The 55,069-nt window shown below is 69.4% G+C and carries 57 protein-coding genes and 2 tRNA genes (2 of these 59 running past the window's edge); 24 read left to right on the top strand and 35 right to left on the bottom strand.

Features of this window, described 5'->3' with window-relative positions; translation table 11 throughout:
* The 9 genes from QFZ26_RS01595 to QFZ26_RS01635 all read right to left on the bottom strand — a co-directional run.
* Positions 1-540, bottom strand: the 5' portion of a protein-coding gene (locus tag QFZ26_RS01595; RefSeq protein ID WP_307038733.1) for an alpha/beta fold hydrolase. The gene continues 213 nt to the left of window position 1, outside the view; only the first 540 of its 753 coding nucleotides appear in the window; it begins with the start codon at positions 538-540; its stop codon lies beyond the left edge, outside the window.
* A 432-nt stretch (positions 541-972) separates the two neighbouring features.
* A complete protein-coding gene (locus QFZ26_RS01600) occupies positions 973-1,674 on the bottom strand; it encodes a PPOX class F420-dependent oxidoreductase (RefSeq protein ID WP_307038734.1) in 702 nt (233 codons plus the stop codon).
* A 24-nt stretch (positions 1,675-1,698) separates the two neighbouring features.
* On the bottom strand, positions 1,699-2,151 hold the full coding sequence (locus QFZ26_RS01605) for a pilus assembly protein TadG-related protein (protein WP_307038735.1): 453 nt from the start codon (positions 2,149-2,151) through the stop codon (positions 1,699-1,701).
* On the bottom strand, positions 2,151-2,594 hold the full coding sequence (locus QFZ26_RS01610) for a hypothetical protein (protein ID WP_307038736.1): 444 nt from the start codon (positions 2,592-2,594) through the stop codon (positions 2,151-2,153). Before QFZ26_RS01610 ends, QFZ26_RS01605 begins: the two co-directional genes overlap by 1 nt.
* A complete protein-coding gene (locus tag QFZ26_RS01615; RefSeq protein ID WP_307044876.1) occupies positions 2,569-2,982 on the bottom strand; it encodes a TadE/TadG family type IV pilus assembly protein in 414 nt (137 codons plus the stop codon). Before QFZ26_RS01615 ends, QFZ26_RS01610 begins: the two co-directional genes overlap by 26 nt.
* The gene (locus tag QFZ26_RS01620) at positions 2,979-3,146 is read right to left on the bottom strand and encodes a hypothetical protein (RefSeq protein ID WP_307045158.1); all 168 of its coding nucleotides are present in this window, start codon (positions 3,144-3,146) and stop codon (positions 2,979-2,981) included. The genes QFZ26_RS01615 and QFZ26_RS01620 overlap by 4 nt, the downstream gene beginning before the upstream one ends.
* Before the next feature lie 78 nt (positions 3,147-3,224).
* A complete protein-coding gene (locus QFZ26_RS01625; protein ID WP_307038737.1) occupies positions 3,225-4,172 on the bottom strand; it encodes a type II secretion system F family protein in 948 nt (315 codons plus the stop codon).
* Positions 4,160-5,020, bottom strand: coding sequence for a type II secretion system F family protein (locus tag QFZ26_RS01630; protein WP_307038738.1), 861 nt, complete (start codon positions 5,018-5,020; stop codon positions 4,160-4,162). The genes QFZ26_RS01625 and QFZ26_RS01630 overlap by 13 nt, the downstream gene beginning before the upstream one ends.
* Entirely contained in the window at positions 5,017-6,249 is a 1,233-nt protein-coding gene (locus QFZ26_RS01635) for a CpaF family protein (protein ID WP_307038739.1), read from the bottom strand. The genes QFZ26_RS01630 and QFZ26_RS01635 overlap by 4 nt, the downstream gene beginning before the upstream one ends.
* 130 nt (positions 6,250-6,379) lie before the next feature.
* On the opposite strand from QFZ26_RS01635, the gene QFZ26_RS01640 reads away from it, so the two are divergent.
* Entirely contained in the window at positions 6,380-7,648 is a 1,269-nt protein-coding gene (locus tag QFZ26_RS01640; RefSeq protein WP_307038740.1) for an acyltransferase family protein, read from the top strand.
* 13 nt (positions 7,649-7,661) lie between these two features.
* Here QFZ26_RS01640 and QFZ26_RS01645 read toward each other — a convergent pair whose 3' ends face one another.
* The gene (locus QFZ26_RS01645; protein WP_307038741.1) at positions 7,662-7,997 is read right to left on the bottom strand and encodes a hypothetical protein; all 336 of its coding nucleotides are present in this window, start codon (positions 7,995-7,997) and stop codon (positions 7,662-7,664) included.
* A 110-nt stretch (positions 7,998-8,107) separates the two neighbouring features.
* Between QFZ26_RS01645 and QFZ26_RS01650 the strand changes: the two genes are divergently transcribed.
* Both QFZ26_RS01650 and QFZ26_RS01655 read left to right on the top strand, forming a co-directional pair.
* Positions 8,108-8,488, top strand: coding sequence for a PadR family transcriptional regulator (locus QFZ26_RS01650; protein WP_307038742.1), 381 nt, complete (start codon positions 8,108-8,110; stop codon positions 8,486-8,488).
* Positions 8,485-9,402: a permease prefix domain 1-containing protein gene (locus tag QFZ26_RS01655; protein WP_307038743.1), complete on the top strand. Its 918-nt coding sequence runs from the start codon at positions 8,485-8,487 to the stop codon at positions 9,400-9,402. The genes QFZ26_RS01650 and QFZ26_RS01655 overlap by 4 nt, the downstream gene beginning before the upstream one ends.
* A 69-nt stretch (positions 9,403-9,471) precedes the next feature.
* On the opposite strand, the gene zwf is transcribed toward QFZ26_RS01655, so the two are convergent.
* Together zwf and QFZ26_RS01665 are read right to left on the bottom strand one after the other, a co-directional pair.
* On the bottom strand, positions 9,472-10,875 hold the full coding sequence (gene zwf / locus QFZ26_RS01660; RefSeq protein ID WP_307038744.1) for a glucose-6-phosphate dehydrogenase: 1,404 nt from the start codon (positions 10,873-10,875) through the stop codon (positions 9,472-9,474).
* 45 nt (positions 10,876-10,920) lie between these two features.
* On the bottom strand, positions 10,921-12,804 hold the full coding sequence (locus tag QFZ26_RS01665) for a glycoside hydrolase family 15 protein (RefSeq protein ID WP_307038745.1): 1,884 nt from the start codon (positions 12,802-12,804) through the stop codon (positions 10,921-10,923).
* Between the two features lie 106 nt (positions 12,805-12,910).
* Between QFZ26_RS01665 and QFZ26_RS01670 the strand changes: the two genes are divergently transcribed.
* Positions 12,911-12,992 (top strand) — tRNA-Leu (locus tag QFZ26_RS01670).
* 102 nt (positions 12,993-13,094) lie between these two features.
* Here QFZ26_RS01670 and QFZ26_RS01675 read toward each other — a convergent pair.
* The gene (locus QFZ26_RS01675) at positions 13,095-14,294 is read right to left on the bottom strand and encodes a M23 family metallopeptidase (RefSeq protein WP_307038746.1); all 1,200 of its coding nucleotides are present in this window, start codon (positions 14,292-14,294) and stop codon (positions 13,095-13,097) included.
* Between the two features lie 332 nt (positions 14,295-14,626).
* Between QFZ26_RS01675 and QFZ26_RS01680 the strand changes: the two genes are divergently transcribed.
* The 4 genes from QFZ26_RS01680 to QFZ26_RS01695 are packed head-to-tail and all read left to right on the top strand — an operon-like array spanning position 14,627 to position 16,219.
* Positions 14,627-14,755, top strand: a complete 129-nt coding sequence (locus tag QFZ26_RS01680; RefSeq protein WP_307038747.1) for a hypothetical protein — start codon at positions 14,627-14,629, stop codon at positions 14,753-14,755.
* A gap of 23 nt (positions 14,756-14,778) precedes the next feature.
* On the top strand, positions 14,779-15,051 hold the full coding sequence (locus tag QFZ26_RS01685) for a hypothetical protein (RefSeq protein WP_307038748.1): 273 nt from the start codon (positions 14,779-14,781) through the stop codon (positions 15,049-15,051).
* Between the two features lie 48 nt (positions 15,052-15,099).
* The gene (locus tag QFZ26_RS01690) at positions 15,100-15,783 is read left to right on the top strand and encodes a GNAT family N-acetyltransferase (RefSeq protein ID WP_307038749.1); all 684 of its coding nucleotides are present in this window, start codon (positions 15,100-15,102) and stop codon (positions 15,781-15,783) included.
* Positions 15,784-15,838: 55 nt separating this feature from the next.
* Entirely contained in the window at positions 15,839-16,219 is a 381-nt protein-coding gene (locus QFZ26_RS01695) for a DUF2255 family protein (protein ID WP_307038750.1), read from the top strand.
* 4 nt (positions 16,220-16,223) lie between these two features.
* On the opposite strand, the gene QFZ26_RS01700 is transcribed toward QFZ26_RS01695, so the two are convergent.
* Positions 16,224-17,120, bottom strand: a complete 897-nt coding sequence (locus QFZ26_RS01700) for an HpcH/HpaI aldolase/citrate lyase family protein (protein ID WP_307038751.1) — start codon at positions 17,118-17,120, stop codon at positions 16,224-16,226.
* The gene (locus QFZ26_RS01705; protein WP_307038752.1) at positions 17,110-18,537 is read right to left on the bottom strand and encodes a cation:dicarboxylate symporter family transporter; all 1,428 of its coding nucleotides are present in this window, start codon (positions 18,535-18,537) and stop codon (positions 17,110-17,112) included. The genes QFZ26_RS01700 and QFZ26_RS01705 overlap by 11 nt, the downstream gene beginning before the upstream one ends.
* Before the next feature lie 163 nt (positions 18,538-18,700).
* On the opposite strand from QFZ26_RS01705, the gene QFZ26_RS01710 reads away from it, so the two are divergent.
* The 3 genes from QFZ26_RS01710 (at position 18,701) to QFZ26_RS01720 (ending at position 21,344) form a co-directional block, all read left to right on the top strand.
* Positions 18,701-20,350: an ATP-binding protein gene (locus QFZ26_RS01710; protein WP_307038753.1), complete on the top strand. Its 1,650-nt coding sequence runs from the start codon at positions 18,701-18,703 to the stop codon at positions 20,348-20,350.
* The gene (locus QFZ26_RS01715) at positions 20,343-21,041 is read left to right on the top strand and encodes a response regulator (RefSeq protein WP_307038754.1); all 699 of its coding nucleotides are present in this window, start codon (positions 20,343-20,345) and stop codon (positions 21,039-21,041) included. The genes QFZ26_RS01710 and QFZ26_RS01715 overlap by 8 nt, the downstream gene beginning before the upstream one ends.
* Positions 21,042-21,146: 105 nt before the next feature.
* On the top strand, positions 21,147-21,344 hold the full coding sequence (locus QFZ26_RS01720) for a hypothetical protein (RefSeq protein WP_307038755.1): 198 nt from the start codon (positions 21,147-21,149) through the stop codon (positions 21,342-21,344).
* A gap of 27 nt (positions 21,345-21,371) precedes the next feature.
* On the opposite strand, the gene QFZ26_RS01725 is transcribed toward QFZ26_RS01720, so the two are convergent.
* Complete coding sequence (locus QFZ26_RS01725) at positions 21,372-22,238, bottom strand: LLM class flavin-dependent oxidoreductase (RefSeq protein WP_307038756.1); 867 nt, start codon at positions 22,236-22,238, stop codon at positions 21,372-21,374.
* Positions 22,239-22,335: 97 nt separating this feature from the next.
* Between QFZ26_RS01725 and QFZ26_RS01730 the strand changes: the two genes are divergently transcribed.
* Complete coding sequence (locus tag QFZ26_RS01730) at positions 22,336-23,454, top strand: epoxide hydrolase family protein (RefSeq protein WP_307038757.1); 1,119 nt, start codon at positions 22,336-22,338, stop codon at positions 23,452-23,454.
* Between the two features lie 219 nt (positions 23,455-23,673).
* Positions 23,674-24,423: a DedA family protein gene (locus tag QFZ26_RS01735; protein WP_307038758.1), complete on the top strand. Its 750-nt coding sequence runs from the start codon at positions 23,674-23,676 to the stop codon at positions 24,421-24,423.
* Positions 24,424-24,507: 84 nt separating this feature from the next.
* Here QFZ26_RS01735 and QFZ26_RS01740 read toward each other — a convergent pair whose 3' ends face one another.
* Together QFZ26_RS01740 and QFZ26_RS01745 are read right to left on the bottom strand one after the other, a co-directional pair.
* The gene (locus QFZ26_RS01740; RefSeq protein ID WP_307038759.1) at positions 24,508-25,422 is read right to left on the bottom strand and encodes a cation diffusion facilitator family transporter; all 915 of its coding nucleotides are present in this window, start codon (positions 25,420-25,422) and stop codon (positions 24,508-24,510) included.
* A gap of 112 nt (positions 25,423-25,534) precedes the next feature.
* The gene (locus tag QFZ26_RS01745) at positions 25,535-26,470 is read right to left on the bottom strand and encodes an NAD-dependent epimerase/dehydratase family protein (RefSeq protein ID WP_307038760.1); all 936 of its coding nucleotides are present in this window, start codon (positions 26,468-26,470) and stop codon (positions 25,535-25,537) included.
* 94 nt (positions 26,471-26,564) lie between these two features.
* Here QFZ26_RS01745 and QFZ26_RS01750 point away from each other — a divergent pair, with 94 nt between their 5' ends.
* Positions 26,565-27,497, top strand: a complete 933-nt coding sequence (locus tag QFZ26_RS01750; RefSeq protein WP_307038761.1) for an RNA polymerase sigma-70 factor — start codon at positions 26,565-26,567, stop codon at positions 27,495-27,497.
* Here the strand turns inward: QFZ26_RS01750 and rdgB are convergent.
* The 3 genes from rdgB to murI are packed head-to-tail and all read right to left on the bottom strand — an operon-like array spanning position 27,494 to position 29,732.
* Positions 27,494-28,120, bottom strand: a complete 627-nt coding sequence (gene rdgB, locus QFZ26_RS01755) for an RdgB/HAM1 family non-canonical purine NTP pyrophosphatase (RefSeq protein WP_307038762.1) — start codon at positions 28,118-28,120, stop codon at positions 27,494-27,496. The two genes, QFZ26_RS01750 and rdgB, sit on opposite strands and share 4 nt — an antisense overlap.
* Positions 28,117-28,890 (bottom strand): ribonuclease PH, encoded by a 774-nt coding sequence (gene rph, locus QFZ26_RS01760; protein ID WP_307038763.1) that lies wholly within the window; start codon positions 28,888-28,890, stop codon positions 28,117-28,119. Before rph ends, rdgB begins: the two co-directional genes overlap by 4 nt.
* Positions 28,887-29,732: a glutamate racemase gene (murI, locus tag QFZ26_RS01765; RefSeq protein ID WP_307038764.1), complete on the bottom strand. Its 846-nt coding sequence runs from the start codon at positions 29,730-29,732 to the stop codon at positions 28,887-28,889. Before murI ends, rph begins: the two co-directional genes overlap by 4 nt.
* 55 nt (positions 29,733-29,787) lie before the next feature.
* On the opposite strand from murI, the gene QFZ26_RS01770 reads away from it, so the two are divergent.
* The 3 genes from QFZ26_RS01770 (at position 29,788) to QFZ26_RS01780 (ending at position 32,455) form a co-directional block, all read left to right on the top strand.
* A complete protein-coding gene (locus QFZ26_RS01770; protein WP_307038765.1) occupies positions 29,788-31,107 on the top strand; it encodes a nicotinate phosphoribosyltransferase in 1,320 nt (439 codons plus the stop codon).
* Between the two features lie 29 nt (positions 31,108-31,136).
* On the top strand, positions 31,137-31,973 hold the full coding sequence (locus QFZ26_RS01775) for a helix-turn-helix domain-containing protein (protein WP_307038766.1): 837 nt from the start codon (positions 31,137-31,139) through the stop codon (positions 31,971-31,973).
* Positions 31,974-32,056: 83 nt separating this feature from the next.
* On the top strand, positions 32,057-32,455 hold the full coding sequence (locus QFZ26_RS01780) for a DUF1761 domain-containing protein (RefSeq protein WP_307038767.1): 399 nt from the start codon (positions 32,057-32,059) through the stop codon (positions 32,453-32,455).
* Between the two features lie 26 nt (positions 32,456-32,481).
* Here the strand turns inward: QFZ26_RS01780 and QFZ26_RS01785 are convergent, their stop codons facing one another.
* The 3 genes from QFZ26_RS01785 to QFZ26_RS01795 all read right to left on the bottom strand — a co-directional run bounded on the left by QFZ26_RS01785 (position 32,482) and on the right by QFZ26_RS01795 (position 35,848).
* A complete protein-coding gene (locus tag QFZ26_RS01785; RefSeq protein WP_307038768.1) occupies positions 32,482-32,772 on the bottom strand; it encodes a DUF3039 domain-containing protein in 291 nt (96 codons plus the stop codon).
* A 37-nt stretch (positions 32,773-32,809) separates the two neighbouring features.
* The gene (locus QFZ26_RS01790; RefSeq protein WP_307038769.1) at positions 32,810-34,384 is read right to left on the bottom strand and encodes a hypothetical protein; all 1,575 of its coding nucleotides are present in this window, start codon (positions 34,382-34,384) and stop codon (positions 32,810-32,812) included.
* A gap of 261 nt (positions 34,385-34,645) precedes the next feature.
* A complete protein-coding gene (locus tag QFZ26_RS01795; RefSeq protein WP_307038770.1) occupies positions 34,646-35,848 on the bottom strand; it encodes an ABC transporter ATP-binding protein in 1,203 nt (400 codons plus the stop codon).
* Here QFZ26_RS01795 and QFZ26_RS01800 point away from each other — a divergent pair.
* Both QFZ26_RS01800 and QFZ26_RS01805 read left to right on the top strand, forming a co-directional pair.
* Positions 35,832-36,515, top strand: coding sequence for a hypothetical protein (locus QFZ26_RS01800; protein ID WP_307038771.1), 684 nt, complete (start codon positions 35,832-35,834; stop codon positions 36,513-36,515). The two genes, QFZ26_RS01795 and QFZ26_RS01800, sit on opposite strands and share 17 nt — an antisense overlap.
* Before the next feature lie 108 nt (positions 36,516-36,623).
* Complete coding sequence (locus QFZ26_RS01805; RefSeq protein ID WP_307038772.1) at positions 36,624-37,316, top strand: phosphocholine cytidylyltransferase family protein; 693 nt, start codon at positions 36,624-36,626, stop codon at positions 37,314-37,316.
* 76 nt (positions 37,317-37,392) lie between these two features.
* Here QFZ26_RS01805 and QFZ26_RS01810 read toward each other — a convergent pair whose 3' ends face one another.
* Positions 37,393-37,932 carry an ECF transporter S component gene (locus tag QFZ26_RS01810; RefSeq protein WP_307038773.1) on the bottom strand — a complete coding sequence of 180 codons (540 nt, stop codon included), beginning with the start codon at positions 37,930-37,932 and terminating at the stop codon, positions 37,393-37,395.
* 81 nt (positions 37,933-38,013) lie between these two features.
* Here QFZ26_RS01810 and QFZ26_RS01815 point away from each other — a divergent pair, with 81 nt between their 5' ends.
* From QFZ26_RS01815 to QFZ26_RS01825, 3 genes are all read left to right on the top strand, one after another.
* Positions 38,014-38,826, top strand: coding sequence for an ABC transporter permease (locus QFZ26_RS01815; RefSeq protein ID WP_307044878.1), 813 nt, complete (start codon positions 38,014-38,016; stop codon positions 38,824-38,826).
* Positions 38,827-38,828: 2 nt separating this feature from the next.
* Positions 38,829-39,602, top strand: coding sequence for an ABC transporter ATP-binding protein (locus QFZ26_RS01820; protein ID WP_373460743.1), 774 nt, complete (start codon positions 38,829-38,831; stop codon positions 39,600-39,602).
* A 66-nt stretch (positions 39,603-39,668) separates the two neighbouring features.
* Positions 39,669-40,652 (top strand): hypothetical protein, encoded by a 984-nt coding sequence (locus QFZ26_RS01825; protein ID WP_307038775.1) that lies wholly within the window; start codon positions 39,669-39,671, stop codon positions 40,650-40,652.
* 31 nt (positions 40,653-40,683) lie between these two features.
* Here the strand turns inward: QFZ26_RS01825 and QFZ26_RS01830 are convergent, their stop codons facing one another.
* The 5 genes from QFZ26_RS01830 to QFZ26_RS01850 form a co-directional block, all read right to left on the bottom strand.
* The gene (locus QFZ26_RS01830; protein ID WP_307038776.1) at positions 40,684-41,991 is read right to left on the bottom strand and encodes a hypothetical protein; all 1,308 of its coding nucleotides are present in this window, start codon (positions 41,989-41,991) and stop codon (positions 40,684-40,686) included.
* A gap of 79 nt (positions 41,992-42,070) precedes the next feature.
* Positions 42,071-42,916, bottom strand: coding sequence for a glycosyltransferase family 2 protein (locus QFZ26_RS01835; protein WP_307044880.1), 846 nt, complete (start codon positions 42,914-42,916; stop codon positions 42,071-42,073).
* A 76-nt stretch (positions 42,917-42,992) separates the two neighbouring features.
* Positions 42,993-43,805 carry a CDP-alcohol phosphatidyltransferase family protein gene (locus QFZ26_RS01840; protein WP_307038777.1) on the bottom strand — a complete coding sequence of 271 codons (813 nt, stop codon included), beginning with the start codon at positions 43,803-43,805 and terminating at the stop codon, positions 42,993-42,995.
* 5 nt (positions 43,806-43,810) lie between these two features.
* The gene (locus QFZ26_RS01845) at positions 43,811-44,866 is read right to left on the bottom strand and encodes a glycosyltransferase family 2 protein (RefSeq protein ID WP_307038778.1); all 1,056 of its coding nucleotides are present in this window, start codon (positions 44,864-44,866) and stop codon (positions 43,811-43,813) included.
* Between the two features lie 129 nt (positions 44,867-44,995).
* A complete protein-coding gene (locus QFZ26_RS01850) occupies positions 44,996-46,696 on the bottom strand; it encodes a S1C family serine protease (RefSeq protein WP_307038779.1) in 1,701 nt (566 codons plus the stop codon).
* Between the two features lie 176 nt (positions 46,697-46,872).
* Between QFZ26_RS01850 and QFZ26_RS01855 the strand changes: the two genes are divergently transcribed.
* Positions 46,873-48,090, top strand: coding sequence for an aminotransferase class I/II-fold pyridoxal phosphate-dependent enzyme (locus tag QFZ26_RS01855; protein WP_307038780.1), 1,218 nt, complete (start codon positions 46,873-46,875; stop codon positions 48,088-48,090).
* Here QFZ26_RS01855 and QFZ26_RS01860 read toward each other — a convergent pair.
* Positions 48,077-48,925: a carbon-nitrogen hydrolase family protein gene (locus QFZ26_RS01860; RefSeq protein ID WP_307038781.1), complete on the bottom strand. Its 849-nt coding sequence runs from the start codon at positions 48,923-48,925 to the stop codon at positions 48,077-48,079. The genes QFZ26_RS01855 and QFZ26_RS01860 overlap by 14 nt on opposite strands.
* A 264-nt stretch (positions 48,926-49,189) precedes the next feature.
* Here QFZ26_RS01860 and QFZ26_RS01865 point away from each other — a divergent pair, with 264 nt between their 5' ends.
* On the top strand, positions 49,190-51,295 hold the full coding sequence (locus QFZ26_RS01865) for a hypothetical protein (protein WP_307038782.1): 2,106 nt from the start codon (positions 49,190-49,192) through the stop codon (positions 51,293-51,295).
* 151 nt (positions 51,296-51,446) lie between these two features.
* On the opposite strand, the gene QFZ26_RS01870 is transcribed toward QFZ26_RS01865, so the two are convergent.
* The 4 genes from QFZ26_RS01870 to QFZ26_RS01885 form a co-directional block, all read right to left on the bottom strand.
* Positions 51,447-51,523: transfer RNA gene (locus QFZ26_RS01870), tRNA-Met, on the bottom strand.
* A gap of 55 nt (positions 51,524-51,578) precedes the next feature.
* Positions 51,579-51,953, bottom strand: coding sequence for a DUF1304 family protein (locus QFZ26_RS01875; RefSeq protein WP_307038783.1), 375 nt, complete (start codon positions 51,951-51,953; stop codon positions 51,579-51,581).
* 105 nt (positions 51,954-52,058) lie between these two features.
* The gene (locus QFZ26_RS01880; RefSeq protein ID WP_307038784.1) at positions 52,059-54,989 is read right to left on the bottom strand and encodes a UPF0182 family membrane protein; all 2,931 of its coding nucleotides are present in this window, start codon (positions 54,987-54,989) and stop codon (positions 52,059-52,061) included.
* A 79-nt stretch (positions 54,990-55,068) separates the two neighbouring features.
* Position 55,069, bottom strand: a 1-nt sliver of a protein-coding gene (locus QFZ26_RS01885) for a YlbL family protein (RefSeq protein WP_307038785.1). The gene runs 1,115 nt beyond the window's last position; a 1-nt sliver of its 1,116-nt coding sequence is all that appears in the window; its start codon lies off the right edge, out of view; the stop codon is cut by the window's right edge — 1 of its three bases falls inside, at position 55,069.

The raw sequence follows: 55,069 nt of genomic DNA on the forward strand, positions 1-55,069 counted from the left end.
GCCGGAGGCCAGCAGCTCCGGCGTCAACTGGGGGATGTCGGCGGTGAGCACGGTGACCGGAACGTCGGGCACGTGCGGCGACTCGCGCAGTTCAGTCACGACGGTGTCCAGGTCGAAGAACTCGGCGTCGGGCTGCGGCGGCGGTGCGTTGAGGTCTTCGAAGATGGCCTGCTGCTCACCTGTCAGGCCGGCTTGGAGGTCCTCCGACAGCGCGTCGACGAGCACGAGCCCGCTCGCCTGGGTCGGGTGGTCGCCCGCGAAGACTCGGATGATCGGGCCGCCGTAGGAGTGTCCGACGAGCACGAACGGGCCCGTCTCCCCCGACGCCGTCAGCAGCTTCTCGAGGTCTCCCGCCGAGGTCTGCGCGCTGGTGGGCTGTGCCACGGCAGTGGACCGGCTGCCGCCGGTGCCGGGCCGGTCGTACGCGCACACTCTCGTGAACTCGGCGACGTCGTCGTAGACCGTTGGCTGTGCATTCGCCGGGTCGGCCCTCGTGCTCCAGATTTCGGCGGTGTCGCCGAGGCCGGAGACGAGAACCACCGTCGGCGAACCGGTGCCATGGCACTCCAGGTAGATTTCGCGGTCATCGCCGACGGTGACGAGACCATTCCGATCCGCTGTCGACTCGGTTGGCGAGGAAGCGGTCTCTCGGGGCCGGTCACCTGAGGAGCATGCGGTGAGCAGCACGACGACGGAAGCGAGCAGAGGGAGCCGATGTCGGAGCAGCGCGCTGCAAGTCATCCGGCGCGCGCGGGTCGGCGCTCGCCCCTGCCGCTCGAGCGCGTCCTGATCTGATGCGAGCTGCAGCATCCCACGTCCCCCGTCGTCAGCCGGGCAACACGTCGCGGTGTCGGCGTCGGCCTGTCGAGTGTGGCACGTTCGGTGGTCGACGCCCGGTGAACTCGGTCACTTCGGCCCGGACCCGTTGCGGGCGCCTGCCTCCCCCGGGTCTCGGAAGATCGCCACGACTCCTCAGAAGATCGACATGAAGAGCGGCGCGGCCAGGAAGACCGCCTGGGTGACGATCACGAAGCCGGCGATGATGACGGCGGGAATCCACAGCCGACCGCCGACCCGGCCGGGTTCACGTTCGAGCTCGCGTCGGGCGAGCACGGCGAACACGACGCTGACGGCGGCGATCACCATGGGGAGGATGTCGAGGACGAAGAGCGCCCCGACGGCGAGGACGAGCGCCAGGATCGCCTTCCATGACACGCGCGAGGCGGAGGCGGAATCGCCGCCGCTGGGTTCACCTGGTGGGCGCGAAGCGCTCATCAGCGGCCGTTGACCTTCTCGATGGCCATGACGAGGATGACCCGGTCGGCCTTGTCGGCCGGGCGCGGGGGTGTCGGCGTCGCCGTAGCGCTGCCCGAGGTGCACGTAGAAGTCGCCTTCGGGGTCGGCGATGACCTCGGCGAGGCGGCCGCGCACCTCGACGTACTTCATGGGGTTCTCGGGGTCGATGACCTCGAGGGTCATGTGCGGGTTCTTCTGCAGGTTGCGGAACTTGGCCCGCTTGGTCGTGTGCGTGAAGCGGATGACCCCGGCTTCGCCGTCGAACTCGAACCACATCGGGTTGACCTGCACGCTGCCGTTGGGTCGCACGGTGCCGAGGTGGCCGAATGCGGGTGCGGTGAGGATGCGGGCGAAGTGGTCGGTGAGTTCGATCGTCATCCCATCAGTCAACCGCATCGCCGCCTAGTGAAAGACCGACCGGGCCGTCGCGGTCACCTCGATCGGCACCGAGATCGGCAGCAGCTCGGTGTGCATCGGCGCGTACCAGACAGAGCTCACGGTGACCGTCGCGCTCTGGCCGTCGTCGGATGCCGCACGCACGAGCCGCACGTCGGCGAGCCCGTGCTCGGCGTCGCCGAGGTACTCGACCGCCGCTTGCCGCACGGCGCCGCTCTCGAGCTCGAGTGAGAGCCGGTTGCCGTCGACCTCGACCGTTTCGAGGCTCCATGCCTCGGCCGCGGCGAGCGCAGCACCGTCGGCCAGCGTGAACAGGCGCTTGCGCTCGAGGTAGAGCGACGTGGCCGCGACCACGACGAACACAAGCGAGAGCCCGAGGAAGCAGAAGAAGATCGTGAGCAGGAGGGTGGAGCCGTCATCGTCGTGTCGCCGCTCGAGTGCTGGGCGGAGGCGACGCATCACGAGCCGCTCCCGGCGAATCGCGACACGGTCTGCGTGGCCGTCGCGGTGATCGGCACGCTTCCGAACCGGTCGAGCGTGAGGAAGTCGGGCACGAGGGGCAAGGTGAGACTGGCCGTCACCGTGACGTGCACCCGTGTTCCGGGCTCGGCGCAGTCTGGGGCGCAGCCGACGGTGACGGATGCGTCGGAGGCTTCGACCCCGTAGTCGGCGAGCGCGACCCGCACGACGCGATCGACAGCGGCATCCGCCGACGCCTGGTCGCCCGCGACCACCGCAACCCGTGCAGCATGACGCGCCGCGCCCTCGACGGCGAGGGCACCCCCTTGGATCTCCGCAACGGCGAGCACGAGGTACACGAGGGGCACCAGCAGGATGATGCCGACCGTCAGGAACTCGAGGGATGCCGAGCCGCGCTCATTCGAGATGCTCGACCGCCGCATGGCCGGTCACCTCCAATGCGCGCTCGAAGCCCAGGAGTCCGACGACCGGGAGCGTCGCCCGCACCGTTATGGCCACCACGGGAACACCGGCGACCGTCGAACGGCTCGCGGTGACGTCTTCGGCGTACTCTGCTGAGATCGCCATGCCGATGAGGTCCCGGGTGCGCGCGACGCCGTCGCCGTCGCTCGAACCCGCGAGCGATGCGTAGCGTGCGCCCTCAGCGGCCGCGTCGAGCACCGTGTTGCGCACGTGCAGTGCGAGCGCGAGTTGCACGACCGCGAGCGTCACCACGGTGAGGAGCACGCCCACGAGGGTGAACTCGGCGACGGCCGACCCTCGATCATCGCGGAGGAGCGCCGCAAGGGGTGGACGAGTCGCTCGCCTCAGAACCCCAGTACGCGGCTGATGGCCTGGTCGAAGACGCCCGACAGCGCCGGACCGGCAAGGCCCCAGATCACGATGACGAGACCCGCCGTCATGAGCGTGATGAGCACCCAGCCGGGCACATCGCCACGTTCGTCGCGGAGACACTCGCTGATCGAAGTTCGCATGGACATTCCTTTCGTCGGCGGGTGGATCCGCACGTTCAGGGCTGGGCACAGATCGGGTCATCGCTGGGGGCCGGGCCATCAGAAGCCCGCCCGCAGCACGAGATACCCGGGGAACAGTGCGAACGCGATGGTCACGGGCAGGATCAGGAAGACCAGCGGCACGAGCATCGCGATCTCTTTTCGACCGGCGAGCTCGATGATGGTGCGCTTCGCCTCTTCGCGCGCATCACCGGCCTGCGATCGGAGGACGCCCGCGAGCGGGGCGCCGCGCTCGAGCGCACCGAGCACCTGGTCGAGTGCCCGCGAAAGAGCCGGATGGTCGAGCCCGTCTCGAAGTTCGGCGAGCGCCTGGCTGAGCGGGAGACCGGCGCCGACCGAGGCCACGATGCCTGCGAACTCACCCGGCAGCTCGCCGGATCCGGCGCGGCCGATGCGGCGGATCGCATCGAGCATGCTCTCGCCGGCGGTGAGGCTCAGCGTGAGGAACTCGAGCACGGTGGGCAACTCGGCTGAGATGCGGGCGAGACGACGACGCGCGCGACGCTGCAGCATCCAGTCTCGGGCCACCGCCCCGAGCGCAGCTGCGATGAGCGGCATGGCGAGTCGCACGATCGTCGGCAATGAGCTGAAGGCCGGCGAGAGCGCGGCCAGCGCAGCGGAGAGCGCGAACGCGCCCGCGGCCCACGCCAGCTGTTCGCCACGGAACCGCTCGACGCTGGCAGCGGATGCAGACTGGCGCAGTCGCCGCGCGATGATCTCGTTGCCGCCGAGCCACTCGGAGAGCAGGGTGCGGAGCACCCGTGCGAGCGGCAGCACGATGAGGCCGAGCACGGGGGTGGGATCGGCCGGGCGCCGTGCGAGCAGCGCACGGGCCTCGGGCGAGATGTCAGAGACGTATGGCGCGACCCGCTCGAGGAGCCTCGCGCGCCCGACCCTGGGCACGGCCGAGACCACGAGCCACAGTCCGAGACCGAGCAGTGCCCCGAGCAGCACGCCGATGGACGCCATCGAGTTCAGTGGAACCATCGCCGCTCCTCCGGCAAGCGGCCGAGCGCGACCATCGCCTGGTACGCGATGACGCTCACCACGACGCCCGCGATGATGAGCGCGGTGCCGGCCGGTGAGTCGTAGGCCACGATCGTCTCGTGGCGTGAGGCGATGACCAGGAGCAGCAGCCAGGGCGCTGCGACGCCCAGGCGGGCTGCATTTCGGATCCACGACTGGCGTGCGGTCACCTCGGCTCGCAATGCCGCATCTTCACGGAGATAGCCGGAGAGCCCTCTGAGCACTGCTGTGACATCGCTGCCGCCGACCTCGCGTGCCATGCGTAGCGTCTCGAGGATGCGATCGGCGACAGGGTCGGCCAGCGCGCCCTTCAGGGCGTCGAGGCAGGTGGAGAAGTTGCCGGTGCGACGGTATTCGGCCTCGAACGACGCGAACGCGCTTCGGGTGGCCGCCGGCCCGAGCTCGGCGAGTGCGCCGACGCTGTCGGGCAGCGACATTCCGGCCCGCACCGAGGCGACGAGGTGGTCGACGACGTCGGGCCAGACGGCGCGGTTCGCGGCCCGGCGGCGCGTCGCTCTGGCGCGAACGACGATCGGCACGAGGACCACCCCGAGCACGGCGGCGACGAACGTGACCACCGGGATCGCGAACACGGCCTGCGCGAGCGCTCCGGCCACGATGCCGAGGAACGCCGCGATGGCGATGATGACGCCCATCGGCACGCGGGCGAGGCCGGCGAGGGCGAGCTCGTCGCGGATGCGCCCGGTGGCGAGCGACGCTCGCGTCTCGGAGCGTCGTGCCGGCCACAGCACTGGCGACACGACGAGCAGCAATCCGAGCCCCAGGAGGGCTCCGAGTACGAGGCTCATGCGGCTGTGCCGCCGAGCACGATCTCGGGATCGAGACCTGCCGCGCGAAACTTCTCGAGCCGGGCCGGACGCGCACCCGTGGGCACGAGCACACCGTCGCGCACGACGAAGAGCTGTTCGGCATCGACGGCCGCCCCGGTGCATCCGCCGGTCGGGGCCGCGATCTCGACGACCCGGCGCCTTCCGTCGCGATCGATCGCGAGGTGGACGACGAGATCGATGCAGCTCGCGACGGTGGGTACGACGAACGATGAGTCGATGTTTCGGCCCGCGAGGAGCGGCAGCGTGCAGAGCTTCGTGAGTGCATCTCGCGCGGAGTTCGCGTGAATCGTGCACATGCCTGGCAGGCCCGAGTTCAACGCGATGAGCAGGTCGAGGCTCTCGGCCTCGCGGACCTCGCCCACGATGAGCCGGTCGGGTCGCATGCGCAGTGCCTCTTTGATGAGCCGGCGAAGCGTGATCTCGCCGCTGCCCTCCAGATTCGGCTGCCGGCACTGCAACGCCACGAGATCGCGCACGTCGAGGTCGAGCTCGAACGTCTCTTCCACCGTCACGACGCGCTCGCCGATTCGCGCCGCCGACATGAGCGCGTTGAGCATCGTGGTCTTCCCGGTATGCGTCGCACCCGAGACGAGGATGTTCGAACCCGCGAGCACGCTCATGCGGAGGAACTCGGATGCACGCTGCGGGAGCGAGCCGAGCTCCACGAGTTGCGGGAGCGATCGGATTCGCCGCTGGAACTTGCGGATGTTGACAGCCCAGTGCGCCCGGGCTACATCGGGGATGGCGACGTGCAGCCGCGATCCGTCGGGCAGCGATGCATCGACGAACGGCGACGAGAGATCGACCCGGCGACCCGAGTGCTGGAGCATGCGCTCGACCAGCTCGCGCACCTCGCGATCGGACAGCACGAGTGTCGTGAGCTCGGCCACGCCGTCGCGTGCGATGAAGACGCGCGTGGGTGCGTTGATCCAGATCTCCTCGACATCGGGGTCGTCGAAGTACGGCTGCAGCGGCCCGTAGCCCGTGATGGAGGCGACGACGTCGCGCGCCGTGCCGTGCTCGTCGCCGAGTTGCGCGTGCGCCCCGGCGAGTGCGCGTTCGCTGTAGCGGCGCACCTCTTCGTGGGCGTATTGCGCGGCGACGACTCGGTCGCCCGCGAGATCGAGGCCCTCACGCAGCACGCGGGTGCGCACTCGCTCGGCGATGGTGCGCACGGGGTCGGTCATGGCATCCATCTTGCGTGGCACCGGATGTCTCGACGCGAAGTTATCCACAGCGCGCACATGTCGTCTGTCTGGTGCGCCGCAAAACGCTGCGCCGTCACTAGACTCGCGGCACCCCGATGGAGAGGTATCGATGAGCACGAAGACCGCCGTAGTCGACCAGCATGCCGCCCTCGCGAAGCGCGATCTCGTCGTCGACCTGGCGCGCGGCGCCTGCATCGTGCTCGTGGTGGTGGCCCACATCCTCATGATCGGCGTGGGCTTCGACGCCGACGGCCAGATCGTCGCGTCGCGGCCGCTCGAGGCGCAGGCGTGGTTCGATGCGGCGACGTGGGTCGGCCAGATCATGCCGCTGTTCTTCGCACTCGGCGGCTTCACGGCGTACACCGCCTGGCAGAGCCTTCGCCGGCGCGGCGGCGACTCGACCGACTTCGTGCGCGGGCGCGTGCTGCGCCTCGCGCGGCCCGCACTTCCCCTCTTCATGTTCTTCGCGGTGGCGCTCGCGGTGGCGACGGCGATCGGCGTCGACCCGGCCATGCTCGACATCGTCGCGACGGGCGTCGGCTCGCCGCTCTGGTTCCTCTCGGCCTTCCTGCTCGCTCAGTCGTTCGCCCCGGTGATGGTGCGCCTCCACGTCGCCGCGCCGCGCGCCACCCTCGCGGTGCTCTTCGCGTGCGCCGTGCTCGTCGACGCCGCACGGTTCATCCTCGGCGAGGTCGGGATCGGCCTCGCGAACCTCGTGTTCGTGTGGTTCTTCGTGCAGCAGCTCGGCTTCTGGTACGCCGACGGATGGTTCCGCGCGCGCCGCCCGTGGCAGCTCGTCGCACTCGCCGTCGTGGCCTATGGCCTGATCGCCGGCATCGTCGCCGCGGGCTGGCTATCGCCCGACATGCTCCGCAACCTCAACCCGCCCACCGTGCCGCTCGCACTGCTCGGCATCGCGCAGGTCGCCCTGCTCACGCTCCTGCATCGCCCGCTCGCCGCCCTCATGCAGGGTCGCGGGTTGCAGCGGATCGTCTTCCTCATCGGCGCGCGGGCGATGACGATCTACCTCTGGCACCTGCCGGTGATCGTCGCGGTGGCCGGCCTCAGCCTCTTGCTGCCCTTCCCCGTACCCGAACCTGCGAGCCCGATGTGGTGGGCCACCCGGCCGGTCGTGTTCGTCGCCGTGCTCGCCGTGGTCTTCCTCATCTCGATGCCGCTCTCCCGCCTCGAGACGGCGCCCACGAGCATCCCCGAGGGCATGAGGCGACCGGATGCCGCGCGCACGTGGTTCGCCGCCGCCCTCACGTTCTTCCCGGCCTTCGCCGTCATGAACTGGTTCCTCGACCTGCCGATCGCCCTCATCGGCACCGCGTCGCTCGCCGCGGCGGTGCTGTTGCTCAGGCCGCGAAGGGACTGATCGGCCGCGCTCGTCAGAGCAGGTCGAGGTCGTCGTAGTTGACGAGGACCTTGCCATCGTCGGGAGTGACGGCCGTGGGCGAGAGTCGCGCGATCTGTTCTCGCATGTAGCTGAGCGCCGGCTCGTTGTCGGGGTCGGGCAACGAGGAATTCGTGGTCTCGGCCATGATCGGGGCTCCGACATCGAGCAGCAGTGTCGCCGTGACTTCGTCGCCGTCGCTGCCGAATGCGTGGATGTCGACCGCGTCGGCCTCGCCATTTCGCGCCAGCGCGGCCGCGTACTCGAGCAGCAGGTCAGCGGTCGCGTCATCGACGAGAAGTGACTTGTCGGCGAAGGTCACGTGCTTCATGGGCCGATCGTAAGCGAGGGGTTCGCGCCCGTGTAGGGGGTTGCGGAACGGTGGGAACGACTGTTCAGCAGTACAACATGCACAGTACTTGATCTGATACAGTACTAGCCATGATCGACAACATCGCAGACGAGGCGTTCGCCGCCGACCTGCTCCGCGGCCACACCGACACCATCGTGCTCGGGGTCCTGCGCCGCCACGACAGCTACGGCTTCGAGATCTACAAGTCGATCCGCGAGGCGACCGGCGGCGCCTACGAGATCAAGGAGGCCACCCTCTACGCGAGCTATCGGCGCCTCGTGCGCGATGGCCTCGCCGAGGCGTACTGGGGCGACGAGTCCCAGGGCGGCCGGCGCAAGTACTACCGCATCACCGACGCGGGCCGCGCCGCGTTCCGCACCAACGTCGCGACCTGGGTCGCGACCCGCGGCATCATCGACGACCTCCTGGGCACCACGGTGCCCGCATCCACGAAAGGCAACCGAGCATGAACGCCACCGATCCCATCCGTCGCAGCACCGACGTGCATCGACTCCTCGACGACGCCTTCGCCGGCGTGGAGCTCACGCCCGAGGTGCAAGACCTGAAGGAGGAGATCCGCGACAACCTCCTCTCGCGCGTGGCCGAGCTCGAGGCATCCGGAATCGAATCGTCGGATGCCGCGCGCCGGGCCATGAACGAGCTCGGCGACGTTCGTGCACTCGTCGACGACGACGCCACGACGCCCATGCCCGTCCGAGTGGAGTCGGCGTCGGCCGCGGCGCTGCGCAACCGGGTGCGGCCGAACCCCGGCTTCGTCGTGCGCACCGTGCTGCTGTCGATCGTCGCTGCCGCGGCGCTCGTCGTGCTCGTGCTCGCCCTCCTCGGCGTGCTGTCGCTCGGCACCGGCATGCTGACCGCCATCGCCGCCGTGTTCGGGGTCGCCCTCGGCATCGTCACGGCCGACGCCCTCCGCCAGGAGACCACCGCGAATCATCCGCTGCCCGCCGGTCGCGCCGTCGCGTTCGGCGTCTCCACCGGGCTGCTGCTCGCCGGGCTCGCGTTCACCGCGACCGTGATCCTGCGCCTCGACCTCGCGTGGCTCATCCTCTCCGGGCTGCTCGTCGTCGCTGCGATCGCCGCGCTCAGCTACCTCGGCGCCACGCAGACCAACCGGCACAAGCCATGGGTGGTGGTGGAGCAGCGCGCGACCACCGTGGCCAACCGCTTCGACGAAGACCCCGCTGCCGCGGCACGATTCGGCATCTACACCGCCGCCATCTGGACCGTCGCGTTCGTGGTCGCCGTCGTGCTCGGCTTCACCGTCGGCTGGTGGTGGGCACCCGTGGCGCTCGTCGCCGGGTTCGTCGCCATGCTCGTGACGCTCGCCCGCATGCTGTTCGGCGCTGACGCCCGCCGCACGTAGGCGGGGTCGGTCCGGGCGTCGGTGGTCGCGGCATCCGCACCTGGTCGGGCGACTCCTGATCGCGAACGGTCAGAGCCACGGCTCGCGCCAGCCGCCGTGATCGGCGACGAGCGCATCGGCATCGTACGGACCCCACGTGCCGGGAGCGTACGCGCGCACCGGCGGAGGAGTGTCGATGAGCGGCTGCATGACTCGCCACGCCTCCTCGACCTCGTCCTGCCGCGTGAAGCGGATGCTGCGACCGTTCAACGCGGCCAGGAGCAGGACTTCGTAGGGGGTCGGCCCCTCGCCGCCGCTGGTCGCGAACTCCATGTCGAGGTCGATCGAGCTGGGCTTCGGGGCATCCGCTCGCTGGGCGTTGAGCACCACGCGCACGCCGGTCGAGGGATCGAGCCGGATCACGAGCTGATCCGGCTCGCTCGTGGCGTCACGCAGCCCGAACCCGAGCTTCGGTGGTCCCTTGAAGACCAGCCGCACCTCGGTCGCGGTTTCAGGCAGGAGCTTGCCGGTGCGGATGAAGAACGGCACTCCCGACCATCGCCAGTTCTCGATCTCGAGCCGCAGCGCGCAGAACGTCTCGGTGGTGGAGTCGGGGGCGACGCCGTCGATCTCGCGATACCCGTCGAACTGCCCGCGCACGTAGTGCCGGGGATCCGCTTCGACCGTCGCGCGGAACAGCGAGGTCTGCATGTCCCTGATCGACTCGGGGTCGCCACGCGACGGCGCCTCCATCGCGACGGCCGCGACCACCTGCATCAGGTGGTTGACGACGACGTCGCGCAGGGCGCCGACCGGGTCGTAGAAATGCCCGCGGCCGGGAAGGCCGAACTGCTCGGCCATCGTGATCTGCACGCAGTCGACGTAGTTGCGATTCCAGACCGGCTCGAGCATGGTGTTCGCGAAGCGCAGGTAGAGGATCTCGTCGAGCCCCATCTTGCCCAGGTAGTGGTCGATCCGGTACAGCTGCGACTCGTCCACGTACTGGTGCAGTTCCTCGGCGAGCGCTCGCGCCGATGCCAGGTCGTGACCGAACGGCTTCTCCACGACGACGCGCCCGTGTTCGACGAGGCCGGCGCCGGCGAGCCCGCGCACCACGGTCGCGAACAGGCTGGGCGGCGTCTCGAGGTAGAACACCGGCGTGCTCGCGGCGCCGATGGCCGAGCGGACCCGTTCATACGTGGCCGCGTCGGCGAAATCGCCCTGCACGTAGCTCAACCGGCCCGCGAGACGCGCGAACACCGCGTCGTCGAGCTCTTCACCCGTGCCGGTGATCGACGAGCGGGCGCGCTCGACCAGCTGGTCGATCGACCAGTCATCGACGGCGACGCCCACGATGGGGCATTCGAGCAGCCTCCGCTGCTCGAGCCGGTACAGCGACCGGAAGGTCATGACTCGTGCGAGGTCACCGGTGATCCCGAACACCACCAGGACGTCGCCGATCGCACCACCTGCGTCGTTCGTCTTCGCTGCCACGGTCTGCCCCCTGATCGTGCGTCGGCTCGGTGATCGCTGCTGCGCCTACGTGGCGCGGCGGCCCTTTCGTAGCACGGGGTCCACGAATCCCGACCCGTGATCGAGCTGGTAGTCGAGGTTCACGGCCGCGTTGATGAGCGAGAGGTGACTGAAAGCCTGCGGGAAGTTGCCGAGTTGCTCGCCCGTGAGCCCGATCTCCTCGGCGTAGAGGCCGACGTGGTTCGCGTAGGTCAGCATCTTCTCGAAGGTGAACTGGGCGTCGTCGAGTCGTCCCGAGCGGGCGAGCGCGTCGACGTACCAGAACGAGCAGAGCGTGAAGGTGCCCTCGGAGCCGCGAAGACCGTCGGGCGACGCGCTCGGGTTGTAGCGGTAGACGAGGCTGTCGGAGACGAGCTCCTTGTCCATCGCGTCGAGCGTCGAGAGCCACATCGGGTCGCGCGGTGCGATGAAGCCCATGAGCGGCATCACGAGCAGCGATGCGTCGAGCACGTCGGTGTCCTGGTGCTGCACGAAGGCACCGCGTTCGGGATGCCACCCCTTCGACATGACCTGCCCGTAGATCGCGTCGCGCTGCTCCGTCCATCGCACGACATCCGCGGGCCGGCCGCGCGATCGGGCGAGCCGGATGCCCCGGTCGAGCGCGATCCAGCACATGAAACGGCCATACGTGAAGTTCTGCTGGCCACCGCGCGTCTCCCAGATGCCCTCTTCAGGCCGGTCCCAGTTCTCGCAGACCCAATCGAGCATCTCGGCGACCTGGGTCCAGCCGACGTGCGGGAGCTGCAGTCCATGGGTGTCGGCGAGATGGATCGAGTCCATGGCTTCGCCGTAGATGTCGAGCTGGAGCTGGTCGGCCGCCCCGTTTCCGATCCGCACCGGAATCGACCCGCGGTAGCCGACGAAATGGTCGAGCGTCTCTTCGACGAGATCGGACGAGCCATCGACCCGGTACATGATCTTCAGCGGGCCCGAGCCGGTGCCGACGCTCTCGTGGATGCGGTCCATCAGCCAGGCCACGAACGCCTCCGCCTCGTCGGTGTAGCCGAGGCTGAGCAGTGCGTAGACCGAGAATGAGGCGTCGCGCACCCACGTGTAGCGGTAGTCCCAGTTGCGTTCGCCGCCGACCTGCTCGGGCAACGCGGCGGTCGGGGCCGCCACGAGCGCACCCGTCGGCGCGTAGGTCATGAGCTTCAGCGTCATCGCGGAGCGCGCGACCATCTCCCGCCAGCGGCCCGTGTAGGTCGACCGGTCGTTCCACTCCCGCCAGTAGCGCCGGGTGTCGCGGAACATCTCGGTCAGCTCGTCGGGAGACACTCGCTTCGGCTTCGCCCCACCGGACTCGAGCACGACGCCGGTGATCTCCCCGGCGTCGAGGCTGCCGGTCACGCGGATTCCGTCGCCGACGACCTCGACCTTTCCTGCCCGCTCCGGGCCGTGCATCACGAAGCCCCCGACGCGGTGCACGGTGAGGGTCTGGTCAGCGGAGGAGAACATCACACCTTCACCCTCGGCGCTCTCGATCGTGTGCGACGCGCGGCCGTAGTCGAATCGGGGCTGGATCTCGGCGACGAAACTCATCGTGCCCCGCACCACGCGCAGCAGCCGTACCAATCGGTGGCGGTCGGTCGCGGGTCCCTTGGCGATGGGCATGAAGTCGACGACCTCGCCCACCCCGGCCTCCGTCATGAAACGGGTGATGAGGATGGCGGTGTTGGGAATGTACAGCTGGCGCGTCACGTAGTCGTCGGTGGCGGGGCGAACGCTGCAGAAACCGCCCCGTTCCGCGTCGAGCAGCGACGCGAAGATGCTCGGCGAGTCGAACCGCGGGCAGCAGAACCAGTCGATCGTGCCGTTCGTGTCGACCAACGCGGCGGTCTGCAGATCGCCGATCAGGCCGTGGTCGGCGACGTTCGGATACCTCTCAGCCATGCGAGCGACCCCCCAGTCCTGTGAGCATCGTGGCACGGGAGGGGGCTGGGCGCTAGGCCGCGCGAGGGTCGGTTCGCAGGCCAGCGCCTAGACTGATCGGGCACTCGCGGGAGTGGTGAAATCGGCAGACACGCAGGATTTAGGTTCCTGTGCCTTCGGGCGTGTGGGTTCAAATCCCACCTTCCGCACTCGAGGCGCACCGGGCACTCTCGGCATCCCCGGGGCATCACTGATTTCGTCGTCGATCGTGCGGAAGCTGTGAAGGGAGTAGTCGCCAACTGGCTCGTCCCTCACCGCGACCCTTCGTCGCGGCTCACCCGCACCACGGTGCGATCCAGCGGCAGTTCATCGTGACGGATGCTCGCATCGACGCCTTCGAACGGCAGTTCACCGGTGGGCTCGAGGCCGACGTTGTCGTCCCAGATGCGTTCGGTGATGTGCCCGAGCAGTTCGAACTCGTCGAAGACGTACGGCATGCCGTCAGACGGGAAGAAGGTGGGCTCAGTCTGCAGATGGAAATGCAGGTGCGGCGTGGTCGAGTTGCCGCTGCTGCCGATGAGCCCGAGCTCTTGGCCCTGCTCGACATCGTCACCGACGCGGACCCGCACCGATCCCGGATCCATGTGACCGTAGAGCGCGAAGATCCCCGGTTCGATCTCAACCACGACGTGGTTGCCCACCGTGTGCTCGATCGGCGGTATCGGCGGTGGTCCCGGGAGCGATGTGGTGTTCGGGATGCCGTCCACCGCCCGCACGACGGTACCCGAGGCGGCAGCGACGATGGGCTGCTGGTAGCTGAAATAGCTCGAGAGCTGACTGGGTTCGCCCTCCCACGTACGGTGCTCCTCATCGAGCAGGTAGAAGTCGATCGCATAGCGCTGGGGAACGAGCGCCTGGCCGTTGATGGGAGCGAGACCCCGGCGGTGATGCGTGCTGTCGGCGCAGCATCCTTCGCTCATGTACCAGATGCCGTCTTGCACGGGAACGCCCACCACGGGCGCGGCTCGGTCATCGACCGCCGTGGTGCCGATTGCCGATGAGAACTCCGCCGGTTCGCCTTCAGGACGGATGATCGCTCCGGATGCCGCGAGCTCCAGCGTCTTCGGAATGTCGGCGTCGGCCCCGAGCTGCACATCGACCCACGCAACCCACGTTTCGGCGGGCCCGATGAGCAGCGGGTCGGTGCTGTCGGTGCCGTCGGCTGATGCGCCCAGACGCGTGACTGAGCGGTTCAACTGCGGGCCCTCCTCGGCCAGCAATGGATCGTCGGAATCAGCATCGCTCACCTCGAGACGATCGAGCTGCACGGGCAGCGAGGTGGCGTTGGTGATCAGGATGTCGTACGTGAGGTGAACCTTCTCGTCGGTGCCCTCCACCGGCATCGGCGGGGTGAGCACCGAGGTGGCGAGCGGCGTGAATCTCGTGTTCGGGTCGAGGTCGCCGCCCTCGGCCGACGATGTGGTGGCCGGCGGTGGTGTGCTGCCGGCCACGCCAGGTGGCGCTGGAGTGCATCCGGCGAGGACCCCGATGAATGCCAACCCGATGCACAGTCGAGTGATGGTTCGCGATCGTGTCGAATGGGAACGGAACACATTTACCCCCGCTGAGATCAGCCAGTACATTCAGTCCGATCATGCAAACGGCCCCTGTACCTGAGGCGCAGACTATCAGTGCGCCCGTGCGGCAGAGCCCTAGCGAATAGTCCGGGGCAACGTCAACCCTGAGGTGGATCGTGTCCTCGCCGCTTAACGTGAGTGTCCTGAGGGAGCCACGCTGCGCGATGGCCCCTCCGTGAAAGCTCGATGTGGGAGGACAGAAGACCATGAGCGAACAGACTGAGCCTCGGCCCGTCCGCGTCGCGGACCACCTGACCGACCGGGAGGCCGGCCAGCTGCTGTTGGCATTCCTGACCACCGTCGTTCTCATCCTCGCTGCGGGTTCCTTCCTTTGAGCGCATCCTGACGGAGGTCGCGCATGGGTTACTCCCGATCGCCCCGCGCTGACGGCATCTGGTTGGCGGTGGGTGTGCTCGCCGTGCTGATCGCCGTGGCTGAGTGCGTCGCAGCGATCGTCCTGGTGAACCGCCCCGGCGTCGCTGCCGCCGTCGGACTGCCGGAGTGGGGCGTGCTGTGCGTGAACGTCACCGCCATCGGCGTGATCGTGCTGCTCGTCATCTCGATGCTGATCGGCGTCATTCCACGCGGGGCGCCCCACTGGGACGCGCCGCGCTCCAGGCCGGCCGGCTAGTGCCGGTGACGATCTCAACACCACCCAGCCATGACCAGGACACTGCCGATGCATGCCACCTCCGTCGTGGGGCAGACCTCGGAATGGACGGCGCGAGCCGGGCTTCGCCTCGAACAGCTGCTTCGGCATCTCCCAGTGCACCGGCCGCGCTGGCTGCGTGGCCCGGCACTCTCCGACCCCGTTCGTCGCCCCACGATCGTGACCGAGCGACTCACGCTTCGCGCACACCGGCTTCGGCATCGACGCGCGTGGTACGCGCTCCAGTCCGACCCCGATGTCGTTCGCTACCTGCAATGGCCGCTCCGCTCGCGCACCGCGTCGTTCAAGCACCTCCTCGACCGGATGCGGCACACGCGGCTCGAGCGGAAGGACGACTTCCTGGCGCTTGCCGTGCTGCTCGATGGTCGTGTCATCGGCGACGTCTCGCTCCACCTTCGGAACGTCGACCCTCACCTGCGTCATCTCGAGATCGGGTGGGTGTTCGCTCCGGCTGCGCAAGGACGCGGCTACGCGACCGAGGCAGCCATCGGGATGCTCGAGCTCGCGTTCGGACGGCTCGGAGCGCGGCAGGTGACCGCCCGCATGCAATCGGCGAACGACCGCTCGCAGGCGCTCGCGACGCGGCTCGGCTTCGTCGAGGTGTCGGAGGCACGTGGCATCCGGCTGATGGCCATCAGTTCGGAGCAGTTCGCCCTGACGCGCCGAGCGGCGGCTTCTCGACGGGCGGAATAGACCGCGGCGAAGAGTCGCTCTCTCTCTCAGTGAAGCTGAATCGAGAGGATCGTTCGTGACCACGTGGAGCCCGGAAGAACTCGACCGCATCGGCGGCGCCGAAGAGCTGAAGATCTCGTCGCGCCGGCCCGACGGCACGCTGCGACCCTACGTGATCATCTGGGTCGTGCGCTCCGGCGACGAGCTCTACGTGCGCTCCGCGTACGGCCCGGGCAATCCCTGGTTCGTGCGCGCCCAGAAGAGCGGCGTCGGGCGCATCCGCGCGGGCGGTGTCGAACGCGACGTCGCCTTCGAGGTGCCGGCCGCCGACGTGCACGATGCGATCGACGCGGCCTACCACGCGAAGTACGACCGCCACGGGCCGAGGATCGTCGGCACCGTCGTGGGCCCCAAAGTGGTCGCGACCACGCTCCGGCTGGTGCCGCAGGCCGACTGAGCGGTCAGCGCGCGTAGTCGGAACGGCGCACCGCGGCGGCATCCACCTCGATGCCGAACGCCTCGGCGGCATCGCAGATCGCACGGGCACGCGCGATGCGGGGCAGGTCGCTGCCGTCGCGGATGCCGCAGCGCTCGAGGGTGTCGAGCACCTCGAGCGCCCACGCGAGCTCGTCACCCGAGGGGCTGAGCGCGGCGTTCACCACGTCGACCTGCTCCTCGCGGAGGCAGAGCCGGCCGGTCATGCCGACGGATGCCGCGTGCCGTGAGGCATCCGTCAGCGCCGCCGCCTCGCGACGCACGGTCGGCCCGTCGATCGGTCCCGGCAGGCCCGCGGCACGACTCGTGCTGACCAGGCGCGAGCGCGCGTAGAGCAGCGCCAGCGGGTCGTCGGCCGCACCGGTGTCGCGGCGGAAGTCGCCGCTGCCGAATGCGAGGCGGGCAACACCATGCGTCTCGGCGATGTCGAGCGCCGACTCGATGCCGCGCGCGCTCTCGACGAGCGCGACGAGCGGCAGGCCACCGCCGAGCGCGTCGAGCGTTCGGCGCAACTGGTCGGGCGCCTCGACCTTGGCGAGCACGACGCCCGCGACGAGATCACGACCTCGCAGGAGCGCGACATCCGTTCGCCACTCGTCGGATGCTACGTCGGCGATGCGCACCCACGGCCGGAGCCCTGCGTCGGCGGCCGCGGCGAGCGCGTGACGAGCGCGCCCCTTGTCGGCGGGGGCCACGCCGTCCTCGAGGTCGACGACCACCACGTCGGCTCCGGATGCCGCGACCCGGCTGGCGAGCCCGGGCGCCGAGCCCGGCACGAGCAGCCAGGACCGGGCGAGCCCGGCGGGCACCGTGGAATCGGTGCCCGCCGGGGCCCGGGAGGTGACGCGAACGTCAGTGTCCACGGGCCTGCGCCGCCTTCTCCTGCTCGAGCTCGCCGACGATGGCCGCGATGGCGGCCGTCGACGGGCGCTGCTCGCGTTCGAGCTCGGCTTGCTCGTCGGCGGACAGGTGGTCGTCGACGCTCATCGTCGTCTCGTCGAAGGGCAGGTCGCCGGCGAGCACGCTGCGCAGCTGCTCCCGATCGAGCTGCTTCGTCCAGGTGCCGACGAGCAGGGTGGCCACGGCATTGCCGGTGAAGTTCGTGAGCGCGCGCGCCTCCGACATGAACCGGTCGATGCCGACGATCACGCCGACGCCGTCGACGAGGTCGGGCCGGTGCGCCTGCAGGCCGCCGGCGAGGGTCGCGAGGCCTGCGCCGGTCACGCCGGCCGCACCCTTCGAGGCGACCATCATGAAGAGCAGCAGGCCGATCTGCTCACCGAGCGAGAGCGGCGTGCCCATGGCGCTCGCGATGAACAGCGATGCCATCGTCAGGTAGATCGCGGTGCCGTCGAGGTTGAACGAATAGCCCGTCGGCACCGTGATGCCGGCCACCGACTTCGACACGCCGACGTGCTCCATCTTCGCGATGAGGCGCGGCAGTGCGACCTCGCTCGACGACGTCGAGACGATGAGGAGGTACTCGCGGCCGAGGTACTTCATCATGCGGAAGATGTTGACCCGTGCGACGGCCCACAGCAGCGATCCGAGCACGCCGACGATGAAGATCGCGCACGTGATGTAGAAGGCGATCATGAGGGTGCCGAGGCTGATGATGGCCGCGACGCCCGTGTTCCCCACGACGGCCGCGATCGCGCCGAACGCGCCGATCGGGGCGACCCACATGATCATCGCGAGGATGCGGAACACGAGGGCCTGGATCTGGCGGATCGCGCCGAGGATCGGTGCACCCTTCGACCCCATCTTCTGCAGCGCGAAGCCCACGAGCAGCGCCACGAACAGCACCTGCAGGATGTTCCCGTCGGTGAGCGACGACAGCAGTGAGACGGGGATGATCCCGAGGATGAACTCCGACGTGGTCTTCGGCTCGAGCGTGCTCGTGTCGTACGAGGCGCTCGCGATGTTCAGCCCCTCGCCCGGGTGGATGAGGTTGCCGACGACGAGGCCGATGCCGAGCGCGAAGGTCGACATCACCATGAAGTAGAGGAGCGCGAGCCCGCCCACCTTGCCGACCGTGGCCGCCTTCGCGATCGATCCGACGCCGAGCACGATCGTGCAGAAGATGATCGGGGCGATCATCATCTTGATGAGGAGCACGAAGGCGTCACCGATCGGCTTCAGCCCGACCGCGAAGTCGGGAGCGACGAGTCCCACCGTGATGCCGGCGAGCACGGCCACGATGACCGCGATGTAGAGGTAGTGCGAGGATTCGATCCTCCGCCGGGGCTTCGTGCCCGAGGCCTGAGACTGGAGCGCCATTGCCGTCTGCCTTCCGTGGTCGGTCATCGCCGGTCGACGATGATTCGGTATCGCCCAAGGATGCGACGGCGGATGACGGTGCATCCGGTTGTGTTCATACTGTTCGCGGCGGCCGACCCCACGCGTGTCTAGAGTGATCACGAGCAGCGTTGCGAGGTGGACCATGGTGCGGTGGATTCGGGGCTGGAGCATCGCCGCGAAGCTCTTCGCGCTGCAGCTCGTGATGATCGTGGCGCTCGCGACGGTCGCGGTCGCCTGGATCTGGGCCGACGCCCGAGCCGATGTCGAGCGGGATGCCGCGGCGAAGAGCCTCGCCGTCGCCGAGACGCTCGCCGCCGACCCGTTCGTCGGGACCGCGCTCGGCACCTCCGACCCGTCGTCGCGACTGCAGCCGTATGCGCTCGACGTGATGGACGAGGCGGGCGTCGACTTCGTCACGATCATGGCGCCCGACCGCATCCGCTTCACGCACCCCGACCCGGAGCAGATCGGGCAGGAGTTCCTCGGCAATATCGACCGGGCGCTCGCGGGCGACGCGTTCACCGAGACGTACACGGGCACGCTCGGCCCATCGGTGCGGGCGGTCGTGCCCGTCGAGGCCGACGACGGCGAAGTGATCGCGCTCGTGGCCGTGGGCGTCACGGTCTCGAATACGCAGGTCGCACTCGGTGCCCGCATCGCGACGGTCGTCCTGGCGGCACTCGCGATGATCGGCGTCGGTGCGATCATCGCGTGGCTGCTGAGCCGCTACCTTCGCCGGGTCACATGGGGTCGCGGCGCCGAGGAGATGAGCCGCATGTTCTCGTACTACGAGGGCGTGCTGCACTCCATCGGCGAGGGCCTCGTGCTGCAGGACCGCTCGAATGCGGTCGTGCTCTACAACGACCGTGCGGCCGAGCTGCTCGCACTCCCGCGGCGCGATCGTGAGCGACGCATCGGCGGGGAGGCGCCCGTGCCGCTCACCGAACTCGACCTGCCGCCGGCAGTCGCCGAGGTGCTCTCGCGCACCGAGGCGGTGGTCGACGAGATCGCGATCACGCCGACGCACGTGCTCGTGATCGACCGAGACGTCATCGTCTCGCGCGACCGCGAGCGCGAGCGTGGGCCCGGCGGTGGCCGCATCGGCTCCGTCACGACCCTGCGCGACCACACGGAACTGCAGGAGCTCACCGGCGAGCTCGAGACGATGACGACGCTCTCCGACGCGCTGCGCTCGCAGGCGCACGAGTTCGCGAACCGGCTGCACACGATCATCGCCCTCATAGAACTCGATCGGGCAGCGGATGCCGCGGCGCTCGCCAGCTCCGAGCTCGCGCTGAGCCAGGCGCTCGCCGACCGGCTCCTGTCCGCCGTCGAGGAGCCGGTGCTCCTCGCGCTGCTGCTCGGCAAGGCCGCGCAGGCGAGCGAACGCGGCATCGCCTTCGAGATCGAGCTGCCCGACCGGCTCGAGGCGACGTCGGTGCCGGCCCGCGACCTCATCACGATCGTCGGCAACCTCATCGACAACGCCCTTGATGCAGCGGCGGCGACACCGGCACCGCGAGTGGAGGTCGCCGTCGAGCTCAACCTCGGGGCTGACGAGTTGCGCATCGCGGTGGGCGACAGCGGCAGCGGCCCGGATGCCGGCGATCGCGTCTTCGATCTCGGCGTCACCACGAAGCAGGCGGCAGGCCACGGCATCGGGCTGGCCCTCGTGCGCCAGACCGTCACGCGTCTCGGCGGCGGCATCCGAGTGCAGGGCTCGACCTTCGAGGTGACGCTGCCGACCGCGCGCGCATCGTCGCCGGTTCCCGGGGGTGACCGGGATGCCTGAGGCGATCCTCGTGCTCGTCGTCGAAGACGATCCGATCACCGCCGAAGCCCACGCGGCCTATGTCGGCAGGGTCGAGGGCTTCGTCGCGGCCGGCGTCGCGCACACCGGTCACGAGGCGTTCCGGATGCTCCGCGACGCCCGCGAGGGCCGCACTCCCCCGATCGACCTCATCCTCCTCGACGTGAACCTGCCCGACACGACGGGCATCGAGCTCTGCCGCTCACTCCGCGCCTCGGGCATCGAGATCGACGTCATCGCCGTGACCGCGGTGCGCGAGGCCGCGGTCGTGCGCTCGGCGGTCTCACTCGGCATCGTGCAGTACCTCATCAAGCCGTTCGGCTTCGCGGCCTTCGCCGAGAAGCTCAACGCCTATCGCGACTACCGCGCGCGAGTCGGTTCTGCCGTGGTCACCGACCAGCAGGAGGTGGATGCCTCGTTCGCCGCCCTCCGCACCTCGTCGGGCGCCGACCTCCCGAAGGGCCTCACGCGCGAGACGCTCGAGCGGGTGCGCGCGGCGGTTCGCGACGCCCCGGCCGGCGCACTGTCGGCGGCCGAGCTCGCCGCCGCGCTCGATCTCTCACGCGTCACCGCGCGCCGCTACCTCGAGCACCTCGCCGACACCGGCGTCGTCGAGCGTGCAGGCCGCTACGGCACCCCGGGTCGCCCCGAGGTCGAGTACCGTCGCCGCTGAACGGGTTTCGCGTACGCGTGAACGGCGCGGCGTGCAACCCTCTGCCCGCCGCTGCCCCACAGCGCTACATTCGAGCGCAAGTTCGCCGACGAGAGGAACGTGATCATGACCGACGCCAGAGACCCGTTCGACCAGCCGTTGAACCCCGACCGCGACGATGCTCCGCTCGATCCCGACATGGACGCCGACCGGGTGGATTCCGCCGAGGCCGACCGGCGGGCAGCTCAGGACGGCACGAAGGTGACGAGCGCGAGCGAGGGCGACCCGATGGACGACACGTCGCCCGTCGACAACCTCGAGTAGCACCGCGTCGCAAGGGCGTGCGTGCGCTCAGAACCGCGGCGGACCCGCGCGCACGCGATCGCGGGAGTAGTCGGCGACGTGGTCGGCGGGCACGTTCCAGTCGGATTCGAGCCACCACGTGACACCCGCGTCGGCCCACGGGCGCACGATCGCGGCATCGGCTGCGGCATCGGTGCCGCTCGTGGTGCCCTCGTGCAGGATGTCGAAGGGGCGCTCGGCGAGGCCGGCCTGCTCGCGTTCGGCGCGGATCCACGCGATGGCCTCGGCGGCGATCTCGGGCGTGTACGTGCGCTGCTGCAGGTTCGGGTCGATGCCGGCGCCGGGCGGCGCGTAGTTCGGAATCCACCCGTCGTATCGCGCAACGCGGCGCATCGACTTCATGCGCGGCCAGACGCCGACGACCCATATGGGGATGCGCGGCTCCTGCACGATGGCGGGCGGCAGCATCGAGTCGGTGCGCTTCGCGTGGAAGTGCCGGCCCTCGTACGCGAACGGCTCACCGCGCCAGAGCGGCTGCAGCAGCTCGAGCTCCTCGTCGAGCAGCTCGGCGCGCACCTTGCGGCCCGGGTCGTCTTCGAAGATCCAGAAACGCGGCTCGAACTCCTCGGGCACGCCAAGGCCCACCGAGAGGATGACGCGGCCGTTCGAGAGCCGGTCGACCGTCATCGTCTGCCCGGCGAGCTCCCACGGGCGTCGCCGTGGCACGGGTGTGAGCATCGTGCCGAGGCGGATGCGGTCGGTCACCATGGCGGCCGCCGCGAGCGTGGCCCACGGGTCGGTTGCCCAGATGCCCTCCCACACGAAGAACGCATCCCAGCCGGATGCCTCGGCGAGCGGCGCGAGCTCGACCGCGAGCTGGGGATCGGTACCGGTGAAGATGAACCCGTGCTTCATGCGGCCGACGCTACCGGCGGCCTCCGACAACGAACCGGACGATCAGCAGCGGTCTGCTCCTCGCTGCGACCGTCCGTCGTGCGGCAAGATGGGACGAATGAGCTCCGTCCTTGCCGTCTCGCAGGAAGAAGTCGACGACCTCCAGCGCCGCCTTCGAAGCACTCGATGGTCGCCGAGCTGGCCCGAACTCGGCTGGGCGGCCGGCACGGACCAGAGCGAGTTGCGACGTCTCGTCTCCTACTGGGCCGATGGATTCGACTGGTTCACGCAGCAACGCGCGATCAACGAACTGCCGTGGGAGACTGCCGTCATCGGCGGCACCCTGTTGCGCTATCTGAGCTTTCGGGCCGAGAGCGCGGGCGCTCTACCGCTGATCTTGACCAACGGCTGGCCGAGCACCGCCATCGAGCTCGTCGATCTCGCGCGGCGGCTGTCGAGCCCGTCAGCATACGGGGGCGGCGCCGCCGACGCGTTCACTGTCATCGTTCCCGCGCTCCCCGGCTTTCCGCTCTCTCCGCAACGATCGAGCCACGTGGAGCAGACGCACGAACTCTGGCACGCCTTGATGCGCGACCACCTCGGGTTCGAGCGCTACGCCGCCCACGGCGGCGATCTCGGCGCCGGCATCACGTCGCGATTGGCGCAGGCGTACCCCGATGAAGTGGTGGCCATCCATCTGCTCTCGGTCGCCCACCCCTCCTCCCTCGACGAGGCGACGCTCAGCGATCCCGAGCGCGCCCATCTTGACACGGTGCAACAGTGGACCCAGGAAGAAGGCGCGTATCAACACCAGCAGCAGACGCGACCGCTCACGCTCGCCCCAGCTCTCGCCGATTCGCCGACCGGCCTGCTCGCCTGGATCATCGAGAAGTATCGCGCTTGGAGCGATTCCGGTGGCGACATCTCCGTCCGCTTCAGCGATGACTTCCTGCTCACGCAGGCCTCGCTCTACTGGTTCACGAACTCGATCTCGACCTCGTTCCGCCCGTACTGGGAGTTCGCAACCGGGCTCACGACCCGGGTGCAGCGGGTCGACGTGCCGACGGCCGTGGCCGTCTTTCCGCGGGACCTCGCACAGCCTCCGCGATCCTGGGCCGAACGCACCTACCAGGTTGTGCGGTACACGCGGATGCCACGGGGCGGCCACTTCGCACCCCATGAGGAGCCCGAGCTCCTGGCGTCAGACCTGACGGAGTTCCTCCGGCCGTTTCGGTGACCACCACGGAAGCGACGGGGTGATGGGCGTGCCGGCACTCCTCAGATCGGAGACCTCGCGCGACTCCTCGGCTGGGCAGATGCCCCGCGCCGGCGTCATCCTCGGGGATGATTCAGTGCACGCGCCCAGTCGCGCGCGGGATCCGCTGGGTAGACTGCAACGACACCACGCCGCCTGCTGAACGGCATCCGCCGTGTCCGACGACTGGAGCCCACTCCCATGATTTCGACCTCGCTCATCCCCTGGCTCGACCCCGAGACCATCATTTCCGGGGCAGGTCCGTGGGCTCTCGTGGTGGTGTGCGCGATCGTCTTCGCCGAGACGGGCCTGCTCGTCGGCTTCCTGCTCCCGGGCGACACCCTGCTCATCATCTCGGGCCTGCTCACGCACACCGTGCTCGTGTTCGGGGTCGACATCTGGTGGGTGTGCCTCGCGATTGGCGTCGCGGCATTCCTCGGCGGCGAAGTGGGCTATCTCATCGGCCACAAGTTCGGCCCGAGCATCTTCGAACGCAAGGAATCCGGGCTGTTCAGCGTCAGGAACGTCGAACGTACAAACGCGTTCTTCGAGCGCTTCGGCGCGCTCGCGATCATCCTCGCCCGCTTCGTGCCCATCGTGCGCACGTTCGCTCCCGTGGCGGCGGGCGTCGGCCACATGAACTACAAGAAGTACTCGCTCTACAACCTCATCGGCGCGCTCATCTGGGGTGTCGGCCTCACGTACGTCGGCTACCTCATCGGCTACATCCCCCCGATCGCCGACTTCGTGCAGGAGTACATCGACGTCATCCTCCTCGGTGCCGTGGTGCTCACCCTGATCCCCACCGTGTGGCACTACTTCCAGTCGGCGAGCAAGGCGAAGAAGGCTGCAGCGGCCGGCAAAGACGTGGTCACCGACCCCGAAGAAGCCCAGCACCTCGTGCTCGACCCCGAGGTCTTCGACCGGGGCCCCGAGCACGACGGCCGCTAGGACCTCACCGCGGCGAGGCGGGCTCCGCTCGACCGGACGACGGCACCTCCCTCGCGGCCGCCGACGCCCGCTCGAAACTCGTCTTCAGCGGTGCTGCGGCTGCTCGTGCTCGGCTCGGCCGGCCGGCTCGAGCTGGAAGGTCGAGTGCGCCACGTCGAAGTGGTCGCTGAGACATCCGCCGAGCTCATCGAGCAGTTCACCCGTGCGGCCGGTGGCGAAGACGTCGGGCTCGACCTCGACGTGCGCGCTGAAGACGTGCGATCCCGAGGTGATCGCCCACACGTGCACGTCGTGCACGGCGACCACGCCGCGCGTGCGGAGGATGTGCTCGCGGATCTCGGCGACATCGGTATCGGCCGGCGCCGACTCGCTGAGCACCCGCATCACGTCGCGGAGCAGCAGCAACGCGCGCGGCACGATGAGCACCGCGATGAACAGCGAGGCGATCGCGTCGGCCTGCGCGAAGCCCGTCGTCAGCAGCACGATCGCGGCGACGATGACCGCGGCCGAACCGATGAGGTCGCCGAACACCTCGAGGTAGGCGCCGCGCATGTTGATCGAGTCCTTGGCGCCGCCGCGAAGCACGAGCAGCGCCGCCGAATTCGCGACGAGGCCCACGACGGCGATCGCGAGCATCAGGCCACCCTGCACCTCGGGCGGCTCAGGCGCCACGAGCCGCCCGATCGCCCCGATCGTGACGGAGCCGGCGATCACGAGCAGGATCACGCCGTTGACGAGGGCCGCGAACACCTCGACGCGCTGGTACCCGTAGGTCTGCCGATCGGTCGCCGGACGCGCGGCCACGATCACCGCGATGAGCGCGATGATGAGGCCGATGAGGTCGGAGAACATGTGGCCCGCGTCGGCGAGCAGCGCGAGCGACCCGCTCAGCCACGCGCCGGCGACCTCGAGCACGAGCACCGCCGCGACGATGCCGATGGCGATGCCGAGCCGGGCGCGGTTGGCGCCCTGGCGCGAGTGGTCGTGCGAATGTCCCATGTCCTCTCCAGCGTAGGCCCGAAATCCCCGGCCGGCCCGTGACGGGAATGAGTCGCGTTCTCAGCGCGGGCCGACGCCGGGCCGGCGCTGGAGATGCGGCTCAGCGGATGCCTCAGCCGAGGCCGCGGCGGAACCCCTCGCGCCAGCTCGGCCACGCGGGCTCCCACCCGAGCTCCCGCTTCGCCTTCGCGTTCGATGCACCGCGCACCCGCGTCATCATCGAGACGCCGTGCTCGCCGATGAGGGGGCGGGCCATCCAGGCGGGAATCCGCATGGGCGGCTTGGCGCCGATCGCGCGGGCCAGCTCGGGCAGCCACACCGCCACGGGTGCCGGGTCGTCGTCGACGATGTTGTAGACGCCCGGTGCACCCCGGGTGACGGCCACGGCGGCGGCGGATGCCGCGTCGTCGATGTGGCAGAACGACCAGACGCCGGCGCCACCTCCGACGAGCGGGAGCTTCCGCGCCCTGAGCATCTCGATGACCGAGCCGCCGCGCCCGATGTCGTTGCCGGGGCCGTACAGTGCGCCGTAGCGGAGCGCCAGCCCCCCGGCATCCGTCGTCTGCTGCTCGACGTGGCGGATCGCGGCGAGCGTCTCGCGCGATGCCTTCGTCGGGTTCGGATCGAGCGGGTCCTCCTCGGTCTTCACCGGCCCTCCCGTGCGCTCGGTCGGCCAGCCCGCGTAGCTCTGCGCGACGAAGCGCCCGACGCCCGCCTCGGCGGCGGCGGCGAGCAGGTGATCGGTGCCGCGCGTGCGGAGCGCGTTCGTCGCCGCGAAGATCTCGTCGAAGCGCTTCAGGTCGCCGACCTGCCCGCTCAGCGCCGTGAGCTGGTGCACGATCACGTCGGGATGCGCGTCGAGCACCGCACGGCGCACGGATGCCGCGTCGAGGCCGTTCATGACCACACCCGTCGCGCCCGCCCGCTCGAGCTCGCCGAGGCGCGCCTCGCTCCGTGACGTGCCGACCACCTCGTGCCCGGCCGCCAGGAGCAGCGGCACGAGCCTCGTTCCGACGGCGCCTGTGGCTCCCGCGATGAATACGCGCATGGTGTTCCTTTCTCCAGTCTCACCCCCTCCGACGAACGGGTACCCCGATCTGTGACACCCTGCATCCGAAATCCGGGTGTGCCATGCTCGAAACGTGACCCAGTCGAGCGCTGCCCTGCCGGAGCTCCGTCCGCTCATGTTCTCGATCGCCTACCGAATGCTCGGCAGCGTGGTCGAGGCCGAAGACGTCGTGCAAGACGCCTACCTGCGCATCGAGGAGCGACGAGTCGCCGGCCTGCACATCGAGAACCCCGAGGCCTTCTCCGCGACGGTGACCACGCGGCTCGCGATCGACGCGCTGCGGTCGGCGCGCCGGCAACGCGAGGTCTACGTCGGACCGTGGATGCCCGAGCCGCTCCCCGACGACGACGCGGACCCCGCGCACCGGGTCGAGCGCGACGAGACCCTCTCGTTCGCGTTCCTCGCGGTGCTCGAGCGCCTCGGCCCGGTGGAGCGGGCCGTGTTCCTGCTGCGCGAGGTCTTCGCCTACGACTACCCCACGATCGCCGAGATCGTCGATCGCGACGAGGCGGCGTGCCGGCAGATCCTGCACCGAGCGAAGGCGCGCATCGCCGATGGCCGGCCTCGGTTCGACGCCCCCCAAGAGCGCGATGCCGAGCTCACCGAGGCGTTCTTCGCTGCGCTCGAGGTGGGCGATGTCGACCGGCTCGTGGGCGTCCTCGCCGACGACGTCGTGTTCTACGGCGACGGAGGCGGGCGTGCACCGGCCATCCGCGAGCCGGTGCGCGGCTCCGTCGCGGTCGCGCGGTTCCTCGGCGGGCTCTTCCGGCGGGGAACGCAGCTGGGGGTGCGCCTCGAGCGGCGACGGGTCAACGGCGCTCCCGCGCTCTGGGTGCGGGGTCCCGACGGCGCGCTGCTGAGCATCGTCATGGTGCAGGTCCGCGCCGGCTCGGTGCAGACGATCGCGAACCAGCTCAATCCCGAGAAGCTCGCACACCTCGCGCCGGTCGGCGATCTCTACGTCCTCCTGGGTGGGGGCCGCGGTGGTGGCGGTCCTTCGGCCTAGCCGTCGTCGCCGATGCGGGTGGCCAGCCGCTCGAGCTCGGGCAGCAACGCCTCGAACGCGCGCGCCCGGTGGCTCAGCGCGTTCTTCTCGTCGGGCGTGAGCTCGGCCGAGGTGATCTCGCGCCCGTCGGGCTCGAAGATCGGGTCGTACCCGAACCCGTGCGAGCCGCGCGGCTCGTAGGCGAGGTTGCCGCGCCAACGGCCCTCGGCGACGAACTCGTGTCCGCCGCGGATCACGGCGTCGGGCACGACGAGCGCGATCGTGCACCGGAACTCGGCACCCCGATGGGGCCGGCGGATGTCGCTCAGCTGGTCGAGCAGCAGCTGCACGTTCGCCTCGTCGCTCGCGTCCTGGCCGGCCCAGCGAGACGACAGGATGCCGGGCGCGGCACCGAGTACGTCGACGACGATGCCGGAGTCGTCGGCGAGCGCGATGCGACCCGTGTGCGCGGCGGCGGTGCGCGCCTTGATGAGGGCGTTCTCCTCGAACGTCACGCCCTCCTCGACGGGCTCGGGGCCGTCGTACGCCAGCACGGCGGCCTGGGGCATCCGCTCACCGATGATGCGCTGGAACTCACGCACCTTCTTCGCGTTGTGCGTCGCGAGCACGAACTCGAGGCTCATGCGCCCGCCGCCTCGGATGACGCGGCGAGCGCGGCCAGCTGGATGCGCGTGAGGTCGGTGGTGCCCGCGAGCGCGAGGTCGAGCAGCGAGTCGAGCTCGCGGCGATCGAACGGCGCCCCCTCAGCGGTGCCCTGCACCTCGACGAAGAGCCCGCGGCCCGTCGCGACGACGTTCATGTCGGTCTCAGCGCGCACGTCCTCGACATAGGCGAGGTCGAGCATCGGCGTGCCGTCGATGATGCCGACCGAGACGGCCGAGACCGTGTCGATGAGCGGCTTCGCCCGCTGCCCGATGAACTTCTGCTCGCGTGCCCACTCGATCGCGTCGGCGAGCGCGACGTAGGCGCCCGTGATCGCCGCCGTGCGGGTGCCGCCGTCGGCCTGCAGCACGTCGCAGTCGATCTGGATGGTGTTCTCGCCGAGGCCCTTCATGTCGACGACGGCGCGGAGGCTGCGGCCGATCAGACGGCTGATCTCGTGCGTGCGGCCGCCGATGCGGCCCTTCACCGACTCGCGGTCGTTGCGGGTGTTCGTCGCGCGCGGGAGCATCGAGTACTCGGCGGTGATCCAGCCCTTGCCCTTGCCCGACATCCAGCGCGGCACGCCATTCGTGAACGACGCCGTGCAGAGCACCTTCGTCCGCCCGAACGAGATGAGCGCGCTGCCCTCTGCATGCTCGCTCCAGCCGCGCTCGATCGTCACCTCCCGCAGCTGGTCGACGGTACGGCCGTCGGCGCGAATGAGGTCGGGGGCGGCGGATGCCTCGGTCATGGGTTCTCCTGTCGAAGCTGGGCAAGGTCTGGCACGGTGACGGCACCCGTGTGCACGAGCTCGACGCTCGGGATCTCGGGGCCGATCAATCGGTGGGCGAGGTCGAGGAACGCACTCGTCGAGTCGCCGGTCGCCTCGTAACGGTAGCTCGGCGGCGTGGCGGCACGCCGCTCCATGCCGGCGGAGACGAGAACCCGGTAGACGTCGTTCGCGGTCTCGACGTCGCTCGAGACGAGCGCGACCTGATCGCCCATGACGTAGGAGATCGCACCCTTCAGGAACGGGTAGTGGGTGCAGCCGAGCACGAGGGTGTCGATCTCGGCACGCTTCAGGGGCGCGAGGTACTCCTCGGCGACCGCGAGCACCTCGTCGCCGGTGGTGACGCCGGCCTCGACGAACTCCACGAAGCGGGGGCAGGCCCGCGAGAACAGCTCGAGGTGCGGGGCGGCCGCGAAGGCGTCGTCGTACGCACGCGAGGCGATGGTTCCCGCGGTGCCGATCACGCCGACCCGGCCGCTCCTCGTGGTCGCGACGGCGCGACGCACGGCCGGCTGGATCACCTCGACGACGGGCACCTCGTAACGTTCGCGGGCGTCGCGGAGCATCGCCGCCGATGCCGTGTTGCAGGCGATGACGAGCATCTTCACGCCTTGGGCCACGAGGTCGTCGAGCACGGCGAGGGCGTAGCCGCGCACGTCGGCGATCTTCTTGGGCCCGTACGGCGAGTGCTCGAGATCACCCACGTACAGGACCGATTCGTTGGGCAGCTGGTCTTTCACAGCCCGGGCGACGGTGAGTCCGCCGACGCCGGAGTCGAAGATCCCGATCGGTGCATCCGTCACGACATGCAAGCGTAGCGCGCCCTGCCGAGCGCGCCCGCCTCGCTAGGCTGACCCTGTGACCGGGTCCGCTGCGCTCTTCACCGACCGATACGAGCTGACGATGGTGGATGCCGCATTGCTCGACGGCACCGCCCATCGCGAGAGCCTCTTCGAGGCGTTCGCGCGGCGCCTGCCCGACGGGCGTCGCTACGGCGTGGTCGCGGGCACGGGGCGCCTGCTCGAGCTCATCGAGCGGTTCCGCTTCGAGGAGTCAGAGCTCGACTGGCTGCGTGAGCACGAGGTCGTGCGACCTGCCACCCTCGACTGGCTCGCCGACTACCGGTTCACGGGCGACATCTGGGGCTACCGCGAGGGCGAGGCCTACTTCCCCGGCTCACCGCTGCTCACGATCCGGGCGAGCTTCGCCGAGGCGGTTCTGCTCGAGACGGTCGTGCTCTCGACCCTCAACTACGACTCGTCGGTCGCGAGCGCGGCCGCGCGCATGGTGTCGGTCGCGCTCGGCCGTCCCATCGCCGAGATGGGATCACGGCGCACGAGCGAGCATGCCGCCGTGGCCGCCGCGCGCGCCGCCTACATCGCGGGCTTCGATGCGACGTCGAACCTCGAGGCGGGGCGCACCTGGGGCATCCCCACCATGGGCACCGCGGCGCACGCGTTCACCCTCCTGCACGACACCGAGGAGGACGCGTTCCGCGCACAGGTCGAGGCGTTCGGACCGAAGACCACCCTGCTCGTCGACACCTACGACATCGCGAAGGGTGTCGAACTCGCGGTGCGGGTGGCCGGACCGGAGCTGGGGGCGGTGCGCATCGACTCGGGCGACCTGCCCACGGTCGTCGCGTCGGTTCGGGAACAACTCGACTCGCTCGGCGCGGTCGACACCCGCATCACCGTGACGAGCGACCTCGACGAGTTCACCATCGCGGGCCTCTCCGGCGCTCCCGTCGACTCATACGGCGTCGGCACGGCCGTCGTCACGGGATCGGGCTTCCCCGCCGCGGGCATGGTCTACAAGCTCGTCGCCCGGCGCGACGACACCGGCGACTGGGTCGCCGTCGCGAAGGCCTCCACGCAGAAGGCGAGCGTCGGCGGGCGCAAGAACGCCGCACGGCGACTCGACACCACCCGCACGGCGCGTGAAGAGCTCGTCTTCGTCGGCGACGGCCCCGACGGCGAGGCCGAGTTCGAGGCGGGCACGCAGTTGCGCCCGCTCCTGGTCCAGCTCATGGCTGGCGGCGACGCCGACCCCGCATTCCTCGGGCGCGCAGGCACGGAGGCCGCCAGGGCGCATCGGAGCGACACCATGCAGGAGCTGCCGATCGAGGCGTTCCGGCTGGGTCGCGGCGAACCGGTGATCCCGACGAGCTATCGCTGAGCTCGCAAGACGAGCGGGCAGGGCCATCGATGATCTTCCAGGAACGCGCGGCACCGCCGGAGTGGGCTCCATTCGTCACGCGTCTCTGGTATCTCGAGACACCACGCGTGCGCCGGTACGAGAAGATCCTGCCCCTCCCCTTCGTGCACCTCATCGTGAACCTGTCGGAGCCCTACCGGCTGGTCGACCCGCGTGGCCAAGCATCCGTCGTCGAAGACGCATTCGTCTCCGGGATCCAGACCGAGTACCTCCTGATCGAGAGCCCGAGACTCATCCGCCACGTCGGCGTCGAGTTCACACCGCAGGGACTTCGCGCATTCAGCACGATCGCGCCGTCGGATGCCACCGGGCGCGTGCAGCCGGCGAGTGCGGCGCTGTCCGGCATCGCTCAGCTCACTCGGCGGCTTCGTCGACAGCCGACGCCCGACGCAGCTCTCGCGAGCCTCGAGGCGTTCCTGCACGAGCGCAGACGACCCGAATTGCAGGCCGACACACTTGTCACCGAGGTTCTGGCGGCCATGGCCGATCATCCCGACGAGCGGATCGGCGAGTTCGCCGTGCGGGCGGGAATCACCCACAAGACGGTGATCGCGCACTTCCGGGCGGCGTGCGGCATCACGCCGAAGGCGTTCGCGGAGGTGCTCCGATTCCACCGCTTCGTGACGGGGCTCCCGATCGGCGAGCACCTACCGGGGTGGGCGGACCTCGCTGCGACGTCGTGGTACTACGACCAGCCCCACGTCGTCCGCGCCTTCCGGCGCTTCAGCGGATACACGCCCGCCGAGTACGTGCGGCGGGTGACCGAGTTCGGCCCGGATGCCGCGAGCTTCGTGCCGCTCGACGAAGTGCCGCAGTCGCCGAGCTGACCCTCCTGCCCGGGTGAAATTCGTACAATCGCCCCCACGTGAGACGGCGCTACCGTCGCTATCACGAGGGAAGGGAGCAGCCGATGACCGTCGAGATCAACTGGTGGGGGGTCTTGCTCGCCGCACTCTCGGCCTTCGTCATCGGGGGCCTCTGGTACTCGCTCCTGTTCGCACGCCCGTGGCAGCGTGCTGCCGGCGTGACCGACGAGCAGCTGAAGCGCGGCGTCGTGCGTGCATTCGCCGGGACGTTCCTGCTGTCATTCGTCATGGCGGCGACACTCGCCGCGTTCATCGGCCCGAACGGGGCGGCCTTCGGTGCGGCGGCGGGAGCGGCGGCCGGCGTGGCCTGGGTCGCCGCCGCGTTCGGTGTGACCTACCTGTTCGAGCGCCGGAGCTTGACCCTCTTCGCCATCAACGGCGGGTACAACGCCGTGACCTTCACCGTGATGGGCACCATCGTGGGGGTTCTCCAAGCGGGCTGAAGCTCATTGGGTCGGAACCCGCACGTTCACTCCTTGCGGAGGCGCTCGTAGATCTCCTTGCAGGTGGGGCACACCGGGAACTTCTCGGGGTCGCGTCCGGGCGTCCACTTCTTGCCGCAGAGCGCGCGAACCGGCTTGCCGGTGACCGCCGATTCGAGGATCTGCTCCTTCTTCACGTAGTGCGAGAAGCGCTCGTGGTCGCCGGGCTCGATGGCCTCCTCTTCGAGGAGCTTCTCGAGCTCGCGGTCGAGGACGGAGGTGCTGCCGCCGCCCGGGGCATCCGGGTCGGCGATGCTCACGCGCACGGAGGGATTCATGCGGTCGATTCTACCCGCGGATGGCTCGTGGCCGGCGCTATGCCCGGAGGGCGGCGCCGAGGATCTCGGGCCCCCGGTGGTCGAACACGCGACCCCCGAGCCAGATGCCGGCGGCGAGCGTGATGAGCCCGAGGCCAACCCCGGAGGCGAACGACGCCACATGCCACGCGGGATCCACGAACAGCCCCAGCCACCCGAAGTAGAGGGCCGGCAGGGCGATGAGGAGCGAGCAGAACATCGTGATCGACTGCACGAGCGCGGTGACGCTGCCGGTCGACTGCGGCTGCTGGAACGGGCTGTCGCCCGGCTTCACTGCCGGGTACGGGAACCGTGCCGACGTCACCGAGCCGACCCCGAGGCCCGCCAGGAGCAGTGCGGTGCTCACGCCCACGATCGACGGCAGCAGTCGCCAATCGTTGAGCACGAACACCGTCACGGCGCTGCCGAGGCCGATCACGAGCGCGCCCGCGATCAGCACGGGCACGAGGCGGCCCGCACGATCGGCGGCGCCGCGCACTCCCGACACCACGTGCAGCCAGACCGCGGTGGAGTCGTAGGCGGTGTCGTTGTGCAGGCTCCAGCCGAGGAAGAGACACATGAGCGGCACCGGAATGAGCCCCACGTAGAGATCGGGAACACCGGCGAGCGAAAGCGGCACGATCACGAGCACCGGCACGATCGGCACCATCACGAGCGAGACCCAGTACCGCGCGTCGCGGAACCAGTAGGTCAAGCTGCGCGCCGCGACGGCACCGGTGGCACCGTGCGGCATGCGGTCGAACCAGCCGAGTCCGCGATAGCTCTTGCCGGATGCCTCGCGGCCGGGCGTCACGAGCATCTTGGCGACGAGCGCCTGCCAAGCGAGCCACACGACAGCGAGCGTCGCGAGGGCGAGCAGGAGCTTCAGGATCGCCGGACCCACCTCGCCGGATGCCGCATCGCCCGGCACCGCGAACGCCGCCCCGAACGGGGTCCAGCCGAGCACGCCGGCGATCGACTCCAGCACCGCGAGTCCTGACGTCGCCCAGTCGACCGACACGAGCACCACCACGAGCGGTGACACCATCACGATGAGCAGCAGACCGAGGACGCCCGTGAGTTCCCTGGCGCGGCGGGTCGAGAGCAGGAACGAGGCGATCGCCGTCGACACACGGGCGAGCAGCAGGCATGTCGCGAAGGCGAGCACCGCCGTGATCACGGCGAGGAGCGTGACGCCGGGGTCGCGCGACCAGGTCACGACGGTGCCGAGCAGCACGATGGCGAGCACGAGCGCGGGAATCCCGATCGTCGCCGCGACAGCCAGACTGAATGCGAGCGTACGGTCGGGCAGGCCGAAGAGGGCGAACCGGCGCGGGTCCATGGTGTCGTCGACGCCGAAGATCAGCGGCACGACGATGAAGCCGACGACCGTCGCCGAGCCGGCCACGATGAATGCATCACGGATGACCTCGACGTCATCGACGAACCGCAGGCCCACGAGCGTCGTGAACAGGACTGCTGCGAATCCGAGCCCGTAGACGAGTCCGATGAGGATGCCGACGACCTGCCAGGGGCTTCGCCGGAAGATGTTGCCGAGCAGTCGCAGCTTCAGTCGGAGAAACTGTGCTGTCATTCCCCGACTCACCAGTGTTTTACTTGGCTGTTCGGTCAGTGTCGCTTGTGTCATCCCCGCGAAACCCCGTGCTCCCTCGTTGCCGTGCTTCGAGCCTACTTCGTCGCACGCCGGCTCGCGTGTTTCCTCCGGATGCCCCGTCACCGCCCCGAGGCTCGGGCCTGTGGCGATCCGACGCCCGGCGATGGGTGCGCGACCGGCAGTGACGCGCGTGCGGTGGTCGCGGCCGACGACCCGGGTGAGTTCAGGAAACGGGTGCGCTCAGTCGGAGAAGCTGTGCAGCCACTCCATGCCCTCGGCGGCCTTGCGGCCACCCGCGAGCTCGACGAAGCGATCTTCGAGGCTCTGTCCGGCGCGAACCTCGTCGAGCGTGCCGGCCGCGAGCACTCGCCCGGCGACGACGATGGCCGCGGAGTCGCAGACGCGTTCGATGAGGTCCATGCCGTGGCTCGACAGCACGACGGTGCCGCCGCCGGCGACGTAGCGTTCGAGGATCTCGGTGAGGTTCGCCGCCGAGACGGGATCGACGGACTCGAAGGGCTCGTCGAGCACGAGCAGTCGCGGCGAGTGGATCATCGCGCACGCGAGCGCGATCTTCTTCGTCATGCCGGCGGAGTAGTCGGCGACGAGGCGGTCGACCGCATCGTCGAGGCCGAAGGCGCCGATCAGGTCGGCACTGCGCTCGCGCACCGTTCGACTGTCGAGCCCGCGGAGCACGCCCGAGTAGTAGAGCAGCTGGGCGCCGGTGAGCCGGTCGAACAGGCGGAGACGGTCGGGCAGCACGCCCGTCGCGCGCTTGGCGGCGCGGCGATCGGCCCACGCGTCGATGTTGTTGATGCGCACGGTGCCCGCGTCGGGTCGCAGCAGGCCGGTGACCATCGAGAGCGTCGTGGTCTTGCCCGCACCGTTCGGTCCGACGATGCCGAAGAACGAGCCGGCGCGCACGTCGAGGGTGATGCCGTCGACCGCGGTGTTCGCGCCGAATCGCTTCACGAGACCCTCGATGGCGAGCACCCTGGGCGCGTCAGCCGGCGGCGCCACGCGTGCGACGCGAAGCGTTCGCTTCTTTCGGCTGGCTGCTTTCTTGGGCACGGCGATGACCGCGACGGCCTGCTGACCGGTACCGGATGCCTCGGCCGGCGCCTCGCGGGCGGCGGCGGACGGGTCATCGGGGGTGACGCTCTCGGGCGCCGCGGGCGTTTCAGGCGCCGCGGGCGTCTCGGCCTCGACCTCGGGCGCGTCGGCCACGACTGCGGCGACCACTGCGGCTTCGACGGCGGCCGACGGACGGCGCGGTGCGCGCTCCGTCGTCTCCTCATCGATCTCGGATGCGTGCGCGACCTGTGGTTCGGAGGGCTCCGCGGCGACCGGAGGCTCTGAGATCGCTGCCGCCAGCACCTCGGTCGCCGGCTTACGGGGCGCGCGCTCCACCTCGGTGGTCTCGGTGGTGAGCGACGCCGCCACACGCTGCGCCTGGCGCTGCGCGCTCGCAGCGGCAGCCGCACGGCTGCGTGACGTCGACGTGCTCGCAGCGCCCGTGGTGGAAGACGAGCGCGTCGCGCGGGTCGCCTTCGCGGCCTCGCCACGCGCGGTGGCGGCTTCCGCCGAGGCGGCCCGGGACGCGGCAGTGCGCTTCGAGGCAGCGGGCGGCTTCGTGTCACCGTCTGACGCTGCGGCGTCGGCGGATGCCGACGTCTTGCGTGCCGTCGTCTTCGAGGCGGCCGGCTTCGCGGCGCCGGTTTTGGCCGCCGAGGTCTTCGCCGCTGGGGTCTTCGCGGCAGCGCTCTTCGCCGACGCGGAGTTGGCCGCAGCCGACTTCGCGGTCGCGGGCTTCGCCGCGCCCGACTTCGCCGCGGCGGGCTTCACGCGGCTCGACGATGGCGCTGCCGAGCCCGAAGGGGATGCCCGCTTCGCAGACGCCCCCGTGTCGGTGCCTTCAGCAGCTTCGTCGTCGTGTTCTGAGCGCGAAACGGAAGTCACCCAGACAACCTACCAATGTCGCCGGCTCGAGCGCTCGCCCGCACCGTCGCGGAATGGTCCACAAGCTGAGGATCTCCTGAGTGTCGCATCACGATCCCGCTACGACCTCTGTCAAGCCTTGGTCGCTCACAGGGGCGTCCCGATATCCTGAGGAACGGCATAACGGCGTGTCCATACGTGAACTTCCGGTGATACGGCGGCGAACTCTCGGCGACGAGAGCGGCGCCCCGGGGTCATCCGCACCACCAAAGGAGATGCAGTGAACACCCAGATCGTGATTCTCGCGGCCGGCATGGGGAGCCGGCTCGGGCGATCCCTTCCCAAGCCCCTCACCGAGCTCAGCGACGGCCGCACCATCATGCGGCAGCAGTTCGACAACATCGAGCACGCCTTCGGTGCGAACGCGAGCGTGACGATCGTCGTCGGGTACAAGCTCGAGCACATCATCGAGGCGTTCCCGCAGGCGTCCTTCGTCTACAACGAAGAGTACGACCAGACGAACACCTCGAAGAGCCTCATGCGCGCCCTCCAGGCCTCGCAGCCGGGCGGCGTGCTGTGGATGAACGGCGACGTCGTGTTCGACCCGCGCATCCTCGACCGCGCCCTGCCCTTCATCGCGCGCGACCAGTCCTTCGTCACCGTCAACACCTCGAAGGTGTCCGACGAAGAGGTGAAGTACACGACCACCGCCGAGGGCTACATCAAAGAGCTCTCCAAGACCGTCCGGGGCGGTCTCGGCGAGGCCGTCGGCATCAACTACATCTCGAGCCGCGACAAGGCGACCCTGCTCGGTCACCTCGCCCGTGTCGGCGATCAAGACTATTTCGAGCGCGGCATCGAGCTCGCCATCGAGAAGAACGGCCTGCTCGTCGAGCCGATGGACATCTCCGACCTCTACGCGGTCGAGATCGACTTCGCCGAAGACCTGGAGCGTGCGAACCACTTCGTGTGACCTGCACCACAGCAACTCAGCACCACAGCAAGCAGAGCGGATGCCCCCGGGGGGCATCCGCTCTGCTCGTTCACGTTCAGCCGACGCTTCTCGCGACTCCGGCACGGGTCAGCCGCGCCGCGATGACGCGGCCGACCCAGGTGAAGAGCACGGGGCTGCCGGCGTAGAGGGGCAGCGCGATCGCCCACGCCCACCAGGCGAAGTGCTCGCCGCCGATCACGACGAACACGCCGGCGGCGATGACCACTCCTGCGGCGATGGCGGCGACGTAGTAGAGCCAGGTGTCCCAGCGCCGGTAGCGCGTCACGAGGAACGGCAGTTCGAGGAGGGCGCCGACGAGGAGCCCGGTGCCGATGAAGCGCGGCAGCCAGTGCGGTGCGAACGCGGCGCCGACGAGCCCCGCGATGAGCCCGGTGAGCACGGCCACGCCCGGACGCTTGAGCAGCGCGAGCGCGATGACGCTCGGGAGGAAGTGGCTGCCGATCGTGATGCCGTAGAACATGGGCCCGACAGCGGCCATGAACAACGCGAAGTACCCGGATGCCGCCGCGACCACTCCCCCGCCGACACCGATCGCCGCGCAGCTCAGGATGACGCGAGTGCTGGTGCGGTGCACGGTGCTCCCTCCGGCGGCTCGGCACGCGCCGTGGCCCTCGCATCAAACCTACCGCCGCGCGCATCTACGATGAGAGGCGTGATGAGCACCGCATCGGTCGCGTACGGCGACGCGCATCCGCTGCAGCGGACGCCCTGGGATCGGTATCGCCATTCCCTGTGGCTGCTCACCACACGCGACCTCAAGGTGCGCTACTCGACGTCGGCGCTCGGCTACCTCTGGTCGGTGCTCGACCCGCTGGTGATGGCCGGCATCTACTGGTTCGTGTTCACGCAGGTGTTCCAGCGCCCGGTCGGCACCGATCCGTACATCGTGTTCCTGCTCTCAGCGCTGCTGCCGTGGATGTGGTTCAACGGCGCGGTCTCCGATTCGACGCGGGCTTTCCTGAAGGACGCGAAGCTCGTGCGCTCGACGAAGATCCCGCGCACGATCTGGGTGAACCGCATCGTGCTGTCCAAAGGCATCGAGTTCCTGCTCGCACTTCCGGTGCTCGCACTCTTCGCCATCGTCTTCCGCGCCGAGGTGGGGTGGCAGGTCGTCTACTTCCCCCTCGCCATCCTCATGCAGGCGCTGCTCACGGCGGGGGTCGCGCTCATCGTCGCCCCCCTCGTGGTCTTCTTCCGCGACCTCGAGCGCGCAGTGAAGCTCATCCTGCGATTCCTGTTCTACGCGTCGCCGATCATCTACGGGGTGTCCGACCTCCCCGAGAACCTTCACTTCTGGGCGGCCTTCAACCCGCTCTCGGGCATCTTCGGGCTCTACCGCTCGGCGTTCTTCCCCGACGAGCTCGACTGGTTCAACGTCGTAGTCGCCGCTTTGATGTCGTTGGCGCTGCTCGCCATCGGGTTGCTCGTGTTCCGCTCGTCGGTGCGACAGGTGCTGAAGGAGATCTGATGATGACGGATGCCACCACCGCCGTCGCCTCGGCCGCCCCTCCCGCGATCCGCACCGAGGGCCTCGGCATCCGCTTCCGGCGCAACCGACGCGGACGCCGCTCCTTCAAGGATCTCCTCGCCGGACGCCGGCGTCGTACGCGCCCCGGCGAGTTCTGGGCCCTTCGCGACGTGTCGATCGAGGTGCAGCCCGGTGAGGCGATCGGCGTCGTCGGCCGCAACGGGCAGGGCAAGTCGACGCTGCTGAAGATCGTCGCGGGCGTCATGATCGCCGACGAGGGCACCGTCGAGGTCACCGGCGGGGTCGCGCCGCTCATCGAGATCACGGGCGGCTTCGTCGACGACCTCACGGTGCGCGACAACGTGTACCTGACGGCGGGGCTCCACGGCATGACGCGTTCGCAGATCGACGCGAAGTTCGAGGAGATCGTCGGGTTCGCCGACATCGGCGACTTCCTCGACACGCCCTACAAGCACCTCTCGAGCGGCATGAAGGTGCGCATCGCGTTCGCCGTGATCGCCCAGCTCGAGGAGCCGATCATGCTCGTCGACGAGGTGCTCGCCGTCGGCGACAAGGCGTTCCGCGAGAAGTGCTACCGACGCATCGATGAGATGCTCGCCGGCGGTCGCACGCTCTTCTTCGTCTCGCACAACGAGCGCGACCTCCGCCGGTTCTGCACGCGCGGGCTCTACCTCGACAAGGGCGCCCTCGTGCTCGACGGCCCCATCGACGAGGTGCTCGACCGCTACAACGCCGACTACGGCACGGTCAAGTAGCGTTCGATCCGCTGATGTGCAACCTCCAGCCCCACCACGGGATCGCCGTCTAGGATCGACGGCACCATGACCGATCGTGTACACCGCATCACCTCCATGGGCGCGGATGCCCCGAACGAGGCCAACGCCCAGACTGGCGCGCGCCCCGACGAGCGCGATGCGCAGGCGACCCCCACGACACCCCGGGCGTACGGCATGGAGCGCGGCATCGACCGGGTGCTGTCCATCCAGCGGCCCATCGTCGTGGCGCACCTCCGCGGCATCCGTCGCCGGGCGCCCGGCGCCACACCCGAGCAGCTCGTGCGCATCCTCGAGCGCCGGTACCTCGCCGCCGTCACGACCGGGGGTGCCGCGGTCGGCGCGACCGCCGTGGTTCCCGGCATCGGCACGGGCGTCACGCTCGCGCTCTCCGGCGTCGAGACCGCCGGGTTCCTCGAGGCGACGGCCCTGTTCGCACAGTCGGTGGCAGAGGTGCACGGCATCGCCGTCGAGAATCCCGATCGGGCGAGGGCGCTCGTGATGACGCTGATGCTCGGCAACGAGGGCGTCGACCTCGTGCGCCAGTTCGCCGGACAGGCAAGCGGCACGGGCATTGCGCGCAACGCCTATTGGGGCGAACTCATCACCAACACCATGCCCAAGGCGCTCATGGGCTCGGTCGCCGACCGCCTTCGCAGCGTGTTCATCAGGCAGTTCGCGCTGAAGGGCGGCGCGGGCATCATCGGCAAGGCCATCCCGTTCGGCATCGGCGCCGCGATCGGCGGCGTCGGCAACCACGTGCTCGGGCGGCGGGTGCTGCGCCAGGCACGCCTCGCGTTCGGGCAGGCACCCGTGGTGCTCCCGGCCGAACTCGAACCCCGCGACCGCGATGCGCTGCTGCGAGGCACGGGCACCCGGATGTCACGGGCCGGCACCGCCGTCGGCGGCGCCGCGCTCACCGTGGGGCGGGGCATCCAGGCTGCCGGCCGAGCGACCGGCCGAGCCGCCCGAATCAGGCGGCGGAGCGGCGCCGAAGACGGCGAGCTCGACGGCGACGACTCGGCGTCCTGAGCGACACCGTCGCGTCGCTGCGCTCCGGCGCTCAGCCGAAGCTCGCGCCGGGCTCCTCCTCGAGTGACTCCTCGGCCTCGACCTCGAACTCGTCGACCTCGCCGTCGGCGGCGTGCAGCGCCGCGAAGCGCTCCCATTCGGCCATCAGGTGGTCGATCGCGGCATGGAAGCGCGCCGTCGTGACGCCCGGCGTGGTGTCGCCGAAGTACCGCTCGACCCACACGCCGAGTCGCTCGAGCGCGACCTCGTCATGGGCGACCTCGTCGACGCGGGCGACCATCGACGAGGCATCCGTCGCCTCGAGCCATTCGCAGGCCTGCAGATAGCCCGACGTGTCGACCTGCGCCGCGGGGTTCACCGGACGCGTGATGAGCAGGGGGCGGCCCGCCGCGAGGCGGTCGTAGACCATCGCCGAGATGTCGACGATCGCGATGTCGGCGGCCGCGAGCTGCCACCCGAGCGTGGGGCCGTCGTCGAAGATGTGCTGCGCCGACGGGTCGGCGGCGTTCGCAGCAGCGATGGCGGCGATGATCGAGCGGTTCGCCGCACCGTACTCGGAGTCGACGACCCCCGAGCGGGGATGCGGGCGGTAGATCACGCGGTGGCGACCGCTCTCGAGGAGCCCCTGCACGAGCGCGACGCCGTGCGAGGCGATGGAGCCGTACGCGGCGGCTCCGCGATCGCCCTCCCAGGTCGGCGCGTAGAGCACGACCTCGCGGTCGTCGGGCGCGTACGGCAGCGGCGAGCCGTCGAGGTAGTGGTCGGCCTGCGGCCGCCCGATCGGGATGGCCCGCTTGTCGAAGTCGTAGTCCCAGAGCACCGTGTCGAGTCGCGCCCGCGCGGCGTCGCCGGCGATGAACGCATAGTCGTATGCCTTGAACTGGTTGGTGGTCATGTACATCTTGTCGGACTCGCCGTGGTTGATGAACACGTGCCAGCGGCGCCCGTAGCGCATCATCTGGAAGTTCTTCGCGTTCTGGTTCACGTAGAGGATGACGTGCAGGTCCTGGTCGTGGATGACCTGCTCGAGGTCGACGATGCGGCGCACGTAGGCGACCGGGAGCGGCGACTCCTCGAGCAGTTCGAGCGCAGCGCCCGACGCACGGCTCAGGATGAGCACCGGGTGCCGCTTCGCGAGCTCGGCGAGCGGCGCGTACCACTGCCGCAACTGGTACAGGTTGACCTTGCCGTCGGCGAAGTAGACGCCGATGCGGAAGCGACGCGGCTCGAGCGGCGGCTGCTCGGCGAGTTTCACCAGCAGCGCGCGCTGGGCACGTCTGGACCACATGATGTCCTTGGCCAGCTTCACGGCACGACGCGCGTCTTTCCTCAATCCCACCGTCCAAGGGTAGCGAGGGCAGCCTGGGCGGTCGCCTCTTTCGGCTGCATCCGCCCGACCGAGAGGCGATCGTTACCGCTCAGACGACCGGAGGCCGCCCTGCGATCGTCATGCGCCAGACGGTGCGCCAGCTCAGCGGCCGGCGCACGCCCGGGTTCTCGCGCCACCCGGCACGCCAGCCGCCGAACCACGCGCGCAGCGCCGCCGGGTCTCGAGCCCAGCGGAGCACCTGGATGCCGGTCCACGCGCCCACGTAGAGCGGCACGAGGACGGCCGGGAGGTTGCGGCGTGCGAGCCACACCCGGTTCCTGGCGTTCAGGCGGTAGTAGTAGGCGTGTCTGGCCGGGTCGATGACCGGATGCGCCGCTTCGAGCTCGCCCGCGTACCAGGCGACGTGCCCGGTTTCCCACACGCGCCAGGCGAGTTCGATGCCCTCGTGCGCGTAGAAGAAGGGATCGGCCCAGCCGCCGGTCGCATCGAACACCGCGCGCGGCATCAGCACCGCGCCCTCCCAGCACGAGAAGACGTTGCTCGAGTGGGTCGCATCACCCTTGCGGATGCGCGGGATCCACCGCCGCGGCGAGACGAGACCGGTGGGATCGACGACGCGAGGCTGGATGAGCCCGAGCTCGGGCCGCTCGGCGAGCATGCGACATCCGTCGGCGAGGAATCGCTCGCTCGGCAGGAAGGCGTCGTCATCGAGGAAGAACACCGCCTCGCCCGACACGAGCGGAACGCCGCGGTTGCGGCCGGCCGGAATGCCGAGGTTCTCGGGCAGGTGCAGGGTCTTCACGCCCGCCGGCAGCGGCGGTTCGGCGGTCGCGGGGTCCCAGCCGTTGCCGACGCAGACCACATCGGTGATGACGCCCTGCTGGTCGAGGATGCTCCGGATGCCGCGGGCGAGGTCGTCGGGGCGGGTGCCCATGGTGAGCACCACCACGCCGACGCGCGGCTGCGTCCAGACGGTCGGCGGCGCGGCGGGCCCGGGCGCTGCTGGCAGGTCAGGACCGGACACGACGTGACGACATGATGGCGACGAAGTGGCCGAAGAGCGAGAGCAGAGCGAGCGGCAGGAGCACCGCGACGACGATGCGGTCGACGAGCGGCTGGCCCGCGACAAGCCCGATGAGCGCGGCGGCGAACGCGACGAGGGTGAGCTCGACCGAGTGGTAGAGGCGGTGGAAGGGCAGGAAGCGTGCGACCTTTCGCAGCTTCGCGACCAGGCCACCGCGGGGTGCCGTCTCGCCGTGCGTGTCGGCGAGCTTCGGAAGCCCGGCGTTCGCTCGCGCGACGTGCACCATGTCGTTGAGCGCCTTGTTGAGCACGATGACGAGCGCGAGGAGTGCGGCGATCGTCGTCCACAGGAAGTCGGCCGGCAGCTCGATGGGATACGCCGCCGCCCGGATGCCGAGCGCGAGTGGAATGAGCGCCTCGGTCGAGTAGTGCCCGACCTTGTCGAGGAACACGCCCGCGGGCGAGGAGGTGCGCCGCCAGCGTGCGACCTCGCCGTCGCAGCAGTCGACGAGCATCTGCAGCTGGCCGAGCACCACCGCGAGGAGCGCACCCCAGATGCCGGGGATGAGGAGGGCTGCGGCGGTCGACCAGCCGACGAGGATCATGAGGCCGGTCACGCCGTTGGCCGAGATCGAGGTCTTCAGCAGCACCCAGGTGAGGTACGGCGAGAACTGGCGCAGGTACAGCGACGCCGTCCAGTGCTCGGCGTTGCGCCGGAGGCGAACCTCTGGAGGCTGGGTCACCGCGCGCAGCTCGGCGATGCTCGAGGGTCTCGTGGTGACCGGATCGGCCTGTGACATCCGCGTCACCTTCCCGTGTGCCTGGCGATGTTGCTCGTCAGCGACAGGTAGCCGAGCACGAAGCCGACTCCCCACGAGACGTGTATGCACGGCAAGACTACGAGAAACCACGCCGCGGTGGCGCCACCGCGCCCGCGGGCGTAGCCGATCGTCGCGGCCACGACGAACAGCGCATACACGGCCGGCACGAGGAAACCGAGGAGCAGCCACGGCGCGGCGCCCATGAGCGCCTGCATGACGCCGACGAGACCGAGGACGAGGCCGAGCGCGACGCCGATCACCATGATCGGCGGGATGAAGTACCGGATGCCGTTCGCCGACGGGAAGCGACGGGCGAGCTCCCCGCGCCAGAGCCCCGTCGAGAACATCTGGCGGGCGAGTCGCTCGAGCGTGGATCGCGGACGATAGGTGACCCCGAGCGCCGGCGTGAACCACACCGTGCCGCCGGTCTCGCGCAGGCGACGATTCAGCTCCCAGTCTTGTCCGCGCTTGATGCTCTCGTCGAAGAGGCCGACCCGGAGGAGCGCGCTGCGGCGGAACACGCCGAGGTACACGGTGTCGGCCGGCCCCTCGTCGCCGCCGACGTGGAACGCCGAACCGCCGAGGCCCACCTTGGTCGTGTAGGCGAGGGCGACGGCACGCTCGAACGGCGTCTCGCCCTGTGCGTCCATGATGCCGCCGACGTTGTCGGCGCCCGTGCGCTCGAGCGTCTCGACGGCGATCCTCGCGTAGTCGGGGGGCAGCATGGAGTGCGAGTCGACGCGCACGACCACCGGATGCTGCGCGGCCCTGATGCCGATGTTCAGGCCCGCCGGAGTCGAGCCGATCTCGTTCTCGAGCACGCGGACTCGTGCATCGCGGGAGGCGAGATCGGCGACGAGCTCGTTCGTGCCGTCGATCGATGGACCGAGTGCGATGAGCACCTCGACCGGGCCCGCATAGTCTTGCGCGAGGATCGACCCGACGGCCGCGCGAACGTGCGACGCATCGTTGAGCACGGGCATGACGTAGGAGACGCCGAGGAGCGGCGACGACGTCGCCTCAGGGTGTTGCTCGGGCATGTTCCTCACTCGCGCTCGGGTCGATCGAGCCTAGCAGCCGCGTCCGTCGGGGGCCCGATCGGCGGACGGGAACGACGGGGCCGGATCGTGGAGATCCGGCCCCGCCGTGCGGCATCCGCGGTGCTGCGATCAGCCCTCGAACGTACCGACCGTGACGTCGATGGTCTGCGACTCGCCATCGCGCGTGAACGTGATGTCGGCGGTCGCGCCGCCCGGCAGTGCCCGGACCTGCGCCGTGAGGTCGGTCTGGTCGGTGATCGGCACGCCGTTGAAGCCCGTCACGACGTCGCCGGCCTGCAGGCCGGCCTTCGCCGCGGCGCCATCGGGGCTGACCTCGGAGATGAGGGCGCCGACCGTGTCGCTCGAGCCCTCGGCCTCGGCCGACGTGACCGTCGCACCGAGCAGGCCGTGCGTGGCTGCGCCGTTCTCGATGATCTCGTTCGCGATGCGCTCGGCGAGGTTCGACGGGACCGCGAAGCCGACGCCGATGTTGCCGGCCTCGGCCTGGGCGCCGCCGGCCGACAGGATCGCCACGTTGATGCCGATCAGCCTGCCCTCGGAGTCGACGAGCGCCCCGCCGGAGTTGCCGGGGTTGATCGCGGCATCCGTCTGGATCACCGGAAGGGCGACCTGGCCGGACGCGGTGGGTTGCTGCTGCTCTTCACCGCCGTCGGGGTTGGGCAGGTCGAAGAAGAAGTCGAACGGGTCGGACTGCTCGCCCTCGCCCCCGCCTTCGCTGCCGTCGCCCTGGGAGTCGTCGGGCGTCTCGGGTGCCGCCGACGACGCGACGTCGATCGATCGGTTCAGCGCGCTCACGATGCCGTTCGTGACCGTGCCGGAGAGGCCGAGCGGGGCCCCGATCGCGATCGCGGTGTCGCCGACATCGAGCTTGTCGGAGTCGGCGAACTCGAGCGGCGTGAGGCCGGAGGCATCCACGAGCTTGATCACGGCGAGGTCGGAGAGCGGGTCGGTGCCGACGAGCTCGGCGTCGTAGAGGCGCCCGTCATCGGTCTTCACCTGGATCGCCGGGTCGCCGGTGGCACCGTCGAGGGTGACCACGTGGGTGTTGGTGAGCACGTAGCCGTCGTCGGAGAGGATGACGCCCGACCCCGTGCCGCCGGACTGGCCGCCCGAAACCGAGATCGTGACGACGCTCGGGCTCGCCTTGGCGGCCACGGCGGTGATCTGGTTCACGGAGTCCGTGTCGTTCACGACGATGCTCTGGGCGTCGGCGCCCTCGCTCGAGGCGGGCGACTGGCTGCCCACGACGAGGGCGGTGATGCCCGCACCAGACGCGCCACCGATGAGCGCCGCAGCGACCACGGCGGCCGCGATGCCGAGGCCGACCCGGCGCTGCTTCGGCGCAGGCTCAGCGGTCGTGCCCTGCGCAGGTGCGCCGGCGAGCGGCACGGTCGGCTGGGTCGCGTACTGCGACGGCGGCGCGGCCTGCGGGCCGCCGAATGCGGGGGGCACCTGCCCCGACACCGGCGCCGTCGAAGCGGTCTGGTGCTCGTACTGCGGTGCGTGGTAGGGCTGGGGTGCCTGGCCGGGGTGGTAGACCGTGCCCGTCGCGGGGGCGGCAGGCGCTGCGGCCGCAGCGGCCGGCTCGGCAGGAGCAGCGGGCGCGGCGGCGGCCGGCTCGGCCTGCGTGGCCGTTGCTGCCGGCTCGGGCTCGGCAGCGGTGGCCGGAGCGACCGGAGTGGCGGAGGTGGCGGGAGTCTCGACGCCCTCGGCGGGCGCCGACGTTGCAGCGGTCTCGGCCGCGGCGGCGGGCTCGGCGGCGTTGCGCTCGCGGGCCTCTCCCGTGGGGCCGTCAGTGTTGTCGGTCATGTCTGCTCCTTCCAAAGCCATGCCAGCATCCCGCCGGAAGCTGTGTGCCGCATCGGCGGAGTCTGTGATCCGACTATGCCCGAGCAGTGATTCGTCCGTACGTCGACGAGCCCTGCCGAGGCGACCCGTCGGCGCCTAGCCAGCGTAGCCGCCGCACCCTCGCGTACGGTGTGAACGTGAGCGACTTCTCCCCTGCGCCCGGCCTGCGTCCGTGGCAGCGGACGGCGGCCGGCGCCGGCCTCCTCGCCGCCGACGGCACGATCGCTGCGACCATCTTCGCCGAGATGAGTGCGCTCGCCATGCGAACCGGTGCGATCAACCTCGGCCAGGGGTTCCCCGACGAAGACGGACCGGCCGTCGTGCTCGAGGCCGCCCGCCAGGCGATCGCCGACGGGGTCAACCAGTACCCGCCCGGCATCGGGGCGCCGGTGCTGCGCGAGGCCATCGCCGCGCACCAGCGGCGCTGGTACGGGCTCGAGTTCGACGCGGCATCCGAGGTGCTCGTGACCGCCGGCGCCACCGAGGGGCTCGCCGCGACATTGCTCGCGCTCGTCGACACCGGCGACGAGGTCGTCACGTTCGAGCCCTACTACGACGCCTACGCGGCACTCATCGCCCGAGCCGGCGGCGTGCATCGCACGGTGCCGCTGCGGTTCCCCGACTGGCGGCCCGATCCCGACGAACTGCGCGCCGCCGTCACCGACCGCACCCGCGTGATCCTCGTGAACTCCCCGCACAATCCGACCGGGGCCGTGCTCGACCCCGAGACGCTCGCGCTCGTCGTCGAGCTCGCGACCCGCCACGACGCGATCATCGTGACCGACGAGGTGTACGAACACCTGACGTTCGGCGCACCGCACGTGCCGATCGCCACCCTGCCCGGCGCCCGCGAGCGAACGATCTCGATCTCGTCGGGCGGCAAGACGTTCAGCACCACCGGCTGGAAGATCGGCTGGCTCACCGCGCCCGCCTCACTCGTCACGAGTGTGCTCGCGGTGAAGCAGTACCTCACGTTCGTGAACGGCGCACCGTTCCAGCCGGCGATCGCCGTGGGTCTCGGCCTGCCCGATTCCTCGTTCACGGATGCCGCAGCCGCACTCGGCGCGAAACGCGACGTGCTCGCAGCGGGGCTCACGGCGGCCGGCTTCGCCGTGTCGCTTCCCGAGGCCGGCTACTTCATCGTCGCCGACGCCGCACCGCTCGGCCACGACGACGGTGCGGCCCTCTGCCGGCAGCTGCCCGAGCTCGCGGGCGTCGTGGGGGTGCCGGTGACGGCATTCGTGCATCCTGATCGGCACGAGGCCTCTCGCAGCCTCGTGCGCTTCGCGTTCTGCAAGCGGCTCGAGGTGCTCGAGGAGGCGTCGCGGCGCCTCGCCGGGCTCAGCGCCCGGTGACTGGCTCGTCGCGTCCGACTCGCTCGCCCACATCGAAGCGGCGGAGCGCGAGCGCCGGGTTCACGCGGCGCACGGCATCGATGCGCTCCCGAGACACCCACGCGACCGCGACGTCCGTCGCCTCGCCGATCGTCGCGAGCTCGACCCCCATCGGGTCGACGATCATGCTGTTGCCGGCGCCGACGGGCGGCGCGTGGTCGGCTGCGGCGACGTACATCGTGTTCTCGATCGCGCGCGCCGTGGTGAGCACCCGCCAGTGCGCCTCTTTCAGCGGCCCGCGCACCCACTCGGCGGGCATGCAGACCACGTCGGCGCCCGCGTCGACGATGCGCCTGGTCACCTCGGGGAACCGCGCGTCGTAGCAGGTCTGCAGGCCGAAGCGGATGCCGCCCGCCTCGAATGTCTCCGGCGCCGCGATGTCGCCCGGCGCCACCCAGTCGGACTCGCGCTGCCCGAACGCGTCGTACAGGTGCAGCTTGCGGTACCGCGCCACGACACCCTCGCCCGGGGCGACCGCGACGACGGTGTTGCCGACCCGGCGCCCGTCGCCGTCGATGCGCTCGATCAGCCCCGCGACGAGGTGGATGCCGAGACGATCGGCGAGCGCGTTGAGGCGCTCCGTGAACGGTCCGCCGACCGGCTCCGACGCAGCGTGCCATTCGGGCCCCGGCTCAGGCGTGAAGAAGCTCGAGTACTCGGGGAACACGACGAGTCGGGCCCCTCGTGCAGCGGCGAGCTCGGCGAGGCGGGTGATCTCACTGAGATTCGCCTCGGAATCGGCACCGGGCGCGAATTGCGCGACGGCGATCGCGAATCCGGTCGTGTCGCTCTGCATGCCGACAGCCTAGGCGGCGATCGCGCCTCGGCGCACCGTCGTCTCCGCGCACTCGGAGAGCGGTTTCACATTGCTGGCAACCCCTTTTCATGAAGGAAACCTCGTGTTTGAATGACCCGGTTCAACCCGGGAGCCGCACCGTCGCGGCATCCGGCATCCGATCGGTCCCCGCTCGAGGAAGGCAGACCGTCTGGGCTCGGTGGGGCCATGAAAGAGGGGGACACTGCCGTGCTCCGAGTTCCACGCCGAACGATCGGCGCCGTCATGAGCGGCACGATCGCCGTCACGTTGGTGGCAACGGCCGCCGCACCGGCGAATGCCGACGACCACGAGAACCTTCCGGGCGAGCCGACGCTCACCCTTCCCATCAACGACAGTGAAGCCGGTGGCACCTACGACCAGGACTTCACGCGGGTCTACGCCGGGGTCACCCCCGACGGCACGCCCGTCTACATCTACGTCCCCGAGGGCACTCCGCTCGACGGCACGGCCCCGACCGGCGTTGCGAGCCTCGACCCGGCCTATGACCCTACTCCCGATGACGAGTTCGTCCCGTGTGCGGCCGCGGAAGCCGAGGACTTCACCCTCACGCAAGCGCAGATCGACTACATGGGCGACGAGCTCGCGAACCAGATCGTCGCCGTCGACGAGGAGCACTTCGGACTCATGGGTGCGGCGAACCCGGATGAACCGGCGAGCGACTCCCTCGTCATGGTCGTCTACAACGTGCAGGACGCCAACTACTACGACTGCGAGGAGACGACCTACACGGCGGGGTACTTCGCTCCGGAATTCATCGACACCTCCGGCATCAACGCGATCGTGATCGACGCCTTCGACTGGGCGAACCGGGTCGGGCCGGCCGACTCGCCGTGGAACGACGATGACCCCGCCAACGACCAGCCCACGCTCTACGAGGGCGTCATCGCCCACGAACTGGAGCACCTGCTGCACAACTACAGCGACCCCGGCGAGCTGTCGTGGGTCGACGAGGGGCTCGCCGACTTCGCCGTGTTCCTCAACGGCTACGACGTGGGCGGCTCGCACCTGAGCAATCACCAGGTGTTCTACGCCGAGACCTCGCTCACCAGATGGGGCGGGTCGCTCGCGAACTACGGCGCTGCGTACACCTTCTTCCAGTACCTGTGGGAGCAGGCTGGCGGCAACGGCGACGGCACGTACGAGCCCGATCTCAGCTACGACGCCGCCGGCGGCGACCTGCTCATCAAGCTGATCTTCGAGAACCAGGCCGACGGCATGGAGGGCGTGCAGGCCGCGATCGACGAGTTCAACGCCCAGACGGGCGCCGGGCTTCGGGCGGCGGACGAGCTGTACCAGGACTGGGCCGTCGCCGTATACCTCGACGACGAGGCATCCGACCGCTTCGACATCAAGGCCGTGGACTTCGGCGACCCGGCGTTCACGAGCTGGACGATGGACATCGCCGACGACCAGTTCTGGGGCGGCCGCGGCTCGAACCAGGGCGCTCAGCCCGAGGCGAAGTGGCTGCGCCGCGCGAACGGGCAGAGCTCCATCGCCCTGCCGTACGGCCTGCAGGTCGAGCGGTTCCGCAACCCGGGTCCGAACGTCGCCGTCTCGCTCGACGGCGACGACACGACGCGGATCGCACCTCACACCGGAGAGACGCACTGGTACGCGGGATACGAGAGCCAGGCCGACAACATCCTCGACGCTGAGGTCGCCGGCCCGGTCACGTCGCTCGACTTCTGGACGTGGCACTTCATCGAGGAGGGCTGGGACTACGGGTTCGTCGAGGCGCTCGTCGGCGGCGAGTGGGTCACGGTGCCCCTCATCGACGACTCGGGCGCCGTCGTCACCACGAACGACGACCCGCATGGCAACAACACCGAGGGCAACGGCATCACTGGCACGTCGGGCGGCGAGTACTTCGTCGACGAGCCGGTGTACGTGCACTACACGGCGCAAGTGCCTGCAGGCACGACCGATGTGCGGTTCCGGTACTCGACGGATGCGGCCTACCTCGACACCGGATGGTTCGTCGACGACGTGCTCGTCAATGGGCAGCCCGTGTCGCTCACCTCGGCCGAGGGCGAGTGGTTCGAGACGACCGGACTCCAGGACAACAACTGGACGCTTCAGGTCGTCGCGCGCTGCGACCTCACACCGGGAGTCGACTCCTCGTTCGAGATCGTCGACGAGGCGGGCAACCACGTGTACCGGCTGGAAGGCGACCTCATCACACAAGGCGGCTTCGACACCACGTGCGCGAAGGGTCCGAACCGTGACTTCGCGACACTCGTCTCGAACCTGCCGACGGGTGACCTGACGTTCCTCGACGCGGGCTACGCGCTCAACGTCACGAACACCGGAAAGGGCAAGAAGGGCTGAGTCCACAGGGCTCTGCTGCCGTGAGGTGACGAGGATCCCGGTCTCACTCGGACCGGGATCTTCTCACCTCTATACGGGCGGGACGCGTCGGGTGTCTGGCGCCGGCCAGCGCAGAGCAAAGGCCCGGAATCGTGATGATTCCGGGCCTTCGTGGTTGCGGGGGCAGGATTTGAACCTACGACCTCTGGGTTATGAGCCCAGCGAGCTACCGAACTGCTCCACCCCGCGGCACAAGAGATAACACTAGCATGCGGTGCATCCGTCGTCCAATCGAGCGCGGGGGTCAGAACGACATCGCGACGAGCACGAGTACCGGCAGCAGCACCTGGGTCGCCGCAGTCTTCCACAGCCCCAGCTCGGTGAAGAGCAGCACGAACCCGAGCACGATCATTGCGATGCTCACGAAGATCACGAGGGCGCGCCCCACCTGCTCCTGCCCGAGGTTCACGAGCACGACGCCGGAGAGCGCACCGACCCCCCAGACGATGTCGGAGAAGCCGGCATTGACGACCCAGAGCCGCACGGTCTCGGTGTCTTCTGGCCGGATGAGGAAGAGTCGGCGGAATCGCTGGTTGCGGAACGCGAACGCCTCGAGCACCCCGACACCGATGAGCACGAGTCCCTCGACGATGGTGAGCACCTGCGCAGCGGTGTTCATGCGGTCAGTGTGCTCTCGCCACCGTTCCAGGGCAACCCCCAAAGCGGATGACACACCCTGAGTCGGGCCGGCCGCGGCCGACCCGACTCACGCAGAATGGTGCAACTACTCTGCGGTCGGCGCCTCGGTCGCGGGCGCCTCGGTCGAGGTGCCCTCGGTCGAGGTGGCCTGGAGGAGTTTCGCGATGATCTCGGCCAGCTGGGCGTCGGCGGCACCATAGGCGGCCCAGTCGCCCTCGGCCAGCGCGGCCTGCTTGTTCTTCAACGCCTGCGAGGCCTGATTGAGCAGGGCCTGCACCTCGTCGTTCGGCGTGGTGGGCGTAGTGGGCGTCGTGGGCTCACCCTCGGGCGGCGTGGGTTCGGTTCCGGGCTCGACCTCGTTGTCGCCGGCATCAGCCCCGGAGTCGCCTCCGAACAGCACGTCGAGCGCGAGGTCGAGCGTGTCCTGGAAGGCGATCTGATCACCGAACGCGACGAGCACCTTCTGCAGCAGCGGGTAGCTCGTGTTGCCCGTGGACTTCACGTACACCGGTTGCACGTAGAGCAGGCCGCCGCCGACCGGCACCGTCAGCAGGTTGCCGTTGATCACGTCGGACTGGCCCTGCGCGAGGAGGTTCAGCGATTGCGACACGGTGGGGTCGCCGTTGAACTGCGCTTGCACCTGACCCGGGCCTGGGACGCTGTCGTCCTCGGGCAGCGTCAACAGGCGGAGCTTGCCATACCCGTCGCTTCGCTCGCCGTCGGTGCTGCCGGCATCGGCATCTGCAGCGAGGTAGCCGCGCAGCACATTGCGGCTCTGGTCGCCGCGCGCCTCGGGAATGAAGGTCGAGTACAGCGAGTACGCCGGAACGTCCTGGCCCGGCATCTGCATCGTCAGGTAGTACGGCGGCTGCAGGAGCGTGCTCGCCGCCGGCGCCGTCGGATCCTTCGGGGTCGTCCACGCGTCTTCACGGGAGTAGAACGCGCTGGCGTCGGTCACGTGGTAGCGACCGAGTACGGCCCGCTGCACCTTGAAGAGGTCGGCTGGGTAGCGCACGTGACTCATGAGCTCGCCCGACATCTCACTCATCGGCTTGATCGTCGTGGGGAAGATCTTCTGCCACGTCTGGAGGATCGGGTCCTCGTCGTCCCACGCGTAGAGCGTGACAGTGCCGTCGTAGGCGTCGACGGTGGCCTTCACGGAGTTGCGGATGTAGTTGATCTCGTCGAACGCGAGGGCGGGGGCGAGTCCCTCGCTGTCGGCGATCGCGTCGCTCATGCTGACCTTGTTCGAGTACGGGAACTGATCGGTGAGCGTGTAGCCGTCGACGATCCAGACGATGCGCCCGTCGACGACCGAGGGGTAGGTGTCGGAGTCGAGCGTGAGGTACGGCGCGACCTTCTGCACACGCTCGATCGGTTCGCGGTCGTAGAGGATCTGCGAGTCGGTGCTCACCTGGTCGGACAGGAAGATCTGCTCGGACTGGAACTTCAGGGCATAGACGAGCTTGGTGAAGACGTTGTCGAGCTTCGGACCGCCGTCGCCGGCGAATGTCGTCTGAGTCTGCTCCTCGTTGCCGCCGCCGGCCGGATAGTCGAGCTCGACGGGCGGGTCGCCTTCGGGGGCACCGACGATCGAATAGGGCGGCGAGGTCTCGCCGAAGTAGACGCGCGGTTCGAAGTCGCCGAGCGAACCCGTGGAGGGGATTCCCGATTGCAGGAACACGGGCTGGCCGTCAACTGAGCGCTGGTTGCCGGCGGCCGCGACGAGGCCGTACCCGTGCGTGTAGACGAGGTGCGAGTTGAACCAGGTCTCGGCGTCGCCGAGTCCCGAGAGCGCAACGTCACGCACCGCCACCACGGTGTCTTGCGTCGTGCCGTCGATCTGGTATCGGTCGACATCGAGCGCCTCGGGGAACTGGTAGTACTGGCGGAATTGCTCGAGCTGCTGGAACGCCGGGCTGATGACGAGCGGGTCCATGAGGCGGATGCTCGCCGTCGTGGTCGCGTCGGCACGGAGTGCGCCCGGCTCGGCGTCGGTCTTCGCCTCGAACGGGATCTGCTCCACATCGGCCACGTCGTAGGCGTCGCGAGTGAGGTCGATGTTGCGCTGGATGTACGGGGCCTCGAGCGACCGTGCACTCGGGTCGACCTGGAAGCGCTGCACGATCCACGGGTAGAGCGAGCCGATGAGCAGGCTCGAGACGATGAGGAGCGCCGTGCCGACGAGCGGCAGGCGCCAGCGACCGATCACCGCGGTGATGAAGAACAGCACTGCGACGACCGCGGCGATGGCGGCCAGGATGCCGCGGCCGGGGATCGTCGCGTTCACGTCGGTGTACGCGGCGCCCGTGATCAGCGAGCCCGTCTCGGAGACGGTGGCGTACTGGTCGAGCCAGATGCTCACGGCCTGCAGCAACAGGTAGATGCCCGCCGTCACGGCGATCTGGACGCGCGCAGACTTGGAGATGACGACCTCGCGTCCACTCACGCGGATGGCGCCGTAGAGGTAGTTCGTCGCGATGACGAGCAGCACGGAGAGCAGTACCACTGCCGAGGCGAAGCCGACGATCGAGCGGTAGAAGGGCAGTTCGAACACGTAGAAGCCCACGTCGAAGCCGAACTGCGGGTCGGTCGTGCCGAACGGCGTGCGATTCAGCCAGGCGAGGGTGAGTTCCCAACGACTCGACACCGAGACCCCGGCGAACACGCCGAGCACCGCGGGGATGCCGTACATCGCAAGCCGGCGCAGCGGCTCGAACACCTCCTGGTAGCGATCGAGCTGCGAGTTCAGCTTCGCGTACACGGGCCGCGTGCGGTAGGCGAGCTGGATCGACGCCCACACGGGCACGGCCATGGCGACGAAGCCGATGGCGAACAGGACGAGGCGCGCGATCCATTCGGTGGTGAGCACCGGGAGGTAGCCGAGCTGGTCGTACCACAGCACGTCGGCGTAGAGTCCGGTGAACACGAAGAACGCGATGACGAGCGCGGCCACCACTCCGACGGTGATGGCGATCGGCGCACGGCGGCGCGAAGTCCTCGGTTCTTGCGGCATTGCTGACACTCTCGGCCTCATGTTCGGTCGGGACGGGATCGGGACTCCATCCTAGAGTCGCTCGCTTGGAATCGCCTGTT

Origin of the sequence: Agromyces ramosus (genome assembly GCF_030817175.1) — a bacterium.
Classification (GTDB): Bacteria; Actinomycetota; Actinomycetes; order Actinomycetales; family Microbacteriaceae; genus Agromyces; species Agromyces ramosus_A.

What these genes read in the sequence shown, in the direction of transcription:
- QFZ26_RS01605 (WP_307038735.1), bottom strand. Translation starts at nt 2,151, where the DNA reads ATGCGTCGCCTCCGCCCAGCACTCGAGCGGCGACACGACGATGACGGC.
- QFZ26_RS01685 (WP_307038748.1), top strand. Translation starts at nt 14,779, where the DNA reads ATGGGTTACTCCCGATCGCCCCGCGCTGACGGCATCTGGTTGGCGGTG.
- QFZ26_RS01790 (WP_307038769.1), bottom strand. Translation starts at nt 34,384, where the DNA reads ATGACAGCACAGTTTCTCCGACTGAAGCTGCGACTGCTCGGCAACATC.
- QFZ26_RS01630 (WP_307038738.1), bottom strand. Translation starts at nt 5,020, where the DNA reads ATGAGCCTCGTACTCGGAGCCCTCCTGGGGCTCGGATTGCTGCTCGTC.
- QFZ26_RS01845 (WP_307038778.1), bottom strand. Translation starts at nt 44,866, where the DNA reads ATGCCCGAGCAACACCCTGAGGCGACGTCGTCGCCGCTCCTCGGCGTC.
- QFZ26_RS01705 (WP_307038752.1), bottom strand. Translation starts at nt 18,537, where the DNA reads ATGGCGCTCCAGTCTCAGGCCTCGGGCACGAAGCCCCGGCGGAGGATC.
- QFZ26_RS01865 (WP_307038782.1), top strand. Translation starts at nt 49,190, where the DNA reads ATGAGCGGCACGATCGCCGTCACGTTGGTGGCAACGGCCGCCGCACCG.
- QFZ26_RS01665 (WP_307038745.1), bottom strand. Translation starts at nt 12,804, where the DNA reads ATGGCTGAGAGGTATCCGAACGTCGCCGACCACGGCCTGATCGGCGAT.
- QFZ26_RS01880 (WP_307038784.1), bottom strand. Translation starts at nt 54,989, where the DNA reads ATGCCGCAAGAACCGAGGACTTCGCGCCGCCGTGCGCCGATCGCCATC.
- QFZ26_RS01640 (WP_307038740.1), top strand. Translation starts at nt 6,380, where the DNA reads ATGAGCACGAAGACCGCCGTAGTCGACCAGCATGCCGCCCTCGCGAAG.
- QFZ26_RS01710 (WP_307038753.1), top strand. Translation starts at nt 18,701, where the DNA reads ATGGTGCGGTGGATTCGGGGCTGGAGCATCGCCGCGAAGCTCTTCGCG.
- QFZ26_RS01655 (WP_307038743.1), top strand. Translation starts at nt 8,485, where the DNA reads ATGAACGCCACCGATCCCATCCGTCGCAGCACCGACGTGCATCGACTC.
- QFZ26_RS01610 (WP_307038736.1), bottom strand. Translation starts at nt 2,594, where the DNA reads ATGCGGCGGTCGAGCATCTCGAATGAGCGCGGCTCGGCATCCCTCGAG.
- QFZ26_RS01620 (WP_307045158.1), bottom strand. Translation starts at nt 3,146, where the DNA reads ATGCGAACTTCGATCAGCGAGTGTCTCCGCGACGAACGTGGCGATGTG.
- QFZ26_RS01715 (WP_307038754.1), top strand. Translation starts at nt 20,343, where the DNA reads ATGCCTGAGGCGATCCTCGTGCTCGTCGTCGAAGACGATCCGATCACC.
- QFZ26_RS01875 (WP_307038783.1), bottom strand. Translation starts at nt 51,953, where the DNA reads ATGAACACCGCTGCGCAGGTGCTCACCATCGTCGAGGGACTCGTGCTC.
- QFZ26_RS01690 (WP_307038749.1), top strand. Translation starts at nt 15,100, where the DNA reads ATGCATGCCACCTCCGTCGTGGGGCAGACCTCGGAATGGACGGCGCGA.
- QFZ26_RS01725 (WP_307038756.1), bottom strand. Translation starts at nt 22,238, where the DNA reads ATGAAGCACGGGTTCATCTTCACCGGTACCGATCCCCAGCTCGCGGTC.
- QFZ26_RS01600 (WP_307038734.1), bottom strand. Translation starts at nt 1,674, where the DNA reads ATGACGATCGAACTCACCGACCACTTCGCCCGCATCCTCACCGCACCC.
- QFZ26_RS01740 (WP_307038759.1), bottom strand. Translation starts at nt 25,422, where the DNA reads ATGGGACATTCGCACGACCACTCGCGCCAGGGCGCCAACCGCGCCCGG.
- QFZ26_RS01825 (WP_307038775.1), top strand. Translation starts at nt 39,669, where the DNA reads ATGACCGATCGTGTACACCGCATCACCTCCATGGGCGCGGATGCCCCG.
- QFZ26_RS01735 (WP_307038758.1), top strand. Translation starts at nt 23,674, where the DNA reads ATGATTTCGACCTCGCTCATCCCCTGGCTCGACCCCGAGACCATCATT.
- QFZ26_RS01785 (WP_307038768.1), bottom strand. Translation starts at nt 32,772, where the DNA reads ATGAATCCCTCCGTGCGCGTGAGCATCGCCGACCCGGATGCCCCGGGC.
- QFZ26_RS01840 (WP_307038777.1), bottom strand. Translation starts at nt 43,805, where the DNA reads ATGTCACAGGCCGATCCGGTCACCACGAGACCCTCGAGCATCGCCGAG.
- QFZ26_RS01645 (WP_307038741.1), bottom strand. Translation starts at nt 7,997, where the DNA reads ATGAAGCACGTGACCTTCGCCGACAAGTCACTTCTCGTCGATGACGCG.
- QFZ26_RS01680 (WP_307038747.1), top strand. Translation starts at nt 14,627, where the DNA reads ATGAGCGAACAGACTGAGCCTCGGCCCGTCCGCGTCGCGGACCACCTG.
- QFZ26_RS01650 (WP_307038742.1), top strand. Translation starts at nt 8,108, where the DNA reads ATGATCGACAACATCGCAGACGAGGCGTTCGCCGCCGACCTGCTCCGC.
- QFZ26_RS01730 (WP_307038757.1), top strand. Translation starts at nt 22,336, where the DNA reads ATGAGCTCCGTCCTTGCCGTCTCGCAGGAAGAAGTCGACGACCTCCAG.
- QFZ26_RS01780 (WP_307038767.1), top strand. Translation starts at nt 32,057, where the DNA reads ATGACCGTCGAGATCAACTGGTGGGGGGTCTTGCTCGCCGCACTCTCG.
- QFZ26_RS01820 (WP_373460743.1), top strand. Translation starts at nt 38,829, where the DNA reads ATGACGGATGCCACCACCGCCGTCGCCTCGGCCGCCCCTCCCGCGATC.
- QFZ26_RS01815 (WP_307044878.1), top strand. Translation starts at nt 38,014, where the DNA reads ATGAGCACCGCATCGGTCGCGTACGGCGACGCGCATCCGCTGCAGCGG.
- rph (WP_307038763.1), bottom strand. Translation starts at nt 28,890, where the DNA reads ATGACCGAGGCATCCGCCGCCCCCGACCTCATTCGCGCCGACGGCCGT.
- QFZ26_RS01775 (WP_307038766.1), top strand. Translation starts at nt 31,137, where the DNA reads ATGATCTTCCAGGAACGCGCGGCACCGCCGGAGTGGGCTCCATTCGTC.
- QFZ26_RS01720 (WP_307038755.1), top strand. Translation starts at nt 21,147, where the DNA reads ATGACCGACGCCAGAGACCCGTTCGACCAGCCGTTGAACCCCGACCGC.
- rdgB (WP_307038762.1), bottom strand. Translation starts at nt 28,120, where the DNA reads ATGAGCCTCGAGTTCGTGCTCGCGACGCACAACGCGAAGAAGGTGCGT.
- QFZ26_RS01625 (WP_307038737.1), bottom strand. Translation starts at nt 4,172, where the DNA reads ATGGTTCCACTGAACTCGATGGCGTCCATCGGCGTGCTGCTCGGGGCA.
- QFZ26_RS01635 (WP_307038739.1), bottom strand. Translation starts at nt 6,249, where the DNA reads ATGACCGACCCCGTGCGCACCATCGCCGAGCGAGTGCGCACCCGCGTG.
- QFZ26_RS01850 (WP_307038779.1), bottom strand. Translation starts at nt 46,696, where the DNA reads ATGACCGACAACACTGACGGCCCCACGGGAGAGGCCCGCGAGCGCAAC.
- QFZ26_RS01835 (WP_307044880.1), bottom strand. Translation starts at nt 42,916, where the DNA reads ATGGGCACCCGCCCCGACGACCTCGCCCGCGGCATCCGGAGCATCCTC.
- QFZ26_RS01745 (WP_307038760.1), bottom strand. Translation starts at nt 26,470, where the DNA reads ATGCGCGTATTCATCGCGGGAGCCACAGGCGCCGTCGGAACGAGGCTC.
- QFZ26_RS01860 (WP_307038781.1), bottom strand. Translation starts at nt 48,925, where the DNA reads ATGCAGAGCGACACGACCGGATTCGCGATCGCCGTCGCGCAATTCGCG.